54 protein-coding genes and 1 pseudogene (1 of these 55 running past the window's edge) are annotated in these 57,671 nt (G+C 34.7%); 26 read left to right on the forward strand and 29 right to left on the reverse strand.

Annotation, left to right across the window (positions count from 1 at the left end; translation table 11 throughout):
- Positions 1 to 366: 366 nt before the first annotated feature.
- From GQ590_RS05465 to GQ590_RS05475, 4 genes are all read left to right on the forward strand, one after another.
- The gene (locus GQ590_RS05465; RefSeq protein ID WP_160405648.1) at positions 367 to 597 is read left to right on the forward strand and encodes an IS3 family transposase; all 231 of its coding nucleotides are present in this window, start codon (positions 367 to 369) and stop codon (positions 595 to 597) included.
- Positions 581 to 796 carry an IS3 family transposase gene (locus GQ590_RS05470; RefSeq protein WP_160405649.1) on the forward strand — a complete coding sequence of 72 codons (216 nt, stop codon included), beginning with the start codon at positions 581 to 583 and terminating at the stop codon, positions 794 to 796. The genes GQ590_RS05465 and GQ590_RS05470 overlap by 17 nt, the downstream gene beginning before the upstream one ends.
- A 71-nt stretch (positions 797 to 867) precedes the next feature.
- Positions 868 to 1,164 (forward strand): nucleotidyltransferase domain-containing protein, encoded by a 297-nt coding sequence (locus GQ590_RS12245; RefSeq protein ID WP_202112891.1) that lies wholly within the window; start codon positions 868 to 870, stop codon positions 1,162 to 1,164.
- A 9-nt stretch (positions 1,165 to 1,173) separates the two neighbouring features.
- Positions 1,174 to 1,947, forward strand: a complete 774-nt coding sequence (locus tag GQ590_RS05475; protein ID WP_202112892.1) for a nucleotidyltransferase domain-containing protein — start codon at positions 1,174 to 1,176, stop codon at positions 1,945 to 1,947.
- A 125-nt stretch (positions 1,948 to 2,072) separates the two neighbouring features.
- Here the strand turns inward: GQ590_RS05475 and GQ590_RS05480 are convergent, their stop codons facing one another.
- From GQ590_RS05480 to GQ590_RS05500, 5 genes are all read right to left on the reverse strand, one after another.
- Positions 2,073 to 2,639, reverse strand: coding sequence for a hypothetical protein (locus tag GQ590_RS05480; RefSeq protein WP_160405650.1), 567 nt, complete (start codon positions 2,637 to 2,639; stop codon positions 2,073 to 2,075).
- A gap of 593 nt (positions 2,640 to 3,232) precedes the next feature.
- Positions 3,233 to 4,906 carry an alpha,alpha-phosphotrehalase gene (treC, locus tag GQ590_RS05485; protein WP_160405651.1) on the reverse strand — a complete coding sequence of 558 codons (1,674 nt, stop codon included), beginning with the start codon at positions 4,904 to 4,906 and terminating at the stop codon, positions 3,233 to 3,235.
- Between the two features lie 77 nt (positions 4,907 to 4,983).
- Positions 4,984 to 6,411, reverse strand: a complete 1,428-nt coding sequence (treB, locus tag GQ590_RS05490; protein ID WP_160405652.1) for a PTS trehalose transporter subunit IIBC — start codon at positions 6,409 to 6,411, stop codon at positions 4,984 to 4,986.
- Positions 6,412 to 6,703: 292 nt separating this feature from the next.
- Complete coding sequence (locus GQ590_RS05495) at positions 6,704 to 7,816, reverse strand: 5-methylcytosine-specific restriction endonuclease system specificity protein McrC (RefSeq protein ID WP_160405653.1); 1,113 nt, start codon at positions 7,814 to 7,816, stop codon at positions 6,704 to 6,706.
- The gene (locus tag GQ590_RS05500) at positions 7,816 to 9,963 is read right to left on the reverse strand and encodes an AAA family ATPase (protein ID WP_160405654.1); all 2,148 of its coding nucleotides are present in this window, start codon (positions 9,961 to 9,963) and stop codon (positions 7,816 to 7,818) included. The genes GQ590_RS05495 and GQ590_RS05500 overlap by 1 nt, the downstream gene beginning before the upstream one ends.
- A gap of 374 nt (positions 9,964 to 10,337) precedes the next feature.
- Between GQ590_RS05500 and GQ590_RS05505 the strand changes: the two genes are divergently transcribed.
- Positions 10,338 to 10,973 (forward strand): NAD(P)-dependent oxidoreductase, encoded by a 636-nt coding sequence (locus GQ590_RS05505; RefSeq protein ID WP_160405655.1) that lies wholly within the window; start codon positions 10,338 to 10,340, stop codon positions 10,971 to 10,973.
- Positions 10,974 to 11,129: 156 nt separating this feature from the next.
- Here GQ590_RS05505 and GQ590_RS05510 read toward each other — a convergent pair whose 3' ends face one another.
- Complete coding sequence (locus tag GQ590_RS05510) at positions 11,130 to 11,969, reverse strand: enhanced serine sensitivity protein SseB (RefSeq protein ID WP_160405656.1); 840 nt, start codon at positions 11,967 to 11,969, stop codon at positions 11,130 to 11,132.
- A 382-nt stretch (positions 11,970 to 12,351) separates the two neighbouring features.
- Between GQ590_RS05510 and GQ590_RS05515 the strand changes: the two genes are divergently transcribed.
- Positions 12,352 to 15,399, forward strand: a complete 3,048-nt coding sequence (locus GQ590_RS05515) for a DUF2339 domain-containing protein (RefSeq protein ID WP_160405657.1) — start codon at positions 12,352 to 12,354, stop codon at positions 15,397 to 15,399.
- A gap of 103 nt (positions 15,400 to 15,502) precedes the next feature.
- Positions 15,503 to 16,894 (forward strand): DUF3999 family protein, encoded by a 1,392-nt coding sequence (locus tag GQ590_RS05520; RefSeq protein WP_160405658.1) that lies wholly within the window; start codon positions 15,503 to 15,505, stop codon positions 16,892 to 16,894.
- A gap of 173 nt (positions 16,895 to 17,067) precedes the next feature.
- On the opposite strand, the gene GQ590_RS05525 is transcribed toward GQ590_RS05520, so the two are convergent.
- Positions 17,068 to 18,090 (reverse strand): DUF4272 domain-containing protein, encoded by a 1,023-nt coding sequence (locus tag GQ590_RS05525; protein WP_160405659.1) that lies wholly within the window; start codon positions 18,088 to 18,090, stop codon positions 17,068 to 17,070.
- A gap of 181 nt (positions 18,091 to 18,271) precedes the next feature.
- On the opposite strand from GQ590_RS05525, the gene GQ590_RS12660 reads away from it, so the two are divergent.
- Together GQ590_RS12660 and GQ590_RS05530 are read left to right on the forward strand one after the other, a co-directional pair.
- Positions 18,272 to 18,394, forward strand: a complete 123-nt coding sequence (locus tag GQ590_RS12660) for a hypothetical protein (protein WP_255471416.1) — start codon at positions 18,272 to 18,274, stop codon at positions 18,392 to 18,394.
- 91 nt (positions 18,395 to 18,485) lie between these two features.
- Positions 18,486 to 18,637: pseudogene (locus GQ590_RS05530) on the forward strand (IS256 family transposase); the annotation flags it as partial.
- 61 nt (positions 18,638 to 18,698) lie between these two features.
- Here GQ590_RS05530 and gntR read toward each other — a convergent pair.
- Both gntR and ung read right to left on the reverse strand, forming a co-directional pair.
- Complete coding sequence (gene gntR, locus GQ590_RS05535; RefSeq protein WP_160405660.1) at positions 18,699 to 19,703, reverse strand: gluconate operon transcriptional repressor GntR; 1,005 nt, start codon at positions 19,701 to 19,703, stop codon at positions 18,699 to 18,701.
- Positions 19,700 to 20,389: a uracil-DNA glycosylase gene (gene ung / locus GQ590_RS05540; RefSeq protein ID WP_160405661.1), complete on the reverse strand. Its 690-nt coding sequence runs from the start codon at positions 20,387 to 20,389 to the stop codon at positions 19,700 to 19,702. The genes gntR and ung overlap by 4 nt, the downstream gene beginning before the upstream one ends.
- 218 nt (positions 20,390 to 20,607) lie before the next feature.
- Here ung and grcA point away from each other — a divergent pair, with 218 nt between their 5' ends.
- Entirely contained in the window at positions 20,608 to 20,991 is a 384-nt protein-coding gene (gene grcA, locus GQ590_RS05545; protein ID WP_160405662.1) for an autonomous glycyl radical cofactor GrcA, read from the forward strand.
- 160 nt (positions 20,992 to 21,151) lie between these two features.
- Here the strand turns inward: grcA and GQ590_RS12870 are convergent, their stop codons facing one another.
- The 6 genes from GQ590_RS12870 to GQ590_RS05575 all read right to left on the reverse strand — a co-directional run bounded on the left by GQ590_RS12870 (position 21,152) and on the right by GQ590_RS05575 (position 25,993).
- The gene (locus GQ590_RS12870; RefSeq protein WP_160405784.1) at positions 21,152 to 21,388 is read right to left on the reverse strand and encodes an integrase core domain-containing protein; all 237 of its coding nucleotides are present in this window, start codon (positions 21,386 to 21,388) and stop codon (positions 21,152 to 21,154) included.
- 444 nt (positions 21,389 to 21,832) lie between these two features.
- Complete coding sequence (locus GQ590_RS05555) at positions 21,833 to 24,253, reverse strand: cation-translocating P-type ATPase (protein ID WP_160405663.1); 2,421 nt, start codon at positions 24,251 to 24,253, stop codon at positions 21,833 to 21,835.
- Positions 24,254 to 24,385: 132 nt separating this feature from the next.
- Positions 24,386 to 25,189, reverse strand: coding sequence for an inositol-1-monophosphatase (gene suhB / locus GQ590_RS05560; protein ID WP_160405664.1), 804 nt, complete (start codon positions 25,187 to 25,189; stop codon positions 24,386 to 24,388).
- Positions 25,190 to 25,335: 146 nt separating this feature from the next.
- Positions 25,336 to 25,527: a hypothetical protein gene (locus tag GQ590_RS05565; protein ID WP_160405665.1), complete on the reverse strand. Its 192-nt coding sequence runs from the start codon at positions 25,525 to 25,527 to the stop codon at positions 25,336 to 25,338.
- 74 nt (positions 25,528 to 25,601) lie between these two features.
- Positions 25,602 to 25,772: a hypothetical protein gene (locus GQ590_RS05570; RefSeq protein WP_160405666.1), complete on the reverse strand. Its 171-nt coding sequence runs from the start codon at positions 25,770 to 25,772 to the stop codon at positions 25,602 to 25,604.
- Complete coding sequence (locus GQ590_RS05575) at positions 25,769 to 25,993, reverse strand: type VI secretion lipoprotein TssJ (RefSeq protein ID WP_160405667.1); 225 nt, start codon at positions 25,991 to 25,993, stop codon at positions 25,769 to 25,771. The genes GQ590_RS05570 and GQ590_RS05575 overlap by 4 nt, the downstream gene beginning before the upstream one ends.
- Positions 25,994 to 26,467: 474 nt before the next feature.
- On the opposite strand from GQ590_RS05575, the gene GQ590_RS05580 reads away from it, so the two are divergent.
- Both GQ590_RS05580 and GQ590_RS05585 read left to right on the forward strand, forming a co-directional pair.
- Complete coding sequence (locus GQ590_RS05580; protein WP_160405668.1) at positions 26,468 to 27,334, forward strand: hypothetical protein; 867 nt, start codon at positions 26,468 to 26,470, stop codon at positions 27,332 to 27,334.
- A gap of 60 nt (positions 27,335 to 27,394) precedes the next feature.
- Entirely contained in the window at positions 27,395 to 28,177 is a 783-nt protein-coding gene (locus tag GQ590_RS05585) for a hypothetical protein (RefSeq protein WP_160405669.1), read from the forward strand.
- Positions 28,178 to 28,279: 102 nt separating this feature from the next.
- Here the strand turns inward: GQ590_RS05585 and frr are convergent, their stop codons facing one another.
- The 4 genes from frr to rpsB form a co-directional block, all read right to left on the reverse strand.
- Positions 28,280 to 28,837 carry a ribosome recycling factor gene (gene frr / locus GQ590_RS05590; protein ID WP_160405670.1) on the reverse strand — a complete coding sequence of 186 codons (558 nt, stop codon included), beginning with the start codon at positions 28,835 to 28,837 and terminating at the stop codon, positions 28,280 to 28,282.
- Positions 28,838 to 28,866: 29 nt separating this feature from the next.
- Entirely contained in the window at positions 28,867 to 29,601 is a 735-nt protein-coding gene (gene pyrH / locus GQ590_RS05595) for a UMP kinase (RefSeq protein WP_160405671.1), read from the reverse strand.
- 115 nt (positions 29,602 to 29,716) lie between these two features.
- Positions 29,717 to 30,574: a translation elongation factor Ts gene (tsf, locus tag GQ590_RS05600; RefSeq protein ID WP_160405672.1), complete on the reverse strand. Its 858-nt coding sequence runs from the start codon at positions 30,572 to 30,574 to the stop codon at positions 29,717 to 29,719.
- 93 nt (positions 30,575 to 30,667) lie between these two features.
- Complete coding sequence (gene rpsB, locus GQ590_RS05605; RefSeq protein WP_160405673.1) at positions 30,668 to 31,405, reverse strand: 30S ribosomal protein S2; 738 nt, start codon at positions 31,403 to 31,405, stop codon at positions 30,668 to 30,670.
- 777 nt (positions 31,406 to 32,182) lie between these two features.
- Between rpsB and cobB the strand changes: the two genes are divergently transcribed.
- Positions 32,183 to 32,866: a Sir2 family NAD+-dependent deacetylase gene (gene cobB, locus GQ590_RS05610; protein WP_160405674.1), complete on the forward strand. Its 684-nt coding sequence runs from the start codon at positions 32,183 to 32,185 to the stop codon at positions 32,864 to 32,866.
- 3 nt (positions 32,867 to 32,869) lie between these two features.
- On the opposite strand, the gene mtgA is transcribed toward cobB, so the two are convergent.
- Positions 32,870 to 33,562, reverse strand: coding sequence for a monofunctional biosynthetic peptidoglycan transglycosylase (mtgA, locus tag GQ590_RS05615; protein ID WP_160405675.1), 693 nt, complete (start codon positions 33,560 to 33,562; stop codon positions 32,870 to 32,872).
- Positions 33,563 to 34,352: 790 nt separating this feature from the next.
- Here mtgA and deoC point away from each other — a divergent pair.
- The 3 genes from deoC to ispC all read left to right on the forward strand — a co-directional run bounded on the left by deoC (position 34,353) and on the right by ispC (position 37,027).
- Complete coding sequence (deoC, locus tag GQ590_RS05620) at positions 34,353 to 35,024, forward strand: deoxyribose-phosphate aldolase (protein ID WP_160405785.1); 672 nt, start codon at positions 34,353 to 34,355, stop codon at positions 35,022 to 35,024.
- 61 nt (positions 35,025 to 35,085) lie between these two features.
- Positions 35,086 to 35,847: a DNA-binding transcriptional repressor DeoR gene (gene deoR, locus GQ590_RS05625; protein ID WP_160405676.1), complete on the forward strand. Its 762-nt coding sequence runs from the start codon at positions 35,086 to 35,088 to the stop codon at positions 35,845 to 35,847.
- Between the two features lies 1 nt (position 35,848).
- Complete coding sequence (ispC, locus tag GQ590_RS05630) at positions 35,849 to 37,027, forward strand: 1-deoxy-D-xylulose-5-phosphate reductoisomerase (RefSeq protein ID WP_160405677.1); 1,179 nt, start codon at positions 35,849 to 35,851, stop codon at positions 37,025 to 37,027.
- Between the two features lie 61 nt (positions 37,028 to 37,088).
- Here ispC and GQ590_RS05635 read toward each other — a convergent pair whose 3' ends face one another.
- Positions 37,089 to 38,048, reverse strand: coding sequence for an aminoimidazole riboside kinase (locus GQ590_RS05635; RefSeq protein WP_160405678.1), 960 nt, complete (start codon positions 38,046 to 38,048; stop codon positions 37,089 to 37,091).
- A 272-nt stretch (positions 38,049 to 38,320) separates the two neighbouring features.
- On the opposite strand from GQ590_RS05635, the gene GQ590_RS05640 reads away from it, so the two are divergent.
- On the forward strand, positions 38,321 to 39,790 hold the full coding sequence (locus GQ590_RS05640; protein ID WP_160405679.1) for a glycoside hydrolase family 32 protein: 1,470 nt from the start codon (positions 38,321 to 38,323) through the stop codon (positions 39,788 to 39,790).
- A 210-nt stretch (positions 39,791 to 40,000) separates the two neighbouring features.
- Here the strand turns inward: GQ590_RS05640 and GQ590_RS05645 are convergent, their stop codons facing one another.
- Both GQ590_RS05645 and GQ590_RS05650 read right to left on the reverse strand, forming a co-directional pair.
- Positions 40,001 to 41,482, reverse strand: a complete 1,482-nt coding sequence (locus GQ590_RS05645) for a SulP family inorganic anion transporter (protein ID WP_160405680.1) — start codon at positions 41,480 to 41,482, stop codon at positions 40,001 to 40,003.
- A gap of 253 nt (positions 41,483 to 41,735) precedes the next feature.
- Positions 41,736 to 42,740: a LacI family DNA-binding transcriptional regulator gene (locus GQ590_RS05650; protein ID WP_065635384.1), complete on the reverse strand. Its 1,005-nt coding sequence runs from the start codon at positions 42,738 to 42,740 to the stop codon at positions 41,736 to 41,738.
- Positions 42,741 to 42,942: 202 nt separating this feature from the next.
- Here GQ590_RS05650 and GQ590_RS05655 point away from each other — a divergent pair, with 202 nt between their 5' ends.
- Together GQ590_RS05655 and cysE are read left to right on the forward strand one after the other, a co-directional pair.
- Positions 42,943 to 44,187 carry an oligosaccharide MFS transporter gene (locus GQ590_RS05655; protein WP_160405681.1) on the forward strand — a complete coding sequence of 415 codons (1,245 nt, stop codon included), beginning with the start codon at positions 42,943 to 42,945 and terminating at the stop codon, positions 44,185 to 44,187.
- Positions 44,188 to 44,369: 182 nt separating this feature from the next.
- Complete coding sequence (cysE, locus tag GQ590_RS05660; protein ID WP_065635417.1) at positions 44,370 to 45,131, forward strand: serine O-acetyltransferase; 762 nt, start codon at positions 44,370 to 44,372, stop codon at positions 45,129 to 45,131.
- Positions 45,132 to 45,260: 129 nt separating this feature from the next.
- Here the strand turns inward: cysE and tilS are convergent, their stop codons facing one another.
- Complete coding sequence (gene tilS, locus GQ590_RS05665) at positions 45,261 to 46,571, reverse strand: tRNA lysidine(34) synthetase TilS (RefSeq protein ID WP_160405682.1); 1,311 nt, start codon at positions 46,569 to 46,571, stop codon at positions 45,261 to 45,263.
- Positions 46,572 to 46,634: 63 nt separating this feature from the next.
- On the reverse strand, positions 46,635 to 47,816 hold the full coding sequence (metC, locus tag GQ590_RS05670) for a cystathionine beta-lyase (protein ID WP_160405683.1): 1,182 nt from the start codon (positions 47,814 to 47,816) through the stop codon (positions 46,635 to 46,637).
- Between the two features lie 120 nt (positions 47,817 to 47,936).
- On the opposite strand from metC, the gene GQ590_RS05675 reads away from it, so the two are divergent.
- Positions 47,937 to 48,554 (forward strand): 4'-phosphopantetheinyl transferase superfamily protein, encoded by a 618-nt coding sequence (locus tag GQ590_RS05675; RefSeq protein ID WP_160405684.1) that lies wholly within the window; start codon positions 47,937 to 47,939, stop codon positions 48,552 to 48,554.
- Between the two features lie 50 nt (positions 48,555 to 48,604).
- Here the strand turns inward: GQ590_RS05675 and GQ590_RS05680 are convergent, their stop codons facing one another.
- Entirely contained in the window at positions 48,605 to 49,378 is a 774-nt protein-coding gene (locus GQ590_RS05680) for a tyrosine-protein phosphatase (RefSeq protein ID WP_160405685.1), read from the reverse strand.
- Between the two features lie 103 nt (positions 49,379 to 49,481).
- On the opposite strand from GQ590_RS05680, the gene pepB reads away from it, so the two are divergent.
- Positions 49,482 to 50,762 (forward strand): aminopeptidase PepB, encoded by a 1,281-nt coding sequence (gene pepB, locus GQ590_RS05685; protein ID WP_160405686.1) that lies wholly within the window; start codon positions 49,482 to 49,484, stop codon positions 50,760 to 50,762.
- Positions 50,763 to 50,905: 143 nt separating this feature from the next.
- Here pepB and GQ590_RS05690 read toward each other — a convergent pair whose 3' ends face one another.
- The gene (locus tag GQ590_RS05690) at positions 50,906 to 51,469 is read right to left on the reverse strand and encodes a peptidylprolyl isomerase (protein ID WP_160405687.1); all 564 of its coding nucleotides are present in this window, start codon (positions 51,467 to 51,469) and stop codon (positions 50,906 to 50,908) included.
- 197 nt (positions 51,470 to 51,666) lie between these two features.
- On the opposite strand from GQ590_RS05690, the gene GQ590_RS05695 reads away from it, so the two are divergent.
- From GQ590_RS05695 to robA, 3 genes are all read left to right on the forward strand, one after another.
- A complete protein-coding gene (locus tag GQ590_RS05695; protein WP_160405688.1) occupies positions 51,667 to 52,338 on the forward strand; it encodes a phosphoribosyltransferase family protein in 672 nt (223 codons plus the stop codon).
- Positions 52,339 to 52,448: 110 nt separating this feature from the next.
- On the forward strand, positions 52,449 to 53,024 hold the full coding sequence (nfuA, locus tag GQ590_RS05700) for a Fe-S biogenesis protein NfuA (protein ID WP_160405786.1): 576 nt from the start codon (positions 52,449 to 52,451) through the stop codon (positions 53,022 to 53,024).
- Between the two features lie 86 nt (positions 53,025 to 53,110).
- Positions 53,111 to 54,028, forward strand: a complete 918-nt coding sequence (gene robA, locus GQ590_RS05705) for an MDR efflux pump AcrAB transcriptional activator RobA (RefSeq protein WP_160405689.1) — start codon at positions 53,111 to 53,113, stop codon at positions 54,026 to 54,028.
- Between the two features lie 47 nt (positions 54,029 to 54,075).
- On the opposite strand, the gene trpR is transcribed toward robA, so the two are convergent.
- Together trpR and sltY are read right to left on the reverse strand one after the other, a co-directional pair.
- Positions 54,076 to 54,366 (reverse strand): trp operon repressor, encoded by a 291-nt coding sequence (gene trpR / locus GQ590_RS05710; RefSeq protein ID WP_160405690.1) that lies wholly within the window; start codon positions 54,364 to 54,366, stop codon positions 54,076 to 54,078.
- Between the two features lie 9 nt (positions 54,367 to 54,375).
- Entirely contained in the window at positions 54,376 to 56,316 is a 1,941-nt protein-coding gene (gene sltY, locus GQ590_RS05715; protein ID WP_160405691.1) for a murein transglycosylase, read from the reverse strand.
- A gap of 162 nt (positions 56,317 to 56,478) precedes the next feature.
- Here sltY and iscR point away from each other — a divergent pair, with 162 nt between their 5' ends.
- Together iscR and GQ590_RS05725 are read left to right on the forward strand one after the other, a co-directional pair.
- The gene (gene iscR, locus GQ590_RS05720; RefSeq protein WP_160405692.1) at positions 56,479 to 56,934 is read left to right on the forward strand and encodes a Fe-S cluster assembly transcriptional regulator IscR; all 456 of its coding nucleotides are present in this window, start codon (positions 56,479 to 56,481) and stop codon (positions 56,932 to 56,934) included.
- Positions 56,935 to 56,966: 32 nt separating this feature from the next.
- Positions 56,967 to 57,671, forward strand: the 5' portion of a protein-coding gene (locus tag GQ590_RS05725; RefSeq protein ID WP_160405693.1) for an IscS subfamily cysteine desulfurase. It continues 510 nt past the right edge of the window; only the first 705 of its 1,215 coding nucleotides appear in the window; it begins with the start codon at positions 56,967 to 56,969; its stop codon lies off the right edge, out of view.

Genomic DNA, 57,671 nt, shown 5'->3' on the forward strand with positions numbered 1-57,671 from the left:
GGATACAAATACGGGTACATTTTTCATCTAAATTTTTCAAATCCAGTAACCACAAGAATTCACCCCACATCTTCGATTCCGCGTCCGGGCACCAATCACCAAATTCTAAGACCTGCTTCTAGCAGGTTTTTTTATGCCTAAAGCCTTTTCAAATAAGCCTTTCAGCTTGTTTCACTACTCAACCGAATTCAACTGAAATTACCCCAAATCAAGCGGAAAATCGGATATAAACCCGGATACATTTCAATTTACACTGATAATAGGGCGAAAATCGCTATCCTAAAAGCAAATCGACATCGTTATAGCATAACAAAACTATGTCAATATTTAGGATTATCAAGACATTATGCTTATTATCAGTGTAAATTGAATAGACAAAAATCAGTAGGGCTTTATGCTAATAAAATCGTGACGCTATTTAATCAAAGCTATCAGTCTTATGGCACAAGACGAATTCGTTTTGATTTACAAAAAGAGAATATTTGGGTGTCACGCCGTTACATTGCTCGGGTGATGAAAGCCTTATTGTTAGTATCAAAATACACCGTTAAACATTATCAATCTCACACTACGGAAGTGAATGAAACCGCTGCATGACAATGCGGTAGCGGAAGCGACATTTAAAACAATTAAAACGGAATTTGTAAAAGGCCAACGTTTTAACTCAACGGCTGAGTTACAACGAGCTTTTTCGGCTTATGCTTATTGGTATAATCATAAACGATTACATTCTTCGTTAGGCTACTTGCCTCTCGTTGAATTTAAAAAACACTTACCCTTTAATTGTTTTGTTTGAAAATGTGTTGCCATTCCAATCGCTTTTTTATACAAACGTTAATGAGCTTAAAATAAGGAAAGGAATACGACATGACAATTGATGATTTAAAAGCACAAAACTTAATCTTATTTGAAGTGATCAGCGGTAGCCGTGCATTTGGTTTGGCTACTGAAACATCAGATACCGATATTACAGATACCGATATTAAAGGGGTGTTTTATTTACCTAGAGATAAATTTTATGGACTCGAGTATATTCCGCAAATTAGTAATGAAACTAATGATATCGTCTATTATGAATTAGGTCGCTTTGTTGAGTTATTGCTAAAAAATAATCCGAATATTTTAGAAGTATTGGCTTCTGTACCCGACTGTATTTTATATTAGCATCCAATTATGCAGCAGTTAACCCTTGATCTATTTTTATCCCAACAAACTAAACAAACCTTTGCTCACTATGCAATGTCACAAATTAAAAAAGCTAAAGGATTGAATAAAAAAATCAATAATCCCATTGAGGTGAAACGTAAATCGGTTCTTGATTTTTGTTATATTATTCAAGGTCAGCATGCTTATCCCCTCACCAATTGGTTAAGTGAAAAGCGTTTTGAGCAACACTTATGTGGTTTGGTGAATATTCCACATAGTCGAGATTTATATGCGCTTTTTTATGATGCATCGGGGGAGTGTGGCTATCATGGTATTATTCAAAATGATGATTCGACCGAACTTTGCTTGTCATCGGTGAAAGTAGGCGCCACAGTAAATGCTTACTTAAGTTTTAATCGTGATGGTTTTTCATCGCATTGTCGTGATTATAAGGCTTACTGGCAATGGGTTGAAAAGCGAAATGAGCAGCGTTATCAAAGTAATATTAAAAGTGGTAATGATTTTGATGCTAAAAATATGATGCATACCATTCGCTTATTACAAGTTGCTCATGAAATAATGACCAAAGGCACCATTACCAATAAACGCACTAATCGAAACGAACTGCTCGCCATTAAAAATGGTCAATTAAGCTATGATGAGATTATGCATATCTCAGAAACATTGTTAAGCAAAATTGAAATCGCATCGCTAACATCATCACTACCTGAACTGCCTGATTCAAATGAAATTATTGCTCGGTTAATTAAAATGCGGGAGTGGTTATATAATCGATATTAAGTAATAAAAAATTATAGAATATATACAATCGAGGAAAGAGAAATCAATTACCAAAATGGTCCAAATTATAAAAATGAAATATCCAAATCATTAAGGTTATATAGAAATAAATCCCTAAATTTTTACTAAACAGGTATATGCAAATTTTTGACTTCATAGCGAACACCTGACAAATATAAATTACGTAAAAAACAATCAATTTGGTCATGTGTGTATACCCCACTTATCACGCTTTTTTTTAGTTTTACTTTTTTATTTTTAAAAGTTATAAATAATATATATATAGGATGCCATCTCCCTTTCCATCTTATCCTTTTCCTTGGCTTCACTGTAAATGGATACCCGTTAAATGGATACTTGAAATATTCGACCTTAATGATTTTAACTTCAAGATCTTGGCAAATTGGAATATAAATTTTTGGTCTAATTTTTCGTAAAATAATAATGCTTTTCTTTGTGATATGGAAAGTTGGAGTCATGCATAGCCATACTAAAATAGTAGCAGGAAAAAACCACACACCGTGAATTAAAAATAATAATTCATCAACACCTATAAATAAATTTATAACAGCTAGAAAAATAAAAACTAATAACAAAATAGACCAAAATAAAACACCAAAAACCAGTGCTGTTAATATAATATCCATAAAAGATTTTTTTAATGGTTTATTTTGTTTTCTTCTTGTGTTCATTTTTTTCTCTGTTTTTTAACGATGATAAATCTATTATTTTCAATGGTATTATTACTGATCGAATTATAATTTATTATTTTATAATAATTATTTTTATATACCAAATTCTAAAAATCAAAATTATCCCAATAAATATGATTGAAGAATATTTTTTAGTATAAAACGAATGTATTATTGCTCTATTTCTCGATAGCTTTACTAATTAGATCATTTAACATGCTCTCTATAACACTTTATCTCAAAACAACCTAATATTGATATTCATCACTTATGCTAATTAATCACTGTTCTAGTTGGTATAGATAGACATTCTGATTACCCGTTTTTTATAACAGGAAAGTTAGATTTACACATAAAAAAGTATGATTTGCCAATTATTTAACGTGATTTAGATTAGCTGTTAATTAACTAACATATAGGAATTGATGACCAATATGAACTATCCACAACTTTTGATGAACAACATATTATGAAGTTTCAATCAAAAAGCCAACACGATGGTTGGCTTTTTTTACTCCCCAGTTTGTCCAACATTTTTTAATTCAATAGAACAAAATGATTTAGCGTATATTCTAGTAATCTGATGCCACCGATTAACTATTTAGGTGCAACCAATACATTGCCTCATAAGGTTGCAACACCATTTCTGGCTTTAATACAATTTGGTTTTCATAATTACCTAGTAATCTTTGCCAATGACTATTTTCTAACCCTTTAGGTAATTGCCATTTAACCGTATTTTCGGTCAGATTGGCTATCACCAGTAACGTTTGATTATGCCACCGCCTGATATAGCACCAATAATCAGCAATATCTGGCGTTAAATCTTGATAATCACCAAAAATAAAAATCGGGTACGTTTTGCGTAATTTAATTAAGGTTTGATAGCAATAAAATACCGAATCAGGATCATCGAGTGCCGCTTTGACATTAATTTGTGGATAATTATTAGCAACCTCAATCCAAGGCTTACCTTTAGTAAAGCCAGCATTGGCTGAATTATCCCATTGCATTGGCGTTCGGCTGTTGTCTCTGGATTTGTTAGCAAGGATAGCTAAAATTTCCGCTTTAGGCATACCATCTGCTATTTTTTCTTGATAGATGTTAAGACTTTCCACATCTTTATATTGTGAAATATCAGTAAAATGAGGATTGGTCATACCGATTTCTTCACCTTGATAAAGATAAGGTGTGCCTTGTAAACCATACAGCAGCATGGCTAACATTTTGGCCGATTGTTTGTGATATTGGTTTTCATTACCAAGGCGTGAAACGATACGAGGTTGATCATGATTACACCAAAAAATTGCATTCCAAGCCTTACCGTGCATACCTTTTTGCCAATAGCCAAGGATTTTTTTAAGTTCAAGTAAATCGGGCTTAGCCAGCGTCCATTTTTCCCCATTTGGATAATCAATTTTTAAATGATGAAAATTAAATGTCATGGTCAACTCTTTGCCATTCAATGCGGCATATTTTTGACAGTTTTCTAATGTAGTGGATGACATTTCGCCCACTGTTTTTAAACCATTAGGTTGGAAAACATCTCGGCTGATCTCTTGCAAAAATTCGTGTATTTTGGGGCCGTCCGTATAATATTTTCGTCCGTCACCTTGCTCGTCATCCGGAAAGTCTTGCTGTTTGGAAACTAAATTAATCACATCAAGCCTTAATGCATCAACGCCTTTATCAGCCCAAAATTGACATACTTTTTTAATTTCTTGACGAACGGTTGGGTTTTCCCAATTAAGATCGGCTTGCTGTTTAGCAAATAAATGTAAATAGTATTGTTTGGATTGCTCATGCCATTGCCATGCTTTACCGCCAAATTTTGACCGCCAATTGTTGGGTTCAAAGCCGTCAGCTTTGGCATCTTTCCAAATATAAAATGAGCGATAAGGGCTTGACTTATCTAGGGCCGATTTAAACCATGGGTGCTGTGTTGAAGTATGATTAAACACCATATCCATCATAATGCGAATACCACGCTCGTGCGCTTGTTTAACCAGTAGCTCAAAATCAGCCATTGAGCCATAGCTCGGATCTATATCATAATAATCCGACACATCATAACCGTTATCAATTTGTGGGGATGGATAAATCGGCGTTAACCAAATAGCACTAACCCCTAAATTTTCAAGATAATCTAATCGGCTAATAATGCCTAATAAATCACCCGTTGTACCAGCACCACTGGCTTGGAAACTTTTGGGATAGATCTGGTAAATAGTACCATTTTGCCACCAAGGGATATTAATTTTATTCATTGCTTGCTCTTTATTATTTATTTTTTGATAAATTAACCGCTCAATGATAAGAACGGTTAATGGTTATTAACTCGTGTTTAGCGAATATCTAACGTACCTTTTTTAAGTTTTATTTTATAAACGATCGAAGTTAAAACAATCGGAACCACAATTGCCACAATCATCGCCAAAGCATAAATCGACCAATATATCGGCTTTATCGATAAAATACCCGGCAAACCGCCAACCCCAATACCATTTGATAACACACCAAACAAACCACAAATTAACCCAGCTAAAGCTGAACCAACCATAGCGCACAGCATCGGGAATTTATAGCGCAAATTAATACCGTACATGGCCGGCTCGGTGACGCCTAAATAAGCCGATATAGCAGCAGGAACCGACACTTCACGCTCATTATGTTTTTTACTAACTAAAATAATACCCACAACAGCCGAAGCTTGCGCAATATTAGATAAAGCAATAATTGGCCAAATCGGCGTACCGCCCATACTTTCAGTCATTTGTAAATCAATCGCAAGGGTTGTATGGTGAATACCTGTAATCACCAATGGCGAATAAAAGAAACCAAAAATAGCAGCGCCAATAAAGGCATAATCCCCCGTCATTAAATATTTAACAATAAAAGCAATACCATTACCTAGCATGCGTCCAAAAGGACCCAATAAAAAATGCGCTAAAAAGACGGATAGTAACAAGGCTACAATTGGCACTATCACCAAATTTAGGTAATCTGGCACGATTTTGCGTAATCGTGTTTCGATCCAACCCAACGCTAAACCTGCAAAAATAGACGGAATGACCTGCGCTTGATAGCCGACTTTTTCGATACTAAACCAACCAAAATCCCAAACATCAGGGATTTTACTGCCAAGATCATACGCATTCATTAACTGAGGGGAAACTAACGTAATACCAAGTACAATACCAAGTACGGGTGAGCCACCCATTTTTTTTACGGTAGACCAACAAATGGCGACCGGTAAAAAGTGGAAAATCGCCTCGCAAGGTAGCCAAAGTATACTGTAAATTGGCGCCAACCAATGATAGGTTTGTATCAGCGGTTTATCATCAATGGTTGGCATTTCGCCAATAATATTACGCACACCTAATAACAAACCACCAGCAATTAGCGCCGGTAACAATGGCACAAAAATTTCGGCTAAATTAGAAATTAGTCTTTCAAAAAAGGACATATTTTGTTTTGCAGCTATTTTAGTTTGTTCCTTGCTTGCCTCGTTTAAATTTAATTGTTGGATAAGTGATTGATAATAACTATTAACATCAGTACCAATAATTACCTGAAATTGTCCAGCATTATTAAAACAACCTTTCACAAAAGGCAGTTCTTCTATGGCTTGAACATCAGCTTGCTTAGGATCAATTAAAGCAAACCTTAATCTTGTTAAACAATGGGTGACACTGGCAATATTTTTACTTCCGCCAACCAACTCAATTAATTGTTTGATTGATTCTATTGCTATTGTTGTACTTTTAACCATAATCTTATTCTCTCCTTAGTGAAGCCAAATTGAAACTTACACTATTTTAAATTTATCAATAAACTAGCTATTTTTGAGCTTCGATTCACTATAGATTGAATTCATTTATTAATAAATGGAAACATACTCTTGTTTGTGACTGATGTCACATATTGCAGAGAAATAAGCACAAATTAAATAAACGTGATTGTTGGCTAGCTTATTAAATTGCAAGGAGGAATAGTAATACTGTTCAAAGATTGCCCAACAGTAGTTAGAATAAAAAATTAGATAAAAATTTATGAAATTTAAATTAGCATAAGCCAAAACTATTTAATAACGCCAATAAGCTATTTCTAATAATGTTATTATCTTGCGTTAAATCAATAGTACAAAATGATAATTTATGTCCTTGAATGGTCATATTTTCATTAACTGTCACGCCGACAGCTGGGTATAGCAACATGCCAGAGGCACTGACGGATAAAGGATCGCTATCTTTTTCCTGACTTCTTAAATAAGCATACAATTGATAAAGATGATGACTACTAAACGAGTTAAGTCTAAATCGTGATTTTTTTAAAATAGAAGTACATTTAGTATCAATAATTAAACGTTGTGTATAATTGCTATTTTCAAGGATTAAATCGGTTTTCATGGTGGGCAAATAGGCGGTGATATTATCGGTCGCATTGCTATATTGCCAATTTAGTTTTTTACCTGCATAAATAGTCCATTGCTGAGGATCTAAATTTACACGATAAAAACCAACTATCGCTTTTTCAAATAATTCCCGTAACCAATGATCGTTTTTTTTTAGTTGTTCAATGGTATGTAATCCTTGAAATTGAGTAGGAATTGACAAGCTAAAAATCAGTTTTGCTAAAGAGATTAAAGTATTATCTTTAAGATTCGCATGGTTAAAACGTTCCTTTTCATAGCAATAATATGTTGTTTGACCAATATTCAACGCAGTAAATTGGTGAATAATTTTTCTACATTGTTCAATTAAGCTTGCATCATTCAATTGTTTTACTAATAAATGAGCCGCAGCATGAATATAGCGATTTTTAGGGGTATCTATCGTTAAATCATCATATCGACATTGAATTTTACCCTTTGCTAATAATTGTTTACGCTGAGTAGTTAAAATATCTATTTTTCCTCTGACACGATTAAGTGCTTTTGTTGTGAGCTGATAATCTGCGGCAAGATGATGTATTAACCTTTTATTTGCTGCCTGACAATATAGTTTGGCGGCGAGTGTTATTAATTCCTCAGGGTTAGTTTCCAGCTCTATTCTCTGTTTTTTCCCTACAGTTTTATAATAATCAGAAGCATAGAGCAAAAGTAGCCATATGTTTCTAATTGGTATTTTGGCAACGGTAGTATTGGTTAATAGCGGATGATAATTTATCGTGGCCATTATTGTGCATTACCTAATAATATATCTATTGCATCGTTAAATTTTTCAGGCTCGCCAAACCAATACTCTTCTAATAGAGGCTCGATTTCTGAACGAACAATATGCTCAAACCAATCTTTCGCAGCCATTTCTTGGTTAAGACAAGTAAAATAGCTATGTCCAATGGTAAATGCCTTGCCAAGTGTACTATCATTACTGATATATTTATTTAATGCCTCTATACGGTGCTTTATATCTTGTAATTCTTGCGGTGAAAAGTCGTTTTTTTCTTGCATATAGTTGAGCCAATTTTCACCAAAATGAGGACTTAAATGGTAAAAGGCAAAACGACGACGTAAAGCAAAATCGATCATCGCTAACGAACGATCGGCAATATTCATAGTGCCGATAACATAGAGATTATCAGGAATAAATATGCCTTTTTCATTTTGGTGTTGGTATGTTAATTCTAATGCCTCATTTGGATTTCGTTTATCAGCTTCAAGTAGCGTTAACATTTCGCCAAAAATTTGTGCTGGATTACCGCGATTAATTTCTTCAATCACAATCACATAATTTGATTGAGCATCATTCCGTGCTTGATTAATTATCTCTAAAAAAGGTCCATCAATCAGCGCTAATTTCCCATCACTGGTTGGTCGATAGCCACGGATAAAATCCTCATAAGACATATTAGGATGAAATTGAATAGCTTTGATATTATTTGAATCTTTATAACCGACCTTAATATTAGCCAAACGTTTAGCTAACCAAGTTTTACCTGTCCCTGGCGGACCTTGTAAAATAATATTTTTTTTCAACCTTAAGCTATTTAATATATCTTGCAACTGCTGTTTATCAACAAAACATCCCTCATCGATTAGGTCATCTTGGGTATAAAGTTGTTTTATGATTAAGGGTTGAATAATATCTTGGTTATTCAAATGATCTTGAGCTTCATAATCAGTATCTAAGATCGCATTTTCATTATTACGCAATGCAGTTAAATAAAGTTCAGGATAAGAATGAACAGGAAAATTCTTATCAGCAAACCTCACAGTTAAATCATCAAGCAATTTAAGATAATCATTTCCGCTGAAATCGCTTTTGCTTAAGTTTTTATTTTTGAAAATTTCTACATACTGACTTAAGTAACTTTTTGTTACTTTATCTAACACTAAATAAGCATTAGGACGAATCCAAAATAAACCATTGGTTAGTTGCCAAGAGCAATAAGGTTGTGCCATAGCCAAATCAAATTTTTGCTTAAAATCTTCTTGATAATTGTTATCAATATTAGAAAAATTTAAAGCGACAGAATAAAGGTCCCAAAGATTATCTATTTCTTGTTGCTGGTTTTCTGAATCGGTGAAAAACCAAGAGATTTGATTATTTAATAATGGTATTCCTTCCCAAGAATTCGGTACTGGTTCCTTAACATCAAGAAATTCAGCCCATTTTTGAGCAATGTTTTTCCTGGTTTCTTCGGCATTTCCTCTATTAAATGTTCCTAGCACAGTAAAAGGGCAAATATCGTGCAAATCTTTATCTATTAAATAGGATAGTTTAAACTCTAAAGCAAGCTGATTAATAAAAGTCATCAGTTTAAGTCTTTTATTTTTATCATGGTAACTTAACAACTTATCAGCAATTTCCTCATAAAAAGATATCCATTCTAATAATGGTTTATTATTATCGTTGTTGTCACCATAACGAGATTTCCAATATGGTGCATTGCGAAAAGCATCAATATCTTGTGGCTGATCATAAAATGCAAAATTAATTAATTGTTTTGATAGCCAAGAATCATTTTTAACACTCCAGATAGTGTCTATATAGGTATAAAAGTACCATTTCTTATTCAGATTAGTTTGTTGCCAATCAACTTCTAACAACTTTCCATCACCATGATTTTTAGTTACGGTGCCAATAGCCTTTATTTCCATTACCGAAACAGGTAGACCTTTATTATCAAAGGGTAAATTATGTTTTTGGGTATAAACTGATTTGATGGCAACTTTATCGCCAACAGAAATAGATTTTACGATATCCAAAAGTTTATTATCATAACCATTTTGCCAGATACCAGAACTAATAAAATTCTCTGTTTGGTCTTTACTACCTTTAAATTTTGCGCCTAAAAACCAATATGTTTTTATCCCATCCAATTGCTTTCCTTTCTGATTATATTATTTATTTTTATGTGTATTTTAAACTAATTTATTATTAACCAAAAATAGAATATTGATAATTATTTGCTGATTATCGTTATATTGTTATAAAGTTATTTATGTTTTTACTTTGCATAATCAAATAGTTAAATAATAAAAAAAGTAGATGATTTTTACTAAAGCATTAATGACTTAAAAGTGTTGTGCATGCATATCGGATTAAATTTTTTTATGTAATTAATCTTTTTACTAAGCAAAAGAAATTGGTTAAATTAGGCTATAAAATTATTCATCATAATACATTGTCAATCACATATCTGGTATAAGATGTAATATCATGTCAACCATTAAACGCTTAAAAGGAGCAAAATATGAAAATTGCAGTCATTGGTGCAAGTGGTAAAACAGGGCAGCTTTTAGTAAAAGAGGCGATTTCACGAGGTCATGACGTTACTGCAATTGTGCGTAAGCCAAATCAACATCTCGATCCAAAAGCAGCAGTGTTAATTAAAGATCTGTTTGAATTAACCTATAATGATCTAAAGCCCTTTGATGTGATTATTGATGCATTTGGCACATGGTCACTTGAATCACTGCCATTGCATCAAACCAGTTTAAAACATTTAACAGATATCTTGAGCGGTAAAGCTAATCGCCTATTAGTTGTTGGTGGAGCTGGAAGTTTATACGTTAATCCACAACATTCAATTCGTTTGATTGATACACCTGACTTTCCTGATGAATTTAAACCATTAGCAACCAATATGGCAAGAGCACTTGATCAACTTAGAAAATGCAATAATGTACAATGGACATATTTAAGCCCAGCAATTGAGTTTAACGCTGATGGCGAAAGGACAGGGCATTATATTATGGGGGGCGAAGAAGCGTTATTTAACAGCAAAGGAAAAAGCCAAATTAGTTATGCTGATTATGCCATTGCCATGATTGACGAAGCACAAACAGCTAAGCATATTAAACAACGCTTTACTGTGGCTAGTGAGTGATATTGTTAAGATGTTTAAAAATAACGCATTGTTTACAGTGGTTTCTAAAATTACTTTAAACAATGCGAGTCATTCCTACATCTAATACTAGTTTATTTAAACTTTTCCTAATGCAAACATATGAAAATAAACATATTTATCGATTTATCTAACAATTTATTTACCAAATAAACGATTAAAAAACCCCTTTCTTTTCTTTTGATAAAATGGTTTTTCATCCTTGATTGCTTGTTGACCAAATTCGGTATTCGCGACAATAAAATCAATAAACATATCTTTAGCAAGGAAAGCTTGTGCTGCTTGGCCTAAATCATTAAATATCGCTTTTGTATCTACACCTTTTTGGATATCAACAACAACTAAATAACTTTGTTGCTGATTTTGCACCATTAATCTTAAATAGGCTGCGTTAACTTCTGATTTATTTTGTAAATGCTCTTTGAGCTTACCAACCAATATATGAGGATATTGTTCAGGAGTACCAATAATAACTTCAGTATCTTTAGAAAGATAAATTTCTTTTCCGTTTTCTGTTGAAGGCGAGTTATCAGTAAGCACTTCTGACAACATAGAACGATCTAATTGAAAACTATTGCCAAATGGATTAATAACGACCCCTTTACACCCATCTGAATCGTTAAGTAATGTTTGATAATAGGATAAATCTACCACTAATGTTTGTTGATCTTTAATATTTTGCCATTTTCTTAATTCATTCCAATCAGTAAATGCAGGAAGAGCAGGAAAAAAATTTTTATTTTCAACATTACTGATTGCCACAAAAGAAAGAGTATTGCCTTGTTGCAAGGTGATCGTGTTATCGTCATTACATCCAATATTATCTGGTAAATTCATTGTAATAGGAGCTAATAACTTTGCAGATTTTAAATGGTTAAACAATTTTTTTTGTGTTTCTAACGACGGTGTTTGATTAAATGTTTGTAATGCTTCGATTAATTTGGGATTGGTTACAGGTTGGCTAACATCAAAACTCATGGCTTAATTTCCTTACTCATTATTCCTTATCATTTGTTAACTGCTCATAACAGAATTTATTTAGTATAATAGAAAAAAGGATATCAACAAATTTTATTTTTCTTTTAAATAGTTTATTGTTGATTTTCAGTTTTTAAAACTATACAACAATTTAAACACCCAACAAAATTTAGCCCTTTGCCTTATAATGTCTAGTTGTGGAAATTCCTAACGTTATTTACAGCAATTTAAGAGGCTACTTTAAATAATGCGAGGAATTTCTACAAGCGGTTAGCTTTGGTGGGTGTTTAAAAAATATTGATTTATTAGTTAATTACTGATTTACTGCATAGAAACAAAAAATAATTAATGATATCTTATGAAAATATAAGGGTAAATTAGCATGGAGTTTCTTTTTTATTTACTCATTATTGGTATGCTAATAGCAGTGTTTGTTAATTTTTCTAGCTTAGGAAATCAAATTTCTGTTTTAAGGCATCAGTTAACAGAGTTACAAAAAAGTGTTTTATCGCTTTCAGAGCATCTTTATCAGCAAAAAAGTAGTTCGTCAGATTCTGATACGGTTGAAGAAACTGCCGAGCAAACTTTGAATGAGTTAACCATACACAGCAAACAAGATGGTAGTGATAATGAAAATACCAATCAGCAATTTGACTATCAAACCAATGCTGTTATTCAAGAATCCGAAGATACCGATCTATTAATAACCGAACCCCCACCGCAAATTTCTTGTGCTGCTAATAATTACAATTTAAACGCCGATTGTTTGCAACTCAATGATCAAAACGAGCCAGTTTTAGTCACACAATCCGAACAATTTGCTTACAATCTACTTGACGATAAAAACGTTGATTTCGATACGTTAACGCAGACAAACACGTCATATGTAGAAGTAACAACAGAACAAGAAGCACAAACTTGTGTCAGTGAATCAGTATACGATGAGGTTACCGAGCCTGAAATGACAAACGCAGAAACATTAACATCACCAACATTAGATCCCTTTGATTCTGCATATAAAAAATCGACTACTACGAGCACAAACCCTAATTTATTGTTACTTGCTTTTAATTGGTTTATTAAAGGCAATGTTCTTGCCAAAATTGCCATTGCAATACTGTTTTTAGGATTAACATATTTGTTTAAATATAGTGTTGAACATGATGTTATTTCGCCAGAGTTGAGAGTATTAGGTGCATTAGTCTTGGGTATTGCTTTATTGGTTATAGGTTGGAAATTAAAAGATAAGCGCAAAATTTATGCCTTAATTTTGCAAGGTGGTGGATTTGCAACTTTGTACCTAACCATTTTTGCCGCGTATAGGCTGTATGAACTTGTGCCTATGATACTGGCTTTTGCTTTTTTGTTCGTGATTTGTTCAACAAGTATTGTGTTTGCGGTTGTGCAAAGAGCAATGAGTTTGGCAATTATTGCTTGCGTTGGCGGCTATTTAACACCCATTTTATTATCTAATGACTCGAGCAACCATGTTGCGTTATTTAGTTATTATTTAATGATTTCTAGTGCTATTTTGGTCATTAGTATTTCGCAATCTTGGCGATTACTTAATTTATTAGGATTTTTATTTACCTTTGTTGTATCACTACTATGGGGAATGAGTAATTTCCTACCTGAATTTTATATTGAATGTCAGATATTCATCATCGCTAATATGCTAATTTATGGTATTTTGGCCGTGCTGCTATCAATTCGTAGTGATAATCAAGAACCTTATCAAAATGTGATTGATCTCATTTTGCTATTTGGAACGCCATTATCAGGATTTGGCCTGCAATATGCGATCACTCAGCAATGGGAATTTGGTCCTGCGTTTTCTTCATTAGGTTTTGGTTTATTTTATCTGATTGGTTCTTATATTATTTTACGCTTGTGGCCAACAACAGCTAAAAAAATTGCGCTTTTGGGACTGGCTATTGGTATAGCATTTAGTACCTTATCCATTCCGCTTGCCTTTAGTGCTAATTTGACTGCGACACTTTGGTTATTTGAGGGAACGGCATTAAGTTGGATTATGCTTTCTCAAAAATATTATCGCATGGCGTTACTAGGCAGTGCTATTACCCTACTGGGAATCATTTCTACCTGTATATCTTTAGAATATGATCACTTAACCATAGCGTCATTTATAGCACTTTTAGGTATCACCAGTATTATTTTATTTATCAATGGGTGTTTATGGCACTGTTATGACCGTAATGACGATATTGATAAACTGATCAAAATATTATTTATGGTCATCGCTTCTATTGCTTGGATATTGTGGATTTCATTATGTATTCCACTCATGCTTGATGAAAGCACACCAAATGTGGCACCAATTTTATTGGGCTTTACGGTATCGACTTGGTTATGGTATGGCGTTGGTCAAAAAATCAAGTGGAATATAATCCGTTATGCAGTATTAGCACTATGGTTAGTGATACCTTTGTCATTGTTCAGAGCGTATATTGGATATTATTATTTATCAAGCTTTGGCGTTTGGAACTTGGTTTGGGTGCTTGCGTTTGTTAGTTGTTATTATTATTTGCGTGTTGCCAATCATCTTATTGAAAGCAAAGCAGCAGAAACAACGTTCAACACTTTTCCTATTGTGTTACATATTAGTTTATTCTGGATGATGCTTTGCTGGCTAATTCGTGAAACAGTTCATTGGTTTAATTCATTACCGTGGGGTTACGAGGTAGTAAAATGGAGTATTGCTACAACCATAGCAAGCAGTATTATTTTATTATTCTACTTCTTAATTAAGCGTCAAATAATGACCTCGTTGCCATTAATCAAATTCTATTGGATAATAGGTCTAATGCCTATTGTGCTTTATATTAGCTATTATTTAATTGTTGGACTTGGTATGAGTGGACAAATTATTTACTGGCAATATATTCCGATTCTCAATCCGCTAGAAGAAAGTGCCATTTTTGCCTTAATTATGTTAACGGTCTGGTTAAAGTTTGCCATCAGTTATTCACATATTGGCAACAAAATTATCAATACTTCTTATTTTAATATCCCCTTACCAAATATGGTTTTAGTGCCATTAATCACGCTAACCTTTTTATGGGCAAATAGTGTAGTATTACGCTACTTAAGCCAGGTGTTTGATATATCTTGGATGGCTTATTCTTTGTGGCACAATAATATTGTTCAAATGACTGCTTTGTTGCTTTGGATGTTAACATCGGTAATATTAATCACTATCGGACATCGTTATTCACTTCGGAAAATATGGTACAGCGGTGAAATTATTCAAGTGATCGTTATTATAAAATTAATTTTTGTCGATATTCGTGAACTTGATGGATTACTGCGAGCATTTGCCTTTATTGGTGTTGCATTATTAATGTTATTAATCGCCTATTTAGCGCCATTACCACCAAAACAAGATAATAATAAGCAAATTTTGGAGTAATTTAGAGAAGATGATTAATTTCAGTTTTTAGTATAAAAATAGAAATAGAAATAAAAATAAAAATAAAGCCTAAGTGCTATTAAATTTTATGGATAAATGAATTATGAAAAAATTAATATTAAGTGCTTTAATGCTAATCAGTGGATTTTGTCAAGCAACAGACAGAACCAACCAATATGCCTATGGTGCAATGATTGAAACTAGCAATGATTCAAGTATGTATAGCCGTATAGAGCTAACGAGCGATGTGTATACACAAACGCTTTCAAGTCATTTAGATGATATTCGTGTGTTTAATCATAAAGGACAACCTGTGCCTTATGCATTAGTTAACGTTTACCAACAAGACGACATTAATCAAATATTTCCGGTCAATATTTATGATTTAGATAAAAAACAAGGACACCGCCAAGAAAAGCAAAGTAAGTTAGGTGTTGAACAATATAATATTAATATCAATAATAAAGATGTTCAAATTTACCTAGATAATACCAATAGTCAGGAACAATACTATGCAACTTATTTATTACAAGTTCCTAACGAAATCAAACTAGAGCAAGCAATTAGTCGTTTATCAATCGATTTTGATACCGCAGAAAGTCAAAATTGGCAAGCTACTGCTAAACTACTTTATAGCCAAGATTTAAGCAATTGGCAAACTGCACTAAATAACGTACCGATGATGTCTTTGATTGATAACAATAATGAACAGTCGCTTAAAGTCAATACCATTGATATTCCTTCAAATACCAATTACAAAGCTAAGTATTGGATTTTACAATTAAAATCAGAACAGCAAATAATCCCAACTATTAAAAAAGTTGAATTTATTTCTAGAAAAGCAACCCCAAAAATTGCGCTTTACCCAATTAATTTTGAACTTGCATCTTCTGATCAGCAAGAGGCAATTTATCAGTTACCAACCCCACAGCCAGTTAAAGAATTATCTATCTCACTGCAAAACTCACGCACGGTGTTGCCAATTAGCGTTTATTATAAAAGCAATGATAAAGATCAAATCTGGCATAAGCTTGACGATTACATTATTCGACGCGTTACAGATACTGATCAAAGCCAAAGCATTAAAATGAACAATTCAGATTTACAAATAAAACAGCTCAAGATAAAAGCTAACAACGCTAGCTTTGACCAAGCACCACAAGTAGTTGCTTACCGTAGCCGTATGAGTTTAATTTTTAATAGTGGTAATAATGGACCATTTATTTTGGCTTGGGGTTCTGCTAAAGCTAAATCAGCAGCATTAAGTGAAAAAGCACTGCTTTCTGATTCGCTATCAGCACAAGATTTGCCTGCAGCCTATATTGGTGAAAATATCAAATTAGCTGGCAAAAAGGCATTATCTCAAACTGTTAATGATAGCAATACGACAAGTTCATATTTGCCAAAATGGTTAATTTGGATTTGTTTAGTTATTGGGGCTATTGTGTTAATGATTATTGCGTTAAAACTACTTAATGAAGTTAAAAATTCATAAAAAAGAAAGCTAAAAAAATAAAATTTACTAAAGAAAGAATTTTGTAATAGAAATTATATTCCATTTTGAGGAAAACGCCTTATAAGTTTTTAGCAGATCATTTTAACCATGATGCGTAAACAATTCGGCGTTTTCCTACACATAATGTTACCATGATGAAAAGATAAACATTATCAAGTTGGTGTATCTACATCATCCCAATCTGCATTTTCAAAGCTAGTTAACCAATTTAAAGCATAGTGGCGCTCTTGAATGACATCACTTATAATTGACGCAGGCGGCTGCTTATCGTTGATTCGAAAATCTCTGATTATCCAATGTAAGCGGTAGTGTAAATCTAAGGCGTCTAACAATTCACTAACAGGTCTTAAGGTTGCTGTAGAAATATCTTGCTCACTATGTTCCATTCCTTCGTCAACTAATGATGAAACATTACAAATAGTATCTGCAAATGGCAGCTCTGATTGCCAATTTATCGCCCATTGTAAAGGTAATAATGCTTCGTATTTCCAAGACATATCTATAACATCTTGCTCTGTAGGTTGTTCGCTATAAATAAAGTCACGTTCATTATTTGATAAAGCTGCAAACCCTGTTGGGCAACGTTCTTTAAATTCCATCGGATTGATTGGATTATTTTCTCGAAAACTTTCAGCTTGAATACCTGTTAACATTATCGCTAAAGCGCGTTTAGCTACCTCGTCAGGTGTTCTAAGTATTACTTCGGATTCAGCAATAACCGGTGGTAAATGTGTAGGTGTATGTAACCCTAATTTGGCTAAATATTGCTCAGTTTTTGTTTTGCGTTTTAATGCTTCGGGGGGATAAGGAACAATTACATCAAAATCGATATCATCATCAGGATCTAGTAATACATCTCCATCAGGATTGCGAATAGTTCCATCTGTCATCAATATAATGGCATTGGCCTGCCAGCCCCAAGTGGTAAACTCATTAAAATTGTCTTCTTCAATCTCAAAGGCAAATTGATGTTTAACTCGTTGGATATGGCGATACAAAGCATAACGGCGTGAATTCATCTGCCCATCTCCTGCTTGCATGACATAACCGATAAAACCATTAAGGTGTTGCATTAACTCAGAATCATCTAATCCACGATGATATAAACGTTCGCAAGGAAAATTAATGGTTGGTGGTTGAGTGGCTGTAGAATAAGCATTGATCAATATTGGCATTTCAAACATTCCTATTTTAGATTTTATCTGTTTTATGGTTATAAAAAGTGGCTATTTTTTCTCCTCATTTTATAATAAGTCATTGTATTTTTCTAGCATTGAAAGCCATGCTCTATTTTGTGTTTTGTGATTATCTTATTAAAGGTAAAGTATGAAGATTTAGGTAAATTAACCGGTTATTATGAATAAACTGGTGATAAAAACGATCTTAAATGCTGAAATGAGCGAACATCTTGGACATGAAAAAAATCAGAAGAAGCATGGCAGTAATAGCTGCAGTGCTATAGCAAAAAGCCGTTATTAGTGATGATGGCGAGATAGAGTTGGCCATTGCTCGTGACAGGGAAAGTAATTTTGAGCCACAGCTCGTCAAAAAACATCAAACGCGAATCGATAAAATCAATCCAACAGATGATGCGGTAAAAAGGTGCTCTATTTAGCGATACAACAAGTATCTAAAAAATGGACAATGCCGATCAAAAATTGGAAAAAAGCGATGAGTCGATTTATGATAGAATTTGGTGACTGGGTTGACCATCACCTTTAATGGGTAAATACACAAAATTTGGGGTGGGGTCATCGCTAAACGTGGTAAGGTTAAATCATTATTAAATACTTTCTCCGTCTAAATACTCAACAGGTAAATCAATCACTTTTTTATCAATTTGTTCACCATTAATCCGTTTTAATAACAGCTCCGCTGCAATTTTTCCCATTTCAATTCTTGGTGTTTGTATAGACGCTAATTTGGGATTCATATATTGACCAATTTGATGCCCATGAAATCCAACAATCGCTATCTGTTTTGGCACTTCAATCCCTATCCGCTGACATTCAAGTAGCACCCCTAAAGCTAGATCATCATTAGTAGTAAAAACACCATCAACACTAGGAAATTCTTTTAAAATTTGATGCAAAAATCTGGCACCTAATGCATAAGATGAAGCTTCTTTAGTGGCTAGCGTTCGTGGGGTTAGTCCAGCTTCTTCCATAGCCTTTTCATAACCTTGTTGACGAATAATACTACGTTGATCTTGCCTTGCACTAAAATAGACAATATTTCGGCGACCTTTATCTATCATTTTATGAATCATATTTCTAGTAGCAGTAAAGTTATCAAACCCAACAGCCATATCAATACAAGGTGAAACACTGTCCATAATTTCAACCACTGGCACGCCAGTCATTTCGATCATCTTTAATGTTGCAGGGGTATGTGTTCTTTCGGTTAAAATCAATCCATCAATATTATATGAAAGCAACGAACGCAAACGGGACTCTTCTTTTTCTGCGCTGTATCCCGTATGGGTAATCATGGTTTGGTATCCCCTAGCATCAGTCACCATTTCAATACCTTTTAAAATATCGGCAAAAACCTGATTAGTTAAAGAAGGAAACACAACCCCAATTGCATTACTTTTGGCGTTAGACAGCATATCAGGTGCTTTATTAGGAATATAACCAAGCTCATCAATTGCAGCTGAAATTTGTAATTGAAGAGGTTTAGATACCGAATTGGGATCACGTAAAAAACGACTAACTGTCATTTTACTAATCCCAATTAAATTGGCGATCTCTTGCAAACTTGTTCGACGTTTTTTATTTGCACTCATTTATGATCTTCCGGTAGTTTTGGTTGCCAATCAATGGGTGTTTTACCTTGTTGCATAATAATATCATTTGTTTTAGAAAAGTGCTTACAACCCAAAAAACCCCGATTTGCAGACAACGGTGATGGATGCACAGAGGTCAAAACATGATGTTTTTGTTGATCAATAAATTGCCCTTTTTTTTGTGCAGGTGATCCCCATAATAAAAAAACCACACCTTTAAGATGTTGATCAATTGCTGCAATAACGTGATCGGTAAAGGTTTCCCAACCTATTTTTGCATGAGAATGTGCTTGTCCTGCTTCAACCGTTAGTACATTATTTAACAACAACACACCTTGAGTTGCCCAAGAAGCTAAATAGCCATGAGAAGGCACTTCAAAACCATCAATATCAGTAGATAACTCTTTATAAATATTTAATAATGACGGTGGGGGCTTAACACCAGGTAGCACAGAAAAAGATAAACCGTGAGCCTGATTAGGACCATGATAAGGATCTTGTCCTAAAATCACCACTTTAATTTGCTCAAATGGTGTAAAACGAAACGCATTAAAAACATCATGCTGAGGAGGATAAATAACTTTACCATTGGCTCGTTCTGAAGCCACAAATTGCATTATATGCTGAAAATAAGGCTTTTCTTTTTCACCACCAATAACATCATGCCAAGTTAAATTTGTCGTCATATTTTATATCGCTCGTTAATAATGCCTATATTACAATGCCTATATTACTTAGCAAAAGCTAATTTAACTTAAGACATAATAACCCAACAAAAGCAAAAATTAAAACTAAAGGTATTACTTATCGAATCAATAGTTTTTTTTGACTTTAATCAAATTTTTAAGGTGCTATATTAACCTTAATTATTTTAGGGCAATAAGGCCCGTTAGGAGGATTTAAAATGATTACAGGTATCCAAATTACTAAAGCAGATAACGCAGCACTTCTTAATTCTTTCTGGCTATTAGATGACACTACAAAAGAAGCTCGTTGTGTAGCTGCTAAGTCAGTTTACAAAGAAGATCAAGTGATCCCAACTGCAGAACTCGGTCAATTCGAATATCGTGAAATTCCATTAGATGTGGCACCAACTATTAAAGTTGAAGGTGGTCAACATTTAAATGTTAACGTTCTTCGTCGTGAAACTTTAGAAGATGCGGTTCAACATCCAGAAAAATATCCACAATTAACTATCCGTGTTTCTGGTTATGCAGTGCGTTTTAACTCACTAACAGCAGAACAACAACGCGACGTTATTGCTCGTACATTTACTACGAAAATGTAGGTGCGACAAGAGCGCACTAATTACGCTTAAATCATTGATTTTTAATCAAAAATATGGGTTAGCTATTAAAGTAAATAACTTTAAATAGCCACCCTCATAATATCCAAGTAGGGCGTTATACAATGTCCGAAAGGGTATTGTATGGAATGGCAACACATTTTCAAACAAAACAATTAAAGGGTAAGTGTTTTTTTAATTCAACGGGAGGCAAGTAGGCTAACGAAGAATGTAATTGTTTATACTTATACCAATAAGCATAAGCCGAAAAAGCGCGTTGTAACTCAGCTGTTGAGTTGAAACGTTGGCCTTTTACAAATTCCGTTTTAATTGTTTTAAATGTCGCTTCCGCTACCGCATTGTCATAAGGCCCCTCTTTCTTGCTTAATGAATGCGTGATATTAAATGTCTTAAAACAATCCGCTAATAACCGATTATCAAATTATCAGTTCAGCTGATGGTGTCAAATCCTATTTTGCAACCATTTCACTATGTGATTTACATGTTGATAAAGATTGACCCTGACCATTTGGTGTTTAAAATCGTCATTGAATGTTCGTCTTTTGCGTTTAATCTTATTCATATTTGCTTCTTTTTTAGTTGTGATAAGTCTACCTTATCCCTTAAAATAATGTAGCCGATCTAGTTAAAAATGAGCAAATACAAAAATTTATTTATAGGGTCTAACTGTCATTTCTTAATAACACCAATACACTAATATAAGCTAAAATTGTTAGGTTAAGTTTAAGCCACTACAATATTTCTTATCTACATATTTCGCCGCCATGGTATTCAGGTAGAATACCATTTATAATAATTAGTTCATTAAAATAAAAATATTAGATTATTTATTTTCAGATCTCGCTTTCCAACGCTTAAGTAACAAAGCATTAGTCACAACACTCACACTACTTAACGCCATAGCAGCACCTGCAAGCATTGGATTTAAAAACCCCAGTGCCGCAAGCGGAATACCAATTAAATTATAAAAAAAAGCCCAAAATAGATTTTGCTTAATTTTATGATAAGTTCGGCGCGAAATATCAATTGCATCAGCAATTAAAAATAAATTACCTCGCATTAACGTAATGTTTGCTGCATGCATAGCCACATCAGTCCCTGTACCCATAGCAATACCAATATCGGCCGCCGCCAAAGCAGGGGCATCATTAATACCATCGCCAACCATTGCCACTTTATTAATTGCGGTTGAATTTTCACTTTGTTGCAGTTGATAAATATAATTAGCTTTATCTTGTGGTAACACCTCAGCAATAACTTTATCTAGACTTAATTGCTGACCAACCATATTAGCTACTTTCTGATTGTCGCCAGTTAGCATAACGGTTTTTACATTCAATTGATGTAATGCTTCAATTGCCGTTTTTGCTTCTTGTTTAATAACATCAGCAAATCCCAAGAGCGCCAATATCACCATACCACCTTCTAATTGCTGTTTGGCTAAAAACGAAATGGTATAACCTTTGCTAGATAATTCATTAATCTTATCGTCCATATTCACAAAATAAGTATTTAATGATTTCATCCAACGCAAGCTACCTAAATAATATTCTGTATTATCAACCGTTGCCATCACTCCCGAACCAGCTACCGAAGTAATATTTTGAGCATAATGATACGCTTTAGCTTTACTTAAAATTGCTTTTGCTAGTGGATGCTCACTACCTGCTTGTAATGATGCAGCGAGCGATAAAATCTGATCGGGCGTCTCGCTACCCATAATATCCATCTCAACTAATTCAGGTTTACCAATAGTTAAAGTGCCTGTTTTATCAAAAGCGATGGTATTGATATTATGCAGTGTTTCTAACGCTTCGGCATCTTTAATTAAAATGCCATGACGAGCAGCCACTCCAGTACCCACCATAATTGCTGTTGGTGTTGCTAAACCTAAAGCACATGGGCAAGCAATCACTAACACCGCAACAGCATGGAGCAACGCTTGTTGCCAATCATGCGACATCATTCCCCAAGCCAATAACGTAACAAGTGCAATCAATAAAATCACTGGCACAAAAATAGCACTGATGCGATCAACAATTCGCTGGATTGGTGCTTTCTTAGCCTGAGCAGATTCAACCATTTCAATGATTTTGGATAAAGTAGAATCCGCTTGAATCGCTGTAGTTTTAACGATAAGTAACCCTTCGCCATTAATTGTACCGCCAGTAACAACATCATTAACGGTTTTATTTACAGGAAAGCTCTCGCCGGTTAGCATTGATTCATCACTACTAGATGCACCTTCAATCACAACGCCATCAACTGGAATACGCTCCCCTGGCTTAATAATAACAATATCATGCACTTTAACTTGGCTAATAGGCAAACTCACCTCTTGCTCACCACGCCTGACTAAAGCAACATCAGGACGTAGCGCTGACAGGGCTTCAATTGCTTGTGTGGTTTGATGTTTAGCTTTTGATTCTAACCACTTACCAAGCAAAATTAAGGTAATAATAATCACTGAAGATTCAAAATAAAGGTGCTCATCATTACCCAAGATAAACTGATACACCGACAGCCCATAAGCAGCACTAGTACCAATAGCCACCAACAAATCCATATTGCCTGACAACGCTTTAACCGCATTAAAACCGCTTCGATAAAATTTAGCACCCAGTCCAAATTGCACAATAGAGGCAATAACCAATTGTAACCAAGCAGGCATCATCAAATGAAACTCAAAAGGTTTCAATAACATAGGTAACGCAAAAGGAATGGCTAAAATAATACAAATCACAATCGGCCAAAATCTAATAACCAGTTGTAACCAAGCTGGCATCATCAAATGAAATCCAAAAGGTTCCAATAGCATAATAGATAACACAAAAGGAATGGCTAAAATAATAGAAATCACAATCGGCCAAGATACAATAACCAGTTGTAACCAAGCTGGCATCATTAAATGAAACCTAAAAGGTTCTAATAACATAGGTAACACAAAAGGAATGGCTAAAATAACAGAAATCACAATCGGCCAAATAGATGCTTGTTTGTTAACTTTCTTTGCACCTGATTGTTGATCTGAAATTTTAATAGCACGATAGCCCGCTTTATCAACCGCAGACATTAACGACTCAATCGTAACATGTTCCTTGGCATCAACTGTTGCCTTTTCGGTCGCAAGGTTTACGCTAACATCAACAACGCCATCGACCTTTTTCAGCGCCTTTTCAACACGCCCAACACACGATGCACAACTCATATCTTCAACAATAAAATGATATTGAACTGTTTTCATTATGCTTTCCTTAATGATTAATGGAATAGAATATAAAGTCGGCCTATGCTTAATATAAAGGTCGAATAAAATAACACAGCGCTCACAGGGCTTAGCAAACCCTGCGATAAAACAGAAAAGAGGAAGTGGGAATTAGTTGCGTAACTTTTCTGGCCACTCGTTTTGGGTTGAAACCAACAAATCTTTCACAATTCGAGGATTACCCGCCACCACATTGCCCGAAGCCATATAATTATTACCACCAACAAAATCCGTAATCACACCACCTGCCTCACGCAAAATCAGCTCACCACCCGCAATATCCCAGGGTTTTAAACCGATTTCAAAAAAGCCATCTAAACGGCCTGCGGCAACATAAGCAAGATCCAAAGCAGCAGAACCACTACGACGAAAATCGCCACATCTTACAAACAACTTTTGTAGCACAGCAAAATAGCTATCACTATATTGTTTTTGTTTGAAAGGAAAAGCCATTGCCAGCACGCTATTATCTAAATCCTTAGCATTACTAACACGAATACGATAACCATTAAGTTGCGCACCTTTACCCCGTGCAGCGGTAAACAGTTCGTTAGTCATTGGGTTATAAACAACAGCAATTTCGGTTTTCCCCTTAACGCGAGCTGCGATAGACACTGCAAAATGAGGGATATTTTTAATAAAATTGGTCGTACCATCAATCGGATCGATAATCCACTGAGTATCGGCATCATTACCTTTAACTAAGCCGCTTTCTTCGGCAATGATAGTATGGTCAGGGTAAGCTTTTTTGATTGTTTCAACAATTAAAGCCTCGGCAGCACGATCCACATTTGTGGCAAAATCATTAGCGCCTTTGCTGTCAATTTCGATTGAACTAGGGTTTTCATAAGCCTTAATGGCCACATTGCCTGCTTTACGAGCAGCACGAATAGCGATATTAAGCATCGGATGCATAAATTTATTCCAATTGATGATGTTAAAGAACGGATTATATTAGTATGACATCTGCCATAATAAAAACTGTTACATAGTATAAAGGTTTTGTGACTTTATTGCCAGAGTGTGTGGGGATTGATAGGTAAAACTTACTCGACTTAATTTTAAGCATCTTTATAACGACGATCTTTTCGTATATATTTTAAACTATCCTTACCATCTGGCATAAAATAAATCCCATATTTAACTAACCCTCCTTGTTTAAAATAACAAATTAGTTTATAAGCTAATACCATGTTATAGTTGTTTTTTTCATCAATATTGAGATTAATAGAAGCAAGCCTTGGTTCATACATTTAATAATGTTTGTTCAATTGCTCTCATTAACAAGTAAGCTGATGAAGGTAAGCTTTGAAAAATTGTTGACATATCAAGGTACCCCATAGTCTGGCATGTGCTTTATAGCTCTAGCACGGCTGTTTAAAATACGCTCAATATTATCCATCACGCTAATAATTGTCTGTTCATTTTCAGTTATATCATCAACCGCTATACCGGATTCAAAATAACCATAAAGCAAATCATATAGTGAAGCACTCATTTACTTTCATCCACCAATTTTATTGTATATTGACTTGCAGATATTTCACGTGGCTTACTGATATTTAAATTCCCTCGATTCAAAACAAGTCGCCAGCTATTATCTTTTAGGTTTGGTTCTTTATAAAGAGCTGCAATACCTACTACTTTAGCTTTTTTATTAAATGAAGTATCAATAGAAATAGCAGTATTTGGTTTGAATATTATTTCTTTACTGTCCAAAAATCATAGGAGACAAATATCATGATCAAAAATTTACCAAACCAGCCTGCAAACAAACCAGTGGGAAAGCCCAAAGCGTGCTATGTACTTTGAATTGAGATGTGGCATAATCAGCAAATATTCAATGATGCAAAAGATAAAAAAAACTAAGCGATTTAAGAAAAAACGCCTTATGCGTTTTTAGCGAATAGTTAATCATGAAGTGTAAACAACGCGATGTATTCCTACAGCTTAAATAAAAAAACCGTAGATTGGAAAAAAGAATGTTAAAAAAATATTATATTAATAACATGTCTAACAATTAGTGCTATTAGTAATATCTGCCATGCAAAACCACCTTGCTTAAATAAGGCAGAGATTAAAAATCATCCTTTTAACATCCACTCTAAACCTTATCATTTTACTACTTATCGCTGTGATGATGAAAATGGTGAATTTTTAAAACCCATTATATTAGAAGTTAAAGCGGATGATATGGATTACCAATTTAAAAATTTAATTGGATTGTTTGGGGAACTTGATATTAAATTTGTCAATTGGATGAATAAACCCACTTTTTTTTACTCTGGCACAAGGACTCATAATACTGAAGCTTATATTCCAATAACTATCCGAGATAGTCATTTAACTGTTGATTGTGTATATGTCAGAAGACGGTTAATAAACTTGATGAAAACACAATATTCATATTGTATAAATAGACAAACATTAAATAGAGTTGATGATTTATATAAATTTTTTATCTATTTTTCGCCTGAATCAATAAATTCTTATGCTTATTTTCCCCATACTGATGAAAGTCTAGCGTATAGAGATTTTGATGTGCTTGTTGCCAAAGTGGGGGATATTAATTTTTATCAACGTTACCAATCCATCGAAGATTATGATTTAGATAAATATACGGTAATAATGGCCAATAAAGATAAGCAATACCATTTCAAAAATGTTGAAGTGTTTCAAAGAATGGTGAGCTCAAATAGTTGCCAGTTCCCATATATGATTGGTTTAGATATTCTTGATTCTAGTGGTCATTTTACTTTCTATGATACAAAAAAACTGTCAACATTGTTGGATAAATCAACAAAAAAAAGAGATATTCATTCTTATATTCAACTAGCAAAAGTCCAACTTTATGAACAACCTAATTTTCAGCATCCAACTGATAACTATTTAAAACGAAACGATTTTGTCAAAATTCTTGATATAGAAAGGGACGAAAATAAAATGGGAGAAATTGAAGATAAAAATAAGGAACTTTTGTGGTTTAAAGTCAGCTATCAAAGTAAAAAGAATGGTGAAATAATCAACTGGGTACCATGGAATTCGTTTAGAGACTGGTAAAAACAATACAAATTATCACTAAAAAATGGCTAAAATGATCAGTAAGGATGTACAAAAAAAATGAAATATTTTTTAATTTCAATATTCTTTTTACCTAATTTTGTAGTTGCCGACTATTTTTACGGTATTCAAATTAAAACTAATGGAAAATATAAAGAAGAATATCATTATGATTATGATACTAATAGAGTTGTATATATAAATAATATAACTAATACCCCTAAATTATTAGATGAAACGTTTTTTGAAGATAACAATGAAAATAATGTTGAATCAGATAAGATTCCATTAGATAAAACAAAGTTGGAAAGTGAATTTAAATTTGGATGTATTTCTGATAAATCGGAAAAAAAATCTAAAAATGTAGAATTTTTACAACACAGAACCACTAAAGATTATTTTTTTAAAGTCCTTTTATCCATAAAAGGCTGTGCGCCTAAAATGGTTGGTATTAATGTTTACCGAAAAAGAGATGGTAGTTTACTGCAAACAACCGATGATATCATGGATGCGCCAATTATTGATCGTTATTACGCTTTCGCTAAGAAAGAAGGGAAGTTTATTTATCTAAATTTAGAAGGTCGTGATATAACCTTTGATAAAAATAAAAAACAGGCTTCTAAGCGAAAATTTTGTTCTATTAAAGATAATGGCGCTGTTATTGTGACAGAAACACACCAATATGATGTCAACAAAAATCACTTCACTTTAGTTAATTCGCTATGTCAGTATAAAAAATCTGATGATAAATCAAATGATGAATTTTCTCGTCAATGTACACAAAAAGAAGAAAATTATTGCAATAACGAAAATGAACTTGATAAGGATTATCTTAATTTTTAATTATGGCTGTAAAATAGTCAATATATTTATTGTCAATAAAACAAACGCTCTGTTTTTGATAAACAGAGCGTTTGTTTTATTAGAAGGGAAAACAGTTAGGGATTAGAACTCCATTAGTTCCTTTTCTTTATCAGCAAGTACGGTATCTAGTTTTTTAATCGCTGCATCGGTTGCTTTTTGGATGAGTTCTTGCGATTTGCGTTCTTCATCTTCTGAGATTTCTTTATCTTTTAGTAACGCTTTGATTTGGTCGTTGGCATCACGGCGAATATTACGGATTGATACTCGGCCTTGTTCTGCTTCGTTACGGACAATTTTAGTTAAGTCGCGACGGCGTTCTTCGGTTAATGGCGGAAGGGGTACACGAATAACCGTACCTGCTGACGCTGGGTTAAGCCCTAAATCTGATGTTAAGATTGCTTTTTCAATTAGTGGCGTAAGTGATTTGTCAAATACAGTAATCGCTAGCGTTCTTGCATCTTCAGCAACAATATTAGCTAGTTGGCGTAGTGGCGTTGGGCTGCCATAATATTCGACCATAATGCCATCTAATAAGCTTGGCGATGCGCGACCAGTTCTTATTTTTGAAATATGATTTTGAAACGCATCAATACTTTTTTCCATGCGCGTTTGCGCTTCTTTTTGAATCTCGTTTAACATAATAAAAGCCTTATTTTAAATAAAGATAATTAGCAGGTTACGGTTGCTTTGTTATTAATTAATGTTCCTTCTGGTTCACCTAAAATGACACGACGCAATGCGCCTGGTTTGTTCATATTGAAAACACAGATCGGTAAATTATGGTCACGCGCTAGCGTAAAGGCAGCTAAGTCCATAACTTTTAATTCGTCGTCTAGTACTTTGTCATAATTAAGTGTTTTGTAAAGTGTCGCATTAGGATCTTTTACAGGATCAGCAGAATAGACGCCATCAACTTTGGTAGCCTTTAAAACAACATCTGCTTCAATTTCAATGCCACGCAAACACGCTGCCGAATCGGTTGTAAAAAATGGGTTACCTGTACCTGCAGAAAGGATCACCACTTTACCATGACGAAGTAAGCTAATTGCTTCGGTCCAACGGTAATCATCGCACACGCCGTTTAATGGAATGGCTGACATTAGGCGAGCGTTTACTTCAATTCGGTGCAGCGCATCTCGCATCGCAAGGCCGTTCATGACGGTTGCAAGCATTCCCATGTGATCACCAACAACACGGTTCATCCCTGCTTTAGCAAGACCAGCACCACGAAATAGGTTACCCCCCCCAATCACAACTGCAACTTGAACGTTCATTTCAATTAATTCTTTGATTTCTTGCGCCATGCGATCAAGAACCGTTGCATCAATACCAAAGCCTTCGTCGCCTTGTAGTGCTTCGCCACTGAGTTTTAGAAGAATACGTTTATAAAAAGGGGTTGCCATATAAAATCTCGCTATTTCGTTATTTGATTATTTAGCCAGTAAATACTAGCAAATAATTATTTTAAAATATTTTGCAGATAAACAAAACCGCCTTAACGGCGGTTTTTTTAAACAATTAAGATTGTTTTGATATCGCTGCAACTTCTGCTGCAAAGTCAACTTCAACTTTTTCAATACCTTCACCCACTTCAAAACGGATGAATGAAGCAACTGCTGCGCTCTTTTCTTTTAATAAGTCACCAACTGTTTTTGATGGTTCCATTACAAATGGTTGACCTGTTAAAGAAACTTCGCCAGTGAATTTACGCATACGACCTTCAACCATTTTTTCAGCGATTTCGCGTGGTTTACCAGATTGCATTGCAATATCGATTTGGATGTTACGTTCGTGTTCAACCACATCAGCAGGAACATCACTTGGATCAACATATTCTGGTTTGCTTGCAGCAATGTGCATTGCGATGTGTTTAACTAGCTCATCGTCAGCACCATTTGCTGCAACTAATACACCAATACGAGCACCGTGTTGGTAACTACCAACTACGTCACCAGCAATTTCAGTAACACGACGAATACCAATGTTTTCACCTATTTTAGCAACTAATGCTGTGCGCTCTTCTTCAAATTTTGCTTGTAGTGCTGCAACATCAGTAATACGGTCTACTAATGCTGCCTCTGCAACTTTGTCACTAAATGCTAAGAAACCAGCATCTTTTGCAACGAAGTCTGTTTCACAGTTAACTTCTAAAATAACACCGAATTTTTTATCCGCAGAGATTTTAGAAATAATCACACCTTCAGCAGCAACACGACCTGCTTTTTTAGCTGCTTTTGCTTGACCTGATTTACGCATGTTGTCAATTGCAAGTTCAATATCGCCATTAGCTTCAACTAATGCTTTTTTACATTCCATCATACCTGCGCCAGTTCTTTCACGCAGTTCTTTTACCATAGAAGCGGTAACTTCAGCCATTTTTTAATCCTCTATTTAACCATTGTGATGATTTTCATTAGATTGGGTCGATTTGGTTATTTTACAGATCGACCCTGAAAATATTTGAGTTTATTATTCAGCTGCTGGAGCTTCTTCAACAAAACTTTCTTCAGATACTGGAGATTGGTTTTGCTCACGACCCGCACGAACTGCATCAGCAACTGCATTTGCATATAATTGAATTGCGCGAATTGCGTCATCATTACCAGGAACGATGTAATCAATACCATCTGGATCTGAGTTAGTATCAACAATAGCAACGACTGGAATACCTAAATTGTTAGCTTCTTTTATAGCGATATGCTCATGGTCTGCACCAATAACAAAAATCACATCGGGTAAGCCACCCATATTCTTAATTCCACCCAAGCTATTTTCTAATTTAGCCATTTCACGAGCACGCATTAGTGCTTCTTTTTTGGTTAATTTATCAAATGTACCATCACTAGCTTGTGTTTCTAAATCTTTTAGACGTTTGATTGATTGACGTACTGTTTTCCAGTTAGTCAACATACCACCTAACCAACGGTGATTAACGTAGTATTGCCCACAACTTTCAGCGGCTTGTTTGATCACTTCGCTAGCTGCACGCTTTGTACCAACAAATAAAATTTTACCTTTACGAGCGGCAATCTTGTTTAATTCAGCTAATGCTTCATTAAACATAGGAACTGTTTTTTCAAGATTGATAATATGAACTTTGTTACGTGAACCAAAAATAAATGGTTTCATTTTTGGGTTCCAATAACGAGTTTGGTGTCCAAAGTGTACACCCGCTTGTAACATATCGCGCATTGATACTGTAGTCATAATTTCCTCATTTTGCGTTGGGGTTATGCCTCCACATATCCGCTTTATCCGACCTAATTACCTTAAGCAAAAGGCACCCCGGAAAAGTGTAATAATATGTGTGTGTTATAACGTTAATTAATCATTAAAAGTAATGCTGTTATTCACGATTATTTTTTTGTAAAAAAATAATACGAAATGTAGCGCGCGTTTTATACCATAAATTGTATAAGATTACCATCTTTTTATATTTCCTATTGGCGATTTGTTTGGTCTTTTTAGTCTATCGCTAGCGAGTTAATAGGCAAATAAGGTTGTAATGAGTTTAGGAATCCCTTTTGTGTTGTTTACAGTCATTTGAAAGAAATAGGTAGCGTAATTTTCTACGTAAGCTAGTACTCACCATGAGGTATTGACACAACTGTTTACTCTTGCGGTTAAAAAATTTAGGAATCTAGACGATTTAGAGCTTAATAAAACCGAAAAAGAGTAATACACATTTTTTATTGAGATGTGGCATAATCAATCACTATTTAGCGATTGAAAAGAGAGAAAAAAAGTTTAAGCAATTTATTCAGTTTTATAATACGGTTAAACCGCATAAAGAGTTTTTGAAAAAATACCTTATAAGTTTTTAACGGATTATTTTAACAATTGGTTAAAAGTGGCAAGCGCCTACAGTCAATACCAAAAGCTTAGCAAACCTGCTTTGCATATTTTTACTACCGAATACAGCCAATAACTGGTTAATATTTTACTTTCAATAACCTTAGTTAAATGATAAAGGTGCAATGAATTATGACAATGCCTAAAATAGTTATTCTAACCGGCGCGGGTATTTCGGCCGAATCGGGCTTATCAACCTTTCGAGCCCAAAATGGATTATGGGAAGGTTATGATGTTAATGACGTAGCAACTTACGAAGGTTATATACGCAACCCAACAGCGGTACATGATTTTTATAATATGTTGCGTCGCAAATTACAACATCCAAGCGTAAAGCCTAATGCGGCTCATTTTGCTTTAGCTGAGTTAGAACAAAAATTAGGCACTGATAATGTCTTAATTGTGACACAAAATGTGGATAACTTGCACGAACAAGCTGGATCTAAAAATATTATTCACATGCATGGTGAATTATTAAAAGTCCGTAATGAAAAAACAGGACAGATAATTGATTGTTTTGACGATGTGAATTATCAACAAAACAAACTCATTCGCCCACATATAGTCTGGTTTGGTGAAATCCCCCTACAAATGGAACAAATTTATGATGCCCTTTCACAAGCGGATTATTTTATATCCATTGGCACATCAGGCAATGTCTATCCTGCTGCTGGGTTTGTACAAATTGCTAACCAAACAAATGCAAAAACGATTGAACTGAACTTAGAGCCAAGCTTAGGTGAAAGTCTGTTTCAAATCAAAATTTACGGACCCGCAAGTAAAGTGGTACCTGAATTTATAAAAACAGTCATCTAACTATTAGTTAAGTTTATCTAAATAATACTTACCGCCCAAATTATTCATTTGGGTACGAATCCATTCTGCTTTTTTTTGAATATGACTATTGGGATTAACAGGGCTCCATTTTCTTGGATTAGGCAAAATCGCCGCTAGCAAACTTGCTTGAGTTGGCGTTAATTGGTTAGCACTAACCTTAAAATAGTGACGAGAAGCCGCCTCAATACCAAAAACGCCCTCATCCCATTCAACGCTATTTAAGTAAATTTCCAGAATGCGCTGTTTAGACCAAGTAAGCTCGATCCAAAGCGTAAACCAAGACTCAAATCCTTTCCGAACCCAGCTACGCGATGGCCACAAAAAAATATTTTTGGCGACTTGCTGAGTAATTGTACTGGCACCACGAATTTTTTTATTATTTTGGTTGTGTTTTAAAGCCCGATTCATCGCCTTAAAATCAAATCCCCAATGATTCGAAAAGTTTTGATCTTCGGCAGCAATAACGGCTATTTTAATGTTATCAGAAATCTGATCCCAATCTTTCCATGTGCGTTGTTGAGTCATGTTCCAATGAGCGATTTTTCTTTCTATCATCAGCATTGAACCCAAAGGATTAACCCAACGCATTAACACAACAAGCAAAACGGACAATAGCATAAACCCCATTATCACTTTTTTAGTTGTATTCAAGATTTTTTTGAATAAAGACTTCATGCTGATTTAGATAAAATAACGTAAAAAAATTAGCAAATAAGATACGATATATTAACGTTTTAATAAATAATTTTTATAAACGCGGCGATTGTTTGTAACTATCCTACTTTACGCAATTTTTAGCTATCTTTTCTTGCAATATCAAATTCAACATCGAGCTGTGCATGTTGTAAAGTCGCCACCTTAAAGCCTTTCTCAACAAGTAGCGGAATAACAGCAGCCCCACATCAAGTGGGGCTGTTTATTGGTTTATTTTGCTAGTTATTTTTGTAAAAAATATTCAGGAGTGTATACCGTTTGGGCATTTAAAAACCGAAAAGTGTGATAGGCACTTTAATTGAAATAGCGTGTCATTAATCAATATTTAACTGTTTAACCATTTAAATTATATAAACAATTTCAAAAAACACGGGTGCATTTATGGCGGATTATTTTAATCATAACAAAGGACAATTCGCTGTTTTTTTACAGCTTAAAAAGTGCGCTGTTTATTGGTTTATTTTACTGGTTATTTTTGTAAAAAATATTCAGGAGTGTATACCGTTTGGGGATTTAAAAAACCAAAAGCATATAATAGTCTTCACTTAATCTGACATTTGAGCTATTTTATAACACAAAAAGGAGAGTCAGAAATGAATCAAACCGTTTAATACTATTTTTATTTGTACTATTTTCTACAATCCCCCATAATGTTACTATAATAACATTATCACCCTATATCTGTTATTAAAATAACATTTACAACTAATAAATTCATTATATTAGACATCAAAACTAAAAACTTAAGGACATTACTATGAATTATGCAAAGTATATCGATCATACTTTACTGGCAATGAACGCAACAAAAGACCAAATCACTAAACTTTGTGAAGAAGCTAAACAATACCATTTTTATTCAGTTTGTGTAAATTCAGGCTATGTTCCTTTAGTGGCTAGTTTACTGAAAGGTAGCGATGTAAAAGTGTGTTCAGTAGTTGGCTTTCCGTTAGGTGCAATGCTAACTAGTGCTAAAGCCTTTGAAACCGAAATGGCGGTTAAAGCAGGCGCGCAAGAAATCGATATGGTTATTAATGTGGGTTGGTTAAAAAGTAACGATTGGGATGCGGTTAAACAAGATATTGAAGCGGTATTTAATGCTTGTGGCGCTGTGCCATTAAAAGTGATTTTAGAAACTTGTTTATTAACTAAAGACGAACTTGTTAAAGTCTGTGAAATCTGTAAGCAAATCGGCGTTGCTTTTGTTAAAACCTCAACAGGGTTTAGTGTATCTGGCGCAACGGTTGAGGATGTTAAGTTGATGCGTGATACCGTTGGTAATGCGATGGGCGTTAAGGCATCGGGCGGTATTCGTGATCGTCAAACGGCTGAAAAAATGGTTCAAGCGGGGGCTTCGCGTTTAGGGGCTAGTGCTGGTATTGCGATTGTTTCAGGCGATGCAACTTCGACCAGTGATTATTAATCAATGATATCAATTCATAAGCTACTTATGTAGCTTGTTATTATTGATTTATGGGATCAGCATGGAAACACAATCACAAAAAAGAGTGAATGATCTTATTCAACTTTTAAAAAAAACAGATAAGATTCATTTAAAAGATGCTGCTAAGTTGTTGGCCGTTTCAGAAATGACCATTCGCCGAGATTTGAGCCATGTTGGCTGTTCCCTAAGTGTTTTGGGTGGCTATGTTGTTAGTGATGCTCGTCATCAAATTACCCCGTATTTTTTGTCAGACCAACAAGATAAACAGGTTTATGAAAAGCAATATATTGCCAATATAGCCAGTAAATGCATTGTAGAAAACGATACCGTTTTTTTTGATTGTGGCACCACCATTCCTTTTATTATTGATGCCATTGATGATGATGTGGCATTTACTGCGATCTGTTATTCATTAAACGCATTTTTAGCATTACAAAATAAACCCAATTGTAAGACAATTTTATGTGGTGGTCATTATCAGGCGAATAATGCGATTTTTAGCGCCATTGGTCAGCATAGTGAATTAAATTCGATTTGCCCAAATAAAGCATTTATTTCGGCCGCAGGGATTGATATTAAGCAAGGCGTAACTTGTTATCATTTTGATGAGCTTAATATGAAGCGTGCAGCAATACAGCGTTCAGGTCAAACTATTTTAATTGCTGATCATACTAAATTTAATCAAGTTAAACCGGCTTTTATTGGTGAGTTAACTCTGTTTAATCAAATTATTACAGATAAAGCGCCGAGTAATGAGTTTATTACTTTTTTTAATAACCATAAGATAACGTTAATTTATTAATATGAAAAACATCACAATTTTAGGTTCGACTGGCTCAATTGGTTGCAGTACGCTAGCGGTTATTGCTCAAAATCCACATCTATTTAAAGCTTATGCTTTAGTAGGAGGTAATAATGTTGCCAAAATGACTGAGCAATGTTTGACTTTTAAACCTAAATACGTTGCCATGGCAACAGCGCAAGCCGCGACAGAGTTAAAAGCAAATCTTGCTAATTTAAAATTGGATATTGAAGTGTTAAGTGGTGAACAAGCCATTTGCGACTTAGCGCAGTTGCCCGAGGTCGATCAAGTGATGGCGGCTATTGTGGGGGCGGCAGGGCTAAGACCAACGCTTGCTGCGATTAAAAAAGGTAAGCGTATTTTGTTGGCCAATAAAGAATCGCTAGTAACCTGTGGGCATTTATTTATGCAAGCGATTAAAGAGTATGGTGCTGAGTTGTTACCAGTGGATAGTGAACATAACGCTATTTTTCAAAGTTTGCCAACAGTGGTACAGCATGATTTAGGTTTTGCTAATCTTGCTGAGCATGGTATTACTAAAATCGTGTTAACAGGATCTGGCGGACCATTTCGCGATTGGGATTTAGCTAAACTGGCGCATGTCACCCCCGAGCAAGCGGTGGCTCACCCTAATTGGTCGATGGGCAAAAAAATATCTGTCGATTCGGCAACGATGATGAATAAAGGCCTTGAATATATTGAAGCTCGTTGGTTATTTAATGCCAGTGCCGATGAAATGGAAATTATTATTCATCCGCAATCAATCATCCATTCCATGGTGCGTTATCAAGATGGTAGTGTGGTGGCTGAACTTGGTGTGCCTGATATGTGCACGCCAATTGCTTATGCCATGTCTTACCCCGATCGTGTGCCATCAAGCGTACCTCCTTTAGATTTTACGCAAATTTCATCGTTAACCTTTAAACAACCTGACTTTGGTCGTTATCCATGTTTAAAATTGGCAATCGATGCCTTTAATCAAGGGCAAGCGGCTACCACGGCGCTTAATGCTGCTAATGAAGTTGCGGTTGAGGCCTTTTTGCAAAATAAAATTGGTTTTATGGATATTGCCAAGCAAGTATCAAGTGTATTAGACAAGCTTAATCTACCTGAACCAAAAACGATTGACGATGTTTTTGTTATTGATGATTGGGCAAGATCGCAAGCATTAGTTTATTAGCGGTTATGGTTAAATGTATGGTGATGATTTCACCATACATTAGCTTTATAAGCATTAAGTGTTAATCCATTAATTTAGCCGATAGTGCAGGGTTATCAGCAATAAATGATTGTAAAAATGCACTATCAGGAAGCGCGGTTAACGCGCCTTTTTGGGTCGTGGCTAATGCCCCACAAGCACTGGCGACAGTCATCATACTTTCTAGCATTAATTTATCGTTTGGCATTCCTGATGTTGCAATGCTACTAAGCAATCCTGCAACAAAAGCATCGCCTGCGCCTGTTGTGTCAACACTATTAACATGATAAGCGTTAAACGAGAACATTTTATCTTGCCATAATACAACACTGCCATCTTTACCTTTGGTGATTAATTTTAATGGTGCATGATAATGCTGTTGTAGTTTGTTTAGGGCAATTGTCCAATTGTCACTTTCTGTTAACCAAAATAGCTCATCATCAGATAATTTTAGAATATCAGCATCATGGCAAAATTGGTTGATTGTTATGCGCATTTCGGTTTTATCGACCCACATTTGTTCACGCAAATTGATATCAAAACTAATTAAACCTTTTTGAGTGCTAAGTTGGTTAATTGCCGTTTTGACGGTTTGTCGGCAAGTGTGGCCAACTAGCGCTAAAGAACAAAAATGTAAAATATCTTGGTTAAATTTAGGAATAGCTTGTTGTGATAAAAATTGATCGGCCGATGGTGAAACTAAAAAAGTAAAGCTTCGTTCACCATTTTTACCTAGATCAACCACTACAGTGCTAGTTTTGTGGTGATCATCTTTTTCAAGACTTTGGCAATCAACGTGATGCTCGCAAAACGTCTTTTCCATAAAATGACCAAAAGGGTCGTTGCCTACTCGCCCAATAAATCCTGATCGAAGCCCTAATTTTGCAATGCCAATTGCGACATTGGCAGGTGCGCCGCCAGCGCATGCTTTATAATTCATATCAACAAGCGGTAATAAATCAACGACCGCATCGCCAAGACACCAAACTTTAGTATTATTCATTTTATGACTCAATTTGTAGTTAGTTATGTTTTAATTTGCTAAATATATCGTTATTTTTGCATAAATGAGTTAAGTTTTTATTATTTGATATATCGTTATCAAAGGTTGATAATAGACTAAATCATTTATCAAAAAAATCATGGTTAGCATTAAAAATATGTGACATTTATCACATATTTCACTTGTTATTTTAACATGAGTTAACGTTAACAGGTAAATTAGAGTACTATGTAACTATATCAATTTAATATTGGGTGAATAAAGGGGATTTTATGTCTAGTACTATTGATAAAGCTAATCAAGCTGTTGAAAATTTAGAAAAAGAGATGAATAAGCAATACTATCCGCATTTTCATTTAGCACCGCAATCAGGTTGGATGAATGATCCTAATGGTTTGATCTATTTTAAAGGGCAATATCATGCTTTTTATCAACATCATCCTTATAATGAAAATTGGGGACCAATGCATTGGGGGCATGCTGTTAGCGATGACTTGGTGACATGGCGTAGATTACCAATAGCTATTGCACCTGATCAAGATTTTGATAAAAGTGGTTGCTTTTCGGGTTCCGCTGTTGATAACCATGGCGAGCTGTATTTGTTTTATACTGGACATGTCTGGTTAAGCGGCCAAGGTGATGATGAGCAGATCCGCCAAACTCAATGCTTTGCAACGAGTAAAGATGGCATTCATTTTGAAAAACAAGGTACAGTGCTTGTTCCTAAAGAAGGGATTATGCATTTTCGTGATCCTAAAGTTTGGCAACAAGAAGGTAAATGGTGGATGGTTGTTGGTCAACGAACTCCTGATGATGTGGGTGAGGTCTTGCTTTATCGTTCTGATAATTTAAAAAATTGGGAATTTGATCAGGTCGTTGTCAGCAATATCGATCCGAACGTTTATATGCTTGAATGCCCAGACTTTTTTCCACTTGGTGATAAATGGGTTTTGATGTTTTCACCACAAGGCATGAAAGCAAAAGGATATCAATACCGCAATCGTTTTCAGTCTGGTTATATTGTTGGTGATTGGCAACCAAGAAAACCATTTTCTATTATTAAACCTTTCCAAGAAATGGATTTTGGGCATGATTTTTATGCGCCGCAATCATTTCTTGCTGCTGATGGACGCCGTATTGTTTTTGCTTGGATGGATATGTGGGAGTCTGCCATGCCGAGCAAAAAAGATAAATGGGCAGGCGCGTTTACGCTTCCACGTGAACTTATTTTAGATCATGATAATAAAGTTCGAAACCGCCCAATTAAAGAGCTTGAAGCATTACGAGAAAACCCACAATCGCTAAATAATATCATCCTAAAAAATCAACTTAAAAATACAGATATTCAATCTATTAGCTGTGAACTTAAGGTTGAACTTGATTTAACTCAAAGTGATGCCGAGCGGTTTGGTTTGCAACTTGCCGCAACCGAAGATGGTAAACAAGCAACATTACTGTTTGTTGATCTACAATCAAATCGTCTTGTACTTGATAGGAGCTTATCAGGTCTTGAATTAAAAGGTTACCGCAGTGTGTCGTTACCAGAAACAGATAAATTAACCTTGCACATTTTTATTGATGCCTCATCAGTCGAGGTTTTTGTCAATGATGATTTGTATAGCTTGACTAGTCGTATTTATCCACAATTACCTGCAAAACGCCAAATTAATTTATTTGCTGAAAATGGACAAGCTAAAATCACTAAATTAGACAGTTGGCAATTGAAATCTATTTATTCATAATATTATTCACTGCCAATAGGCAGTGAAGTTTTACTTTTGTAAAGTCGAATTTTTATTGAAACGTATTCAGAAATACGACAAATTGTTTATTTTGTAACGCAATTTTTATATTATCAAGATTAATGTAGGCAAATATTGCATTTATTATTAGTATATGTCACATGTTTCTAAATAATAAATGCAGAACTTTGTTTTCCATTGCATATTTATTTAGTGGCTATTTAGCTTTTGTTTTGCATCTGGTTTATTATAAACCCCAAAATGGTCTACGATTGTGCTACTTGCTTTATTTAGCCCTAAAACTTCTACTTGTGCGCCTTCTGTGCGGAATTTGATTACAACTTTATCTAAAGCTGCTACAGCAGTTATGTCCCAAAAATGTGCTTGGGTAAGATCAATTGTTACTTTTTTTGCTGATTTTGTAAAATCAAATGAACTAATAAATTTTGAGGAAGAAGCAAAAAATACTTGTCCATACACGATATAGATGTGCTGTTCCTTATTGTGTTGCTTAGTTTCAATTTGTAGGTAATGAGCAACTTTATTAGCATAAAATAATGATGCCAGTAACACTCCTACAAATACACCGTAAGCAAGGTTATGGGTAAATACCACTACAACTACAGTCGAAAGCATCACAATATTGGTTGAAAGTGGATATGATTTAAGGTTTCTAATTGATTCCCAGCTAAAGGTACCAATTGAAACCATTATCATGACAGCAACTAACGCAGCCATGGGAATTTGGCTTACCCAGTCTTGCAAAAACACAACTAATAATAAAAGAACACTTCCTGCTATGAATGAAGATAGACGCGTTCGTCCACCTGACTTCATATTAATAATTGATTGTCCAATCATCGCACAACCAGCCATACCACCAAAGAAGCCCGTGACTATATTGGCGATACCTTGTCCCTTGCATTCTCGGTTTTTATCACTCGGTGTGTCGGTTATATCATCTACAATGGTTGCGGTCATCATTGACTCTAATAAGCCAACAATGGCTAATGAAATGGAATAAGGAAGAATAATCAATAGAGTATCAAGATTAAAAGGAACATTTGGAAGTAAAAATGTAGGCAAACTTGTTGGAAGTGTTCCCATATCGCCGACCGTTCTTATATCCATTCCCAGATACATATAAATACCAGTAAGAGTAAGAATGCAGAGTAGCGGTGAAGGAAGTATTTTTCCTACTTTAGGAACATAAGGAAAAAGGTAAATAATACCAAGTCCTGCAATAGTCATTACATAAACGTGCCATGTTACATTAGTCAATTCTGGAAGTTGCGCTAAAAAGATCAAGATAGCTAAGGCATTGACAAAACCAGTTACCACAGAGCGAGAAACAAAGCGCATTAAGTTTCCTAATTGAAGAAAACCCGCAATAATCTGAAAAATACCACATAAGATTGTTGCAACTAGTAAATATTCAACTCCGTGATTTTTAACTAATCCTGCAATAACTAACGCCATTGCACCTGTAGCAGCAGAAATCATACCTGGACGGCCACCAGTAAAAGCAGTAACAACCGCTATACAAAAGGCAGCATATAGCCCCATTTTGGGATCAACGCCAGCAATAATTGAAAAAGCAATTGCTTCGGGAATAAGAGCTAGCGCTACAACGACACCGGACAGAACATCATTTCTGATATTTGAAAACCATTCTTTATATAAAGATTGCATTGAATTAAATCACCATCTGAAAAAGTAAAAGAAAATTACAGCGTGAAGGAATGCATTATAAGGCTAGCAAAATTTGATAGGAACAAACATGAAGTCTGTGCATCACGCGAGTAATTATAATTATGATTGATAAAAAGAACTCGCAATAAACTACACAGGTATACTCCAGAATAAATTTATATTTTTATACTAATAAAGTTTAAGCAATTGTACAAGATTAATTTTTTATTATAGCCAAAGACAATAATAATTTTTATAAAGATTCCCTTTCTAAATAAGGCGATGCCACATGTACTATCTCTTTTTGGGGTTGATTTGTGATAATATGTAATGCTGCTTGTTTACCGATCTCATAATGAGGTAACTGAACTGTTGTCAGTGGTGGGTAAAATAGTTCACCTGTGCCCACCATATTATCGTAACCTAATACCGCAATATCATTTGGAATTTTTAATCCTTTGCTAAGTAAAAATTGATAAGCAACAAAAGCAATGCGGTCATTACCACAAATTAGCACATCAAAATCCGGTTTTTTATTACAATGTTGTTTCAATATATCAACTGTCATCATATATTCTTGTTTAATATTACTTGGCAAATGAGATATATGGTAACTTGTTAGATCTTTTATGTCTTTGCCAGCATCTTGCCATGCTTGTTCAACTGCTTTACGTCGAGTATTACCTGCCAATGTTTTATCTGATAGGTAGATACATAAAGGTTTTTTATAACCTTTTCTAATTACTTGCTGCATAGCTTGATATTGACCTAAATAGTCATTTGGTATATAGCAAGGCAACTTTTCAGAATTACTAATACAATTAGCTAACACTATATTTTTTTTCAGTAATTTTTTAGGGAGATCAACTTTTCGTAATCCCATTGTTGTATAAATGATACCATCAGGTCGATACGATAATAGTGTATTAATTGCGTGATCAGCGTGTTTATCATCAAACAAATTTACAATAAAAGTATTCCAACCATATTGTTGAGCTGTTTTTTCAATTGCTTGTAATAGTTCAACCGAAAAAGGCGTCATTGCTGTTTCTAAGGCAAGCACCCCAATAGCACGAGGCCCTGAATTATCACCTCTAATTTTACGTGCTGACAAGTCAGGAACATAATTAAGCTGATCAATGGCTTGTTTGACTCGATTATAAGTTTCTTTGTTTAATTTGCTAGGATCATTTATTGCTCTAGATACTGTCATCAAGGACACTGATGCCAGTTTTGCAACATCCTTTAGTGAAGCCATACATAAATCCTTTTTACTTACAAGTATAGAAGATTAACGATTAATCTTAACGTGATCAAATGATAACACAATGATAAATGATAAAAAATGTGAGATAAGTAGCAATTATGAAAATTGATTATGTTCATTCCTTAATAAATATGCGCATAATGTTAACATTAACATGTTAACGTTAAACACAAACGATTATAGGGTAATAAATATGAATATAGTACAAAACAGAAATTATTGGTTCTCATCTGGTTACCTTTTTACATTTTATGCCGCATGGTCACTGTGGTGGTCTTTTTATGCTATTTGGTTAAACAATAAAATTGGCTTATCGGGTGAGCAGTTAGGCATTGTTTATGCTGCTAATTCTGCTGCTGCCATGTTTTTTATGATTTTCTATGGCATTATCCAAGACAAATTACAAACAGGTAAAGCAGTTGTTACTTTTCAAAGTATTATTATGATGCTTATTGGCCCATTTTTAATTTATGTGTATGAACCTTTATTACAAAATAATTTTATTTGGGGTGTTTGTATTGGTGCACCAGTTTTAAGTGCCAGCTTTATTTCAGGTAGCGCTTTGATTGACTCTTTTATTGAACGCATTAGCCGGTTATTTGGCTTTGAATTTGGTTCCGCTCGTTTTTGGGGATCATTTGGTTATGCTGCTGCAACATTTGTTGCGGGTAAGTTATTTGGTATTGATCCTCATATTAACTTTTGGATGGCATCGGTTATTGCAGTTATCTTTTTTACTATTAATATTGTATTTAAGCCAAAACACTATCAAACATCACCGATTAAAAATAACAATACCACTTTATCAGAAAAAACAACGACTATACCAACAATGGCTGAAATTTTCTCGCTTTTAGGATTGCAAAAATTTTGGTTATTTGTATTGTTTGTTATTGGTACTTATAGTTTTTATACTATCTATGATCAGCAGTTATTTCCTAATTTTTATACTAGCTTTTTTGACAAACCAGAAGATGGTTATGAAGTTTATGGCTATTTAAATTCCTTCCAAGTCTTTTTAGAAGCAGCGTGTATGGTTATTGCGCCTTATTTTATTAACAAAATGGGAGCTAAAAAATCGTTATTAGTTGCTGCATTAGTCATGATTTGCCGAATTGCATTATCTGCAACATTAGATAACGTTTATTTCATTTCGTTAGTAAAACTATTTCATGCGATTGAAATTCCCTTATTTATTTTGGCAATGTTTAAATATATTGTAGGTAATTTTGATGCAAGGTTATCTGCTACACTTTACTTAGTTGGTTTTAATATTTCATCAAATCTTGGTGTTATTGTGTTGTCATGGTTGGTGGGTAAATTATTTGATAAGACAGGATATGCAACAACATTTTATGTGCTTGCGGGAGTTGTTTTACTTACTTCGATAATAGCAATATTTACTTTAAGTGACGAGAAAAAGGCAAATCAACAATAGTTTTAAATTAGCGCTAATAATTACAAAAATGGGAACATATTGTTTCCATTTTTCTTTTTTATCAACATTAAATCAATACAATCCTTGCTTCCAAGGAAAGTTTGCGAAACAATATTAGCAATTTTAGTTATTGAGTATAGGGACTTGTAGTGAATGATGTAAAAGTAGTTGTTAAACCCGAGATGTTATGGCAAACCATTCGGCAAGAGGCCTTTGAATTAGTGGAAAGCGAGCCAATGCTAGCAAGTTATTTCCATGCAACTTTACTTAATCATGAAGATTTGGGCAGTGCTTTAAGCTATATTTTAGCTAATAAACTTGTTTCTCAGGTTATGCCCGCTATTGAAATTCGTGAAATTGCTAGGCAGGCTTATCAAGCTGATGAAAGCCTCATCCAATTTGCGGTAAGTGATATTAGTGCCGTTTATATTCGCGATCCTGCAACAAATTACTACTCAACACCACTTCTTTATTACAAAGGATTTTTGTCCTTGCAAGCTTATCGAATTGCTCATTGGCTTTGGAAGCAAAACCGTAAATCACTTGCCATTTTTCTACAAAGCCAAATTGCGATAGTGTTTGGGGTGGATATTCATCCTGCGGCAAAAATTGGTTGTGGTGTGATGTTTGATCACGCAACCGGTATTGTGATTGGTGAAACGGTCGTAATTGAGAATGATGTTTCTATTTTGCAATCTGTTACATTAGGCGGTACAGGTAAAGAAAACGGTGATCGTCATCCCAAAATTCGAGAAGGGGTAATGATTGGCGCTCACTCAACGATTTTAGGTAATATCGAAATCGGCAAAGGTGCCAAAATTGGAGCGGGTTCTGTTGTGTTAGATCCTGTGCCACAGCATACCACCGTTGCAGGTGTACCTGCTAAAGTAGTGGGGTGTCCTGATTGCGAAAAACCAGCGTTAAATATGGATCAAGATATTTAATTATGTGTAGGAATAACTTGCGTCGTTTACAGCTATAGTAGCTCAAATCTTTTTACGTTATAAAATAACTAGAATGTCAGCTCAAATAAAGAGTATAAAAGTTTTTTAACATATTAAATCGATGTATTATTATTCCACAAGAGTAAAACCGATTTGTGTTCCTTTTCCTTGTTCTGTCACAAATACGCCAACTGCGCAGATCAGTTGTTCGTTGTAGTAAATCAATGGGATTCGTGTTCGCATCCATGGTGGAATATTATGCTCTTGCCATAGTTTTTTTATTGATCGTGAACCGTGACGATTAACAATTTGAAATTTTCCTTGAGCATGGAATTGTACTGTCACTTGTTCGTCTTTTTTCGGCAAACGACATGTTAAATGATGTTGGTTATTGAGCTGTAATTTACCGACATTATCAGGCAAGATTAATTCAGAAGTTAAGTCCCAATCGAGTTTTTGTTGTTCAATATTTTGATATAGCGGTAATAGGTAGAGTTGATTCTGATAACGGCGTATTTGTTTGTTGTTAAGAATAAATTGTGGATTGGCATCCTCTTTGGCTAAGGCAACGGTTGGCCAAATTAAAGCCAATTGTTTTTGAGTTGGCATGACTATTTGTTGAGTTCGTAACCACATGCGCAAAATAGCATTGCGTTTATATTCTGAATAATTTATTAAAGGGGAAAGGTTCAATTGCCCTTGTTGGGTAACAATTTGTTGAAATTCAGATAATAATAATTCGTTAATTAATGCTTCTTGTTGTTGACATAATTCCGCACTGCGTGCCACCATTTGCGAAAAATGAGGCCAGCGTTGATTAATTGTTGGCAAGACATTGAGTCTTAAAAAGTTACGATCGTAGCGGTCATCTTGGTTGCTTTCATCTTCTATCCAAATGAGCTGATGTTTATTCGCATAGGTTTCAATTTGTGATCGTGATATTGTTAATAAAGGTCGAAGATGTTGTTGATTTTCCCTTGGCATTGCGGACAATCCTGCAGGTCCACTACCACGTTTCAATGCCAAGAAGAAAGTTTCACATTGATCATCAAGATGTTGAGCTGTACATAACGTTTCATCATCTTTTAGATGGTGATATATAGCTTGGTAACGTGCATTTCTAGCTTGCTCTTCAATATTACCCGCTATGAGATCAAGTCTGACTTTTTCAATAATTATTGGAACTTGCCATGTTTGACATTGTTGCTTGCAATGCATTGCCCAGTTGTCAGCATTGCTACTCAAACCATGATGAATATAGATCGCTCTTAGTTCTAAATTTGGTAACAATTGTTGTTTAAGCTTAACAAGCACATGCATTAATACCGTTGAGTCAACACCACCACTATATGCAACCAGTAGCGCTTTGTGGTGTTTTATATTATGAAAAACTGTTTGTTTTATTATTTCATCACACGTGATTTGGTTTTGATTATTCATCTTCTACTTACATTATGCTAAACTAAACATTCGTAATGCATTGGTTTTATATAGATTCATTTTTTATAGCTTGATTCTGTCTAAACCAGCAGCAAGATCGGCAATTAAATCATCGGGATCTTCAAGACCTATATGAAGACGAATTAAAGTTCCTTTAAAATCAATACCAGATACAGGTCTAATTTTTGCTAGTTCTTCGGGTTGATTGGCTAAAATTAATGATTCAAAACCACCCCATGAATAAGCCATTGAGAAATAAGTTAAGTTGTCAATAAAATCAGATAATTGCTCGTCAGTTAATCGATCTTTGAGTACAAAAGAAAATAATCCACTTGCACCTGAAAAATCACGTTTAAAAAATTCATGCCCCTTACAACTTTCTAATGCTGGGTGATTGACGGTAGCAACTTTAGGATGATGAGCTAACCATTTTGCTACTTTTATGCCGCTTTCATGATGTTGTTTAAGTCTTATTGCTAGTGTTCGTAAGCCTCGGGTTGCCATGTAAGCTGTGTCTGCGTCGCACATTTGTCCCATTAAGTAGGAGCGTTCGCGTAGTCTGTCCCAACAACGCTGATTAGCAACTGCAGTGCCTAGCATAGCATCAGAATGACCGATTAGGTATTTAGTACCTGCTTGTATTGAGATATCAATATCATGCGCTAGGGCTTTAAATAATATGCTAGCTCCCCAAGTGTTATCCATCATGATAACAATTTCAGGGTTGCTGCTTCGAATGGCTTTGACAATAGTGGGGATGTCTTGCACTTCCATTGTTATGGAACTAGGTGACTCAAGAAATACGACTTTGGTATTGGGTTTTATATAATTGGTGATATTACTGCCTATTAACGGCGAAAAGTAATCCGTTTCAACGCCTAGATCTTTTAAGATGTGTTGGCAAAATTCTTGAGTAGGTTCGTAAGCCGCTTCGGATACTAAAATGTGATCGCCCGTTTTTACAAAAGCTAAAATGGAATTAGCAATTGCTGCTGCACCACATGGGTAAAGGTAACAACCTGCTCCACCTTCAATTTCAACCATCGCATCTTGTAGCGAAAAATGAGTTAATGTACCACGGCGTCCATAGAATAATGCACCATTGGCACGGTTTTTGGTTGCTTCTTTTTTTGTTTCAATTGAATCAAAAACCAGTGATGAGGCTCGTTGTATTACCGAATTAACAGCGCCTTGTGTATAACGCTTTTTACGTCCAGCATGAACTAATTTTGTTGGTAATGACATAATGATACACCTTTGCGACTATTTATTAAGGTTGATATTTTTATTAATTTTGATAACAGTTAGCATAGCATGCTGTTAAAATAGTAAAAAATAAATTTTATTAATATTTTCTTGCTAACTATGCTAATTGTTCAACTTGCTTACCTTAATGACGCTGACATTAATTTTTCACTGTTGCCTCAAACGCTTCTTGATGAAGCGAATAATTTAAGTGGACAGCGTAAAAAACAGTTTTTAGTTTGCCGTTCAATTTTGGCTCATTTGCTTAAACAATACTGTGATATTTCGATGTTACCTGTTATTAAGGTTGGAGATAATGGTCGTCCCTCTTTTTTAGAGCCACACTTACCAGATTTTAATATTAGTCATAGCCAAGATTGGGTAGCAGTTGCGATTTCTTTAGTTGGTAAGGTTGGTTTAGATATCGAAGTAGCACGTCCACGAAAAAATTATTTGAAAGTAGCTAAAAATTTTTTTGCTGATGACGAATATCAATGGATGACTAAACAAGATGATACATTAAGAGCCTTTTGGCAACTATGGACATTAAAAGAGTCTGCATTAAAGCTTTATGCTAAAGGTGTTTGGCAAATAAAATCGGTTAACGTCGACTTAAAACAGCAGATGATTATGGCACCTTTTGCACAAGAATTTTATTATCAATATCGTCAAGTGGACGATGTTCATCTGTCGGTGAACAGCAACCAACCGATCTCTAAATTAATTTTGTTGCCTTAATATAATGTTTTTCCATTATCTATTATGACACGATAATGGTTTGTTATTTATTAAACCAGATAGATATCTTGAATTCTTTTCCTATTAGTTTCGTTTAATTGATATTCCTGTGATAACCAATTGTCAATTGTGCCGTGACGCGTTTTAATTGCATTCAGTGCCGCAGTTAGATACTCTTTTTTGGCGGCAAAAATTAATTTGCGTTTTTCAAACTCATCAGGCGTCATTTCATGTTGGTATTGGCTTAATAGATTTTCACGATAATCTGACAATAGCTGTTCTGTTAGTAAATAATCGTGCATGACAGTTTCTTCACTAACCCCCAGAGCAAACAATGTTAATGCAACGCCAACACCTGTACGATCTTTACCAACAGCACAATGTTGTACCAATGGTCTACCTTGTGAGTTTAGTAGGATTGAGGAAAGTTTTTGATATGCTGCGTTATTAAATGGTAGTAGCTGGTAAAGCTTAATCATAAAATCAAATGGAGCATTTTTTTTAAGTGTTTGGTGAGCATTGCCTAGATCACTTGTTAAACTTGCGGTGATCGTATTGCTCAACGGATTAGCTGGTACATTAATATAATGAACATTTTGCCATAATTTATCTGGATTTCGTTCAATTTCATCAGGATCGCGATAGTCTAAAACGTAGTGCAGATTTAGCTGATTAGCCAAAAAAGATTGCTCTTGTTGTGTAATAAGCGAGAATGCGCCTGAGCGGTATAGCAGTCCCGATCGAATTTGACGTCCATCAGTTGTTTTGATTCCTCCCAAATCACGAAAATTAATTCCATTTTTTATTGGTACTATCGCTGCCATTATTCTTCCTTATTTCTGCTTAACTTAGCTTGCTATATTAACATGTTTCTGATTAGAATTAATTCATTGTTATGTCGTTTATCAATTTTTTGAGGTTTTTACTATGTCGACGTTATCTGTTTTACTAACTGATAAACCTGCACCAAAACAGTGGGGAAAAGATGCATTGCTGAGTTTTTCTAACGAGGCGATTACTATTCACTATAAACCAGAACATCGCTTAGGGGCGATTCAACGTGCAGGTCGCAAGTTAGATAACCAAGGAATAAATTCGGTTAAACTAAGCGGTGAAAATTGGGATCTTGAAGCTTGTTGGCATTTTTGGTTGGGTTACCGTAATGCTAAAAAAAGTACGAAAGTCAGTTGGCCTAAACTAAATACCAAAGACAAACAAGAGTTAAAACACCGTTTAGCGATCATTGATTGGTGCCGTGATATTGTTAACGAGCAAGCCGAGACATTAAGCCCATTGACTCTAGCAACGAAAAGTGCGGAATTAATTAGTGCCTATTCGTCTGATGTCTTTTACAACATTGTTTCCGGCGAAGCGTTAAAAGAGTATGATTATATGGGAATTTATTCGGTGGGTAAAGGGTCGGATAGACCTGCTGCCTTGCTTGAACTTGATTATAACCCAACCCAAAACCCTAATTCACCAATTACGGCCTGTTTAGTTGGTAAAGGTATTACCTTTGATTCTGGAGGATATAGCTTAAAACCAAGTAATTTTATGGAGTCAATGCGCTCAGATATGGGTGGGGCTGCGTTAGTGACCAGCGCGTTAGCATTAGCCATTGCACGTGGCGTGAATCATCGAATTAAGCTGTATTTATGTTGTGCTGATAATTTGGTTAGTGGCAATGCATTTAAGTTAGGTGATATTATTCGTTATCGTAATGGTAAAACAGTCGAGGTTGATAATACCGATGCCGAAGGGCGCCTTGTCTTGGCTGATGGTTTAATTTGTGCTGATAATGATAAACCTCATTATATTATTGACTGCGCAACACTGACTGGTGCGGCTAAAATTGCGGTAGGGAATGATTATCACTCATTACTTTCGTTTGATGATAACTTTGCTAGCCAATTGTTAGCTAGTAGTGATGTTGAACATGAAGCTTTTTGGCGATTACCATTAGCAGAATTTCACCGTTCGCAATTTCCATCATCGTTCGCTGATATGGCAAATTCCGGCATACCTAATACCGCTGGAGCAAGCACCGCTGCGGCTTTTTTATCACATTTTATTAAAAATTATCAAAAAAATTGGTTACATATTGATTGTTCAGCAACATTTCGCAAAAGTGCGACAGCTTTATGGGCAACAGGTGCTACAGGCGTTGGCGTGAGAACATTGGCAAACTTATTAATAGCATTAAAATAGTTTGGAATGATAGTCGTAAATGTAGGTTAGTATTATTAGGATAAACACCGCTGCAAATCGTTTCATTTCCAGCGGTGTTTTGTTATTAGAAAATTTCTTATTAAAAAAAGAATTGCGATAATTAATTTATAGTCGCTATATTATTATTCTTTAACAACAATGGCTTTTTTGATGTAAATTGGCTCAACCGGAACATTTTGGTGGGGTCCTACGCGCTTAGTTTCTACGCCCACAATTTTGTCAACTACGTCCATGCCTTTAATAACTTTACCAAATACCGCATAACCATATTGCATTGATGATTGGTAATTAAGAAAGTCATTGTTGACGACATTGATAAAAAATTGGCTTGTTGCGCTGTTTACTTCACTGGTTCTTGCCATGGCAATAGTGCCACGGTCATTTTTTAAACCATTGTCGGCTTCGTTTTTAATTGCTGGATTAGTATCTTTGAATTTTAATTGCTCATCAGCACCACCACCTTGAATCATAAATCCAGGGATAACGCGATGGAAAGTTAAATTTTCATAGAATCCACTATTTACATAATCAAGAAAGTTTTTGGTGGTAATCGGCGCATGTTCGCTGTCTAGCTCAATTTCAATGTCACCCATACTGGTTTGTAATAATACTTTGGTGTCAGCTAAAGCGATGCTAGAAAATAAAGTTAGTAATATTGTGATAAATAAAAGTTTAATTTTTTTCATATATTAATTTCTTGCTCCAAAAAGGGAATGGTTGATTATACCGAATATTTAATTATTTTGAATACTATTATGAAAAATCAGATAATTTTTTGCGTTGCAGATCGTAGAAGTATTTAATTGTATAAAATAGCAAAACCAATTGCTTTATTGTATTGATGTTTCCTGAAACTTTTTTACAAATAAAGATATTAAATTTTATGCGATGTATTTTGTGTGATATGCCTTTGTTTTTGTCTCATCATGGCATTTGTTGTCAATGCGTTAATAATTTACCAAAATTCAATAAAATTTGTCATCAATGCTGTTTGCCACACTCTTTATCGACAGATATTTGTTATCGATGCCGTGTCAATCGACCACACTGGAATGAACTTATTGCCGTTTCTGATTATGTTAATCCGTTAAAAAAGTTAATTCATCATTTAAAGTTCTATAATAAAATTGAACTAAGTACAGCATTAGCAAGATTGATGTTTTTAGCTTGGTATCAACGGCGAGAAAGTGACGCTCTAGTTAAACCTGATTTGGTGACTTGTGTGCCATTGCATCATATTCGTTATTGGTCTCGTGGTTTTAATCAAGCAGAATTATTGGCAAAGCCAATTGCTAGATGGTTAAATCGTGATTTTTATCCTTATTTGTTGTCTCGGAATAAAAGTGGACAAGATCAAAAAAGGCTGTCTCTTACAGAACGAATTGCTAATGTCGAAACGCTTTTTATATGTCATCAAGATCTTTCAAAAAAAACGATAATGCTTATTGATGATATTGTCACAACAGGTAATACAATTAATGTCATTAGCCAACAATTAAAAAAATGCGGTGCAACGAGCGTTCAAGTCGTTTGTTTATGCCGTACAGTATTGTAAAATCCTAAACAACGCCTATAATAACCAAGAAAGTTAGTCAACTATTATTATATTATAAATGATATTAGGTTTATTATGACCTAATAACATTAAAGTGAGGGGTTATGTCTATTATCACTATTTCTGAATCAGCTCAACAACACTTTAAAAAATTGCTTGCTAATCAACCTGATGGGACACAAATTCGGGTGTTTGTTATTAACCCAGGTACGCCTAGTGCTGAATGTGGTGTTTCGTATTGTCCTGCTGATACAGTGGATGATAGTGATATAGAAGAAAAATATACTGACTTTTCAGTTTATATTGATGAAATTAGTGCGCCATTTTTAGAAGAAACCATTATTGATTATGTGACAGATGAATTAGGTTCGCAATTAACATTAAAAGCGCCAAATTCAAAAATGAAAAAAGTCGCTGACGATGCGCCACTTATTGAACGTGTCAATTATGTAATTCAAGCGCAGATTAATCCTCAATTAGCTAGTCATGGTGGGCATGTTAGTTTAGTTGAGTTAACTGAAGATAATTATGTTATATTGCAATTTGGTGGTGGATGTAATGGATGCTCAATGGTCGATTACACTTTGAAAGAAGGCATTGAAAAACAATTAATGGCAGAATTCCCTGAACTTGCTGGTGTAAAAGATATTACAGAACATCATGCCGGAGCGCACTCGTTTTGCTGAAAATAAATTTTATTTAAGCCTTGCTTATTGCTAGGATTGAGTCATAATCGATTGATATTTGCCATTTGATATTATGATGAGGTTTTATGAATCAAGTTAGTATTATTTCAGATCTTATCGTTTGGATTGAAAAAAATTTGGAGCAACCGTTATCTATCGATCATGTTGCACAAAAATCAGGTTATTCAAAATGGCATTTACAACGTATGTTTAAAGAGGTAACAGGTCAGGTACTTGGAACTTATATTCGGCATCGTCGCTTGACCTATGCAGCACTTGCGCTGCGTATGACTAGTAAGCCTATTTTAGATATTGCGATGCAATATCGTTTTGATTCTCAACAAACTTTTACCCGATCTTTTAAAAAACAATTTAATGAAACACCCGCAAGTTATAGGCGAGGTGAATTTTGGGATCCCGCAGGACTAACACCGGCTATTGAACTAAATAAAAATAAGCTTTCATTACCTGAACCAATATTTGTTAATATGCCCAAACGAACTTTTTGGGGTATTACCTTTAAGAATAATTGTAATTTGAGCCAATTATTAGATGAAGAAAATAAGCTAAGAACTGAATTTTTTTATAATTATATATCACGCTGTAATAATAAATGTGGAAATCTACCAGACAAGATTTATGCTTTTAGTCGTATATTGAAAAGCAAAGATAATACTAATGAACAAGAGCTATTTTATACAATTGCTTTAGATCATAATAATAATCTTGAACATATTGAGGAGTTTGTTAGTGAAGGAGGCTTATATCTTTGCTTTAAATATATTGGTTCACCCGATGAGTTTAGTGATTTTATTTCTCGAGTACATTTAGCGGCTATGCCTGCATTAAAAGTACGTTTGCGTTACTCTAGTTGCATAATTGAAATTCATAAAAACCTTCATGATGAAAGTATTGAATCTGTTAAGGATATTAAACATATGGAATGTGATTATTGCGTGCCGGTTGTGGCCGAAAGTGACGTCAATATCCAATCAAATTTATAGTTATAACGAAATATTCTAATATGTTGATAGATATTGACTTATTTTGTTTAATTATCTGATTTTAATAAAATACTTTCTAACCACTTTTTGAATTCAGGTGTTACTTCTTTAAGACTATTAGATCCTCTAGTTACTGTTGCAATACCAATTTTAAGTTGTTCTTTAAGTTGGCGTTGATTGATTGAACCATCAAGTAGTGAATGTACAATTTTAAGTCGGGTGATTAATGCATCGCGCTCATCAGCGGTCATTAATAATTTTAATATATCAAGTGCATAACCGTCATTAAACGCTTGGTGTAATATTTTAACGGTTTGTTGCCATTCGTTAGTTTTCATTATAATCACCTAATATTGTTTATTAAATTCATTTGAACTAAGAAAATTGACATTTTTTTGCCCTAAGATTACTTGATAAATATAATCATATACCAATACGTTTTTGACGTAATTACGTGTTTCAGTAAATGGTATACTATCAATAAATGCTGCTGCATCAAGTTTTCCATTACTCTTTTTTAGCCAGCGTTTAACATTATTTGGGCCAGCATTGTAAGCTGCTGAAGATAATATGCGGTTATTATTATTTTGTTGATAAACCGAGTTTAGATACGAAGTGCCTAACTGTATATTGGTTTGAGGGTCAAATAATTGTGTTGATGAAACATAAGAGACTGAATTAACTTTTTTAGCTGTTTCTTTGGCTGTAGCAGGCATTAATTGCATTAATCCTCGAGCTCCTACAGGTGATTTAGCGGTAGTATCAAGCGCACTTTCTTGACGAGAAATAGCTAAAGCATAAGATAGCGTAATGGCTTTGTCTTTTAATGCACTATTATATAAATCTTTGTACATAATTGGTAAACGTTCTGTCCAGTTATTCCAAAGCTTGCCAGTAATAGTTGCTTGAATACTAAGATCTCCCCATCCTCTTTGTAAGGCATATTGGGCTAATGATAAATATTCATCTTTATTTCCTTGATTATTTAAGACATATCGCCATTCTTGTTTTGATTCTGATGTCATGCCAAAATAACGTAATTCGTTAATTCTTTTTACATAGGGTTGGTTATCATATTTGCTTTTTAATGTTGATATGTCTGATTGTGTGATTTTTTTGGATTGATTATTGATTGAATAAGACTGGTTAAGTGTCTGTGCACTTATCATGCCATAAAATCCACGTTTAGTTGTGAGTTTTTTTAAAATGCTGTTAGCTTCATTTTCTTTATTATTATTTAGTAGTACTCTAGCTTGCCAGTATTGCCACTCTTCTTTTAATTTATCTTCGGGTGATAATTGTGCTATCCAGTAAGCTATGTCCGTAAAGTTATAAGCATCTATCGCAAGGCGAATGCGTTTTTCAACTAATGCTGTATCATGATATTTTGCTATATAGCTATCACGCCATTTTATTTGTTCACTGGTCGCCGAATCATTAAAGTAGCGACTAGCCAAACTCTTTTGTAACATAATTTGCTCTGCTTCATTTAAGGCCTGCTGTTTTACTAGTTTTGGTAATAATGTTGCAGCTAAGTTTATGTCTGCTTTTGCTAAGCGAGGAAATGATGCTAAGACAATTTTTTTAGTGAAAGTATTAGCTTTAATATTTTTTGAAAAATCTTCTAATTTTCTAGGGTTATCTAATACAGCCAGTAAATTAATTTTTGTTGTTTTATAGTTCCCATCAAGTAAGTTTGCTAAATGTTTAGCTAACTTTAAATTACTTTCTTCAATAGCCAGTTCAATACGCAATAATATTAAATTAGTCGTTTTTTTGCCTGCTTGAGCCCAGGCGTCAAGTAATGGATCGCAGGCAGAAGGGAGCTCTTTGCCAGTCATCCAAAGAGATTCAATTGCACTAAAGGCAGTATCGTTATTTTCTTGTTGTAGTAACGCGTACTGATAGCGACAATTAGAAAGTATCGAGTTGTCTTTTGGAAAAGAGACAATTGAATTCCAATCTTGACGATTACTTAATTCTGTTAAGTAAGATTGGCTTAATGAAGCAGTTAGTGGAAAATCACTATACTGGTTAACAAAATCACTAATTATTTGGGGTGAAATGATCTTTATATTGTTTTGAAAAAATTGCACAGCAGCATAAGGATATAATGGATAATCTTTTATGGCAGAAAGTAGGGTTTGCTGTTCCTCAAAATTAAGTGTTTGATAAGAATTAAGCCATTTTTGGTAATATTCTCGTAGCCTTTTTTGAGAATTATCTGCATAAGTGCTACTTGTGAACAGTAGGCATGTTATCAAAAAACAACGTAATACTAGTTTCATCCTTTAACTCCCATATGAATTTAGCTTCTTAGATTAGCATATTATGCTATAGTTCGTCGATCATGAACTACGATTTAATTCCTACTAAAATACTCAACTAAATACTTGACTAAACTAAGAGGATATATACAATAAACGTTGTTAGATATAGGGGAATGATTAATGAAATTGACATCAAAAGGACGGTATGCGGTGACAGCAATGCTTGATGTCGCATTGCATGCTGATTCTGGGCCAGTATCTCTTGCCGATATTTCAGAACGTCAAGAAATCTCGCTTTCTTATCTTGAGCAATTATTTGCTCGGTTACGCAAAAATGGTTTAGTGCAAAGTGTTAGAGGCCCTGGCGGTGGTTATATTCTTAGCCGTAGTATGGATCAAATTGCTATTAGTGCTATTGTTAAAGCCGTTGATGAAACAGTGCATGCGACAAAGTGCCATGGGAAAGATGGGTGCCAAGGTGGTGTTAGATGTTTAACTCATACTCTTTGGAATGACTTAAGTGAGCGTATTGATCATTTCTTGACAAGTATTACTCTAAGTGAGTTGGTTAACAATCAAGAAGTTAAAGCCGTAGCTAATCGACAAAGTAATATACAGCACGTCCAAATTAATTAATAAAATACAGAATTTGTAATTGGGAGTATTTAATGAAACTACCTATTTATATGGATTATGCAGCCACTACGCCTGTAGATCCTACCGTTGCCGAAAAAATGATGCAGTATTTAACTCCTGATGGTATTTTTGGCAATCCAGCATCTCGTTCCCATAAGTTTGGTTGGCAGGCAGAAGAGGCGGTTGACATTGCTCGAAACCAAATCGCTGATTTGATTGGTGCTGATTCACGCGAAATCGTTTTTACATCAGGGGCTACCGAAGCGGATAACTTAGCTATTAAAGGTGCTGCACATTTTAATCAAGCCAAAGGTAAACATATTATTACTTGTAAAACTGAGCATAAAGCTGTGCTTGATACTTGTCGTCAACTTGAGCGAGAAGGTTATGAAGTGACTTATTTAACGCCAGAATCCGATGGGATCCTTGATCTTGATAAACTTGCAGCAGCTATGCGTAGTGATACAACCGTTGTATCAATTATGCATGTCAATAATGAAACGGGTGTAATACAAGACATTGAAAAAATTGGTGAGATGTGCCGCGAAAGAGGCATTGTTTTTCACGTTGATGCAACGCAAAGTGTGGGTAAATTACCAATTGATTTAACAAAATTAAAAGTCGATCTGATGTCGTTTTCGGGGCATAAGATTTATGGTCCTAAAGGAATTGGTGGACTTTATGTAAGGCGTAAACCTCGTGTTCGTATTGAAGCTCAAATGCATGGTGGTGGACAT

It is taken from the genome of Gilliamella sp. Lep-s35, assembly GCF_009795845.1.
In the GTDB taxonomy this organism is placed as follows: Bacteria; Pseudomonadota; Gammaproteobacteria; order Enterobacterales; family Orbaceae; genus Gilliamella.

Coding starts and splice junctions, on each gene's coding strand:
- GQ590_RS05680 (WP_160405685.1), bottom strand. CDS start 49,378: ATGGCAGCGATAGTACCAATAAAAAATGGAATTAATTTTCGTGATTTG.
- pepB (WP_160405686.1), top strand. CDS start 49,482: ATGTCGACGTTATCTGTTTTACTAACTGATAAACCTGCACCAAAACAG.
- GQ590_RS05675 (WP_160405684.1), top strand. CDS start 47,937: ATGCTAATTGTTCAACTTGCTTACCTTAATGACGCTGACATTAATTTT.
- GQ590_RS05515 (WP_160405657.1), top strand. CDS start 12,352: ATGGAGTTTCTTTTTTATTTACTCATTATTGGTATGCTAATAGCAGTG.
- rpsB (WP_160405673.1), bottom strand. CDS start 31,405: ATGACTACAGTATCAATGCGCGATATGTTACAAGCGGGTGTACACTTT.
- gntR (WP_160405660.1), bottom strand. CDS start 19,703: ATGAGTGCAAATAAAAAACGTCGAACAAGTTTGCAAGAGATCGCCAAT.
- GQ590_RS05510 (WP_160405656.1), bottom strand. CDS start 11,969: ATGAGTTTTGATGTTAGCCAACCTGTAACCAATCCCAAATTAATCGAA.
- ispC (WP_160405677.1), top strand. CDS start 35,849: ATGAAAAACATCACAATTTTAGGTTCGACTGGCTCAATTGGTTGCAGT.
- GQ590_RS05690 (WP_160405687.1), bottom strand. CDS start 51,469: ATGAAAAAAATTAAACTTTTATTTATCACAATATTACTAACTTTATTT.
- GQ590_RS05520 (WP_160405658.1), top strand. CDS start 15,503: ATGAAAAAATTAATATTAAGTGCTTTAATGCTAATCAGTGGATTTTGT.
- GQ590_RS05580 (WP_160405668.1), top strand. CDS start 26,468: ATGGATTACCAATTTAAAAATTTAATTGGATTGTTTGGGGAACTTGAT.
- GQ590_RS05570 (WP_160405666.1), bottom strand. CDS start 25,772: ATGAGTGCTTCACTATATGATTTGCTTTATGGTTATTTTGAATCCGGT.
- suhB (WP_160405664.1), bottom strand. CDS start 25,189: ATGCATCCGATGCTTAATATCGCTATTCGTGCTGCTCGTAAAGCAGGC.
- frr (WP_160405670.1), bottom strand. CDS start 28,837: ATGTTAAACGAGATTCAAAAAGAAGCGCAAACGCGCATGGAAAAAAGT.
- cobB (WP_160405674.1), top strand. CDS start 32,183: ATGACAATGCCTAAAATAGTTATTCTAACCGGCGCGGGTATTTCGGCC.
- metC (WP_160405683.1), bottom strand. CDS start 47,816: ATGTCATTACCAACAAAATTAGTTCATGCTGGACGTAAAAAGCGTTAT.
- GQ590_RS05640 (WP_160405679.1), top strand. CDS start 38,321: ATGTCTAGTACTATTGATAAAGCTAATCAAGCTGTTGAAAATTTAGAA.
- grcA (WP_160405662.1), top strand. CDS start 20,608: ATGATTACAGGTATCCAAATTACTAAAGCAGATAACGCAGCACTTCTT.
- mtgA (WP_160405675.1), bottom strand. CDS start 33,562: ATGAAGTCTTTATTCAAAAAAATCTTGAATACAACTAAAAAAGTGATA.
- GQ590_RS05585 (WP_160405669.1), top strand. CDS start 27,395: ATGAAATATTTTTTAATTTCAATATTCTTTTTACCTAATTTTGTAGTT.
- GQ590_RS05565 (WP_160405665.1), bottom strand. CDS start 25,527: ATGTATGAACCAAGGCTTGCTTCTATTAATCTCAATATTGATGAAAAA.
- treC (WP_160405651.1), bottom strand. CDS start 4,906: ATGAATAAAATTAATATCCCTTGGTGGCAAAATGGTACTATTTACCAG.
- GQ590_RS12660 (WP_255471416.1), top strand. CDS start 18,272: ATGAATAAACTGGTGATAAAAACGATCTTAAATGCTGAAATGAGCGAA.
- GQ590_RS05525 (WP_160405659.1), bottom strand. CDS start 18,090: ATGCCAATATTGATCAATGCTTATTCTACAGCCACTCAACCACCAACC.
- GQ590_RS05650 (WP_065635384.1), bottom strand. CDS start 42,740: ATGGCTTCACTAAAGGATGTTGCAAAACTGGCATCAGTGTCCTTGATG.
- GQ590_RS05635 (WP_160405678.1), bottom strand. CDS start 38,048: ATGAATAATACTAAAGTTTGGTGTCTTGGCGATGCGGTCGTTGATTTA.
- GQ590_RS05480 (WP_160405650.1), bottom strand. CDS start 2,639: ATGAACACAAGAAGAAAACAAAATAAACCATTAAAAAAATCTTTTATG.
- robA (WP_160405689.1), top strand. CDS start 53,111: ATGAATCAAGTTAGTATTATTTCAGATCTTATCGTTTGGATTGAAAAA.
- treB (WP_160405652.1), bottom strand. CDS start 6,411: ATGGTTAAAAGTACAACAATAGCAATAGAATCAATCAAACAATTAATT.
- deoR (WP_160405676.1), top strand. CDS start 35,086: ATGGAAACACAATCACAAAAAAGAGTGAATGATCTTATTCAACTTTTA.
- pyrH (WP_160405671.1), bottom strand. CDS start 29,601: ATGGCAACCCCTTTTTATAAACGTATTCTTCTAAAACTCAGTGGCGAA.
- GQ590_RS05470 (WP_160405649.1), top strand. CDS start 581: ATGAAACCGCTGCATGACAATGCGGTAGCGGAAGCGACATTTAAAACA.
- cysE (WP_065635417.1), top strand. CDS start 44,370: ATGTTATGGCAAACCATTCGGCAAGAGGCCTTTGAATTAGTGGAAAGC.
- GQ590_RS05655 (WP_160405681.1), top strand. CDS start 42,943: ATGAATATAGTACAAAACAGAAATTATTGGTTCTCATCTGGTTACCTT.
- ung (WP_160405661.1), bottom strand. CDS start 20,389: ATGACGACAAATTTAACTTGGCATGATGTTATTGGTGGTGAAAAAGAA.
- sltY (WP_160405691.1), bottom strand. CDS start 56,316: ATGAAACTAGTATTACGTTGTTTTTTGATAACATGCCTACTGTTCACA.
- GQ590_RS05475 (WP_202112892.1), top strand. CDS start 1,174: ATGCAGCAGTTAACCCTTGATCTATTTTTATCCCAACAAACTAAACAA.
- tsf (WP_160405672.1), bottom strand. CDS start 30,574: ATGGCTGAAGTTACCGCTTCTATGGTAAAAGAACTGCGTGAAAGAACT.
- GQ590_RS05505 (WP_160405655.1), top strand. CDS start 10,338: ATGAAAATTGCAGTCATTGGTGCAAGTGGTAAAACAGGGCAGCTTTTA.
- GQ590_RS05645 (WP_160405680.1), bottom strand. CDS start 41,482: ATGCAATCTTTATATAAAGAATGGTTTTCAAATATCAGAAATGATGTT.
- iscR (WP_160405692.1), top strand. CDS start 56,479: ATGAAATTGACATCAAAAGGACGGTATGCGGTGACAGCAATGCTTGAT.
- GQ590_RS05495 (WP_160405653.1), bottom strand. CDS start 7,816: ATGGCCACGATAAATTATCATCCGCTATTAACCAATACTACCGTTGCC.
- GQ590_RS12245 (WP_202112891.1), top strand. CDS start 868: ATGACAATTGATGATTTAAAAGCACAAAACTTAATCTTATTTGAAGTG.
- trpR (WP_160405690.1), bottom strand. CDS start 54,366: ATGAAAACTAACGAATGGCAACAAACCGTTAAAATATTACACCAAGCG.
- GQ590_RS05695 (WP_160405688.1), top strand. CDS start 51,667: ATGCGATGTATTTTGTGTGATATGCCTTTGTTTTTGTCTCATCATGGC.
- tilS (WP_160405682.1), bottom strand. CDS start 46,571: ATGAATAATCAAAACCAAATCACGTGTGATGAAATAATAAAACAAACA.
- GQ590_RS05555 (WP_160405663.1), bottom strand. CDS start 24,253: ATGAAAACAGTTCAATATCATTTTATTGTTGAAGATATGAGTTGTGCA.